Below are 54,072 nucleotides of genomic sequence, written 5' to 3' on the forward strand. Positions count from 1 at the left end.
TTGGCAGCCTCGACGCCCACGGCCTCCAGGGCGGCTTCCAGGATGTCCGGCGCAGGCTTGCTCTCCTTCGCGTCATTGGCGCTGGTGGCGGCGTCAATGAAGGCGTCTGCCTCCAGCACGGAGCGCATGACCTGCAGGTCCCGTTCCCGCGCCGAGGAAGCCAGGGCCACGGCCAGGCCTCCGGCATGGCACTGGCCCAGCAGGTCCTTGGCGCCATCAAGGGCGCGGAGGGAGGGCCAGTGCGAGGCATACAGTGCGCCATGGCTGGCCATGATGTCCTCATCCTCGTCCTGGTTCCGGCCGTCGGGGAGGAGGGTGTCCACTAGCCGGGCGCCGCCCATGCCCACGAGCTGGTGTATGGCCGCCATGGGGACGTCGTGGCCATACTGGCGGAAGGCACCCCACCAGGCGATGGTATGGATGTACGACGAGTCGATCAGCGTTCCGTCGACGTCAAACAGGACCCCCGGCGGGGGTGCCGGGGGTGTGGTGGATTCGGCCATCAGCTCACCGCTGCCCGTCGGGCGCCGGGGGCCTTTTTCAGTCTGGCCGCTTCCTCCTTGGGAGAACTGACGGGCCGGACGCGTTCACGGATAACGGACCCGGCGCCGTCCAGGCTCTTGTCCCGGATCAGGCCCGTACCGGCAATTTCCCGGGCCATCGCAACGCCTGCCACAGCGGCCCGCTTGGTGGGGAAGGTAACCGAGATGGCCATCAGGTTCCCGCTTCCGTCCATCATCCTGATCCGGTAACCGCCGTCAGGGGCATCCACGAGTTCAAAAAATCCGGCCATAACTATCACTCCTCCGTCAATCACGGCACTGTGCTTGGGAGCACTCCATGAGGTGTTAGTAAGTATACTTATCTATCCTGCGAAGGAGAAGTTCCAGCCCCGTCCGCGCCGCCTCAGCGCGTATCCGCCTGTGCAGACGGAAGGGGGGTGTCACTGCGCCGAACCGTATCCTGATGAAGCTCCAGGGCGCTAGTCACAAGGGCGAAGTGGCTGAATGCCTGCGGTGTGTTGCCCAGTTGGCGCCCGGCTTTCACCGCCCATTCCTCGCTCAGCAGCCCCACGTCGTTGCGCAGTTCCAGCAGGCGTTCGAAGAGTTCGCGCGATTCCTCATGGCGCCCGGCTCCCAGGAGCGCCTCCACCATCCAGAATGAGCACGCCAGGAAGACGCCCTCGTCGCCCGGCAGGCCGTCGTCGCTCTCTTCCGGCTTGTATCGCAGCACAAAACCGTCCTGGGTCAGCTCCCGCTGAATGGCGTCGATGGTTCCTATGACCTTGGGGTCGTCGTTCGGCAGGAAACCCACCCTGGGAATCAGCAGCAGGCTGGCATCGAGCTCCGGCCGTCCGTAGGACTGCACAAAAGTATTGCGCCTGGCATCGAAACCGTTGGCCATGATGTCCCCGCGGATCTGCTCCCGCAGCGCCTCCCAGCGCTCCACCGGCCCCGGCAGCCCGGACTCCCGCACGCCCTTCACCATCCGGTCCGCGGCCACCCACGCCATCACCTTGGAGTGGGTGAAATGCCGGCGCGGCCCGCGCATCTCCCAGAGCCCGTTGTCCGGCTGGTCCCAGATGGTTTCCAGGTGCTCCATCAGGGCAATCTGCACGTCCCAGGCCTCATCAGTGTGCTTCAGCAGCGAGTTCCGGGTCAGCGCGAGGCAGTCAAGGACCTCGCCCCACACGTCCAGCTGGAACTGCTCCGCCGCCGCGTTTCCGATCCGGACGGGCGCCGAGTTCTCGTAGCCCTTCAGCCAGGGCAGCTCCATCTCGGGCAGCCGCCGCTCGCCATGGATTCCGTACATGATCTGCAGGTCGGCGGGGTCGCCGGTCACGGCCCGGAGCAGCCAGTCCCGCCAGGCGGCCGCCTCGGCGGTGTATCCGGCGGCCAGCAGGGCCTGCAGGGTCATGGCGGCATCCCGCAGCCAGCAGTAGCGGTAATCCCAGTTCCGCTGGCCGCCCGGCTGCTCCGGAAGGGATGTGGTGACGGCGGCGACGATTCCCCCGGTGGGGGCATAGGTGAGCGCCTTGAGCGTCACCAGGGAGCGGACCACCGCGTCCTGGTACTTCCCCTTGACGGTGCACTGCGAGGACCAGCCCCGCCAGAATGCGTAGGTGCTCTCAAGGACGTCCTCGGCATCAACGCTGACCGGCCGTCCCACGTGGCTTGGTGCCCAGGTCAGCACGAACGGCACCTTCTCGCCGGCGCTCACGGTGAAATCGCTGACGGTGTGCATGTTCTCGCCGTGCAGGGGCGCAGGGGTGACCAGGTAGACGGCGTCCGGGCCGGCAATGGCGTGCAGCCCGCGCTTGTCCTTGCGGACCCACGGCACGATGTGGCCGTAGTCGAACCTCAGGACCAACTCCCCGCGCATCTTGACGGTGCCGCTGATGCCCTCCACGATGCGGACAATGTCAGCAACCGAATCCCTGGGCGGCATGAAGTCTGTGACCCGCACGGTTCCGTCCGGCGTCTCCCACTCCGTATCCAGCACCAGGCTGCCGTCGCGGTAGCTCCGCCGGGTGCACGCTCCGCCGCCCTCCGGCGCCAGCAGCCAGCGACCCGAGTCAGGGGTATCCAGCAGCGCGTTGAAGCACGCCGGGGAATCGAACCGCGGGAGGCAGAGCCAGTCAATCGAGCCTTCCTTGCTGACCAGCGCCCCTGTTTGAAGGTCGCCAACTACCGCATAGTCTTCGATTCGCGCCATGACATTACCCTGCCACACAGGGCTCCGAAGGGAAGGGCAATGTGCAGGTGTAGCCTGAGGCAAATGGCAATCCATATCGGCACCTCCGGCTGGAGCTACGACCACTGGGAAAACGTCCTGTACCCGCCCGGGTTGCCCGTCCGGGACAGGCTCCAGTGCTACGTCGCCAGGTTCAGCACGGTGGAACTGAACGCCAGCTTCTACCGGTGGCCCCGGGACACCACCTTCGCAGGCTGGAACAGGCGCCTCCCGCCCGGATTCAGCATGTCCGTCAAGGCACCCCGCGGGCTGACCCATGCACGCAAGCTCTATTCACCGGAAGTGTGGATTGAACGCATCACCAGGTGCTGGCATGAGCTGGGGGACAAACGGGCCGTGCTCCTGGTCCAGATGCCGCCGCAGCTGGAGCGCGACGACGCCCGGCTGGACTATTTCCTGGCTGCCCTCCCCTCCTGGATCAGGGTGGCCGTGGAGTTCAGGCACCCCAGTTGGGACTGCCCCGAAGTGTTCACCCTGCTGGAGCGGCACCAGGCGGCCTACTGCATCATGAGCGGCGCCAACCTCCCGTGCATCCTGCGGACCACGGCGCCGTTCGCCTACGTCCGGCTTCACGGGCCGGACCACGAACACCTGTATGGCGGCTCCTACTCGGACGCAGACATGCACTGGTGGGCAGACCGCATCCGCGAGTGGGACGGCGCGGGCATCGACGTGTACGCCTACTTCAACAACGACGGCGGCGGGAACGCTGTGCGGAACGCCGAGACCCTGCGGGCTTTCCTGGGCGTCAGCTGATGCCTGCTGCCGCCCTGTGGCAGAGTTAGGGCATGGACACGGCTCCGCAGAACCCAGCCCAGGACGCGGCACACGCACCGCGGCAGAACAAAAAAGGCCAGTACGCGCTGTCGGGAAGCCAGTTCTTCCGGCTGGCGCACCGGCTCTCTGATGCGGTCAACGATGTCCGGATCACCCTCGCCAAACGGTGGGACTTCGTGCCGCAGACCATCGCCTACCAGGGCTACGGTTCCACCACCCGGGTACGGGTACTGGGGCGCGTGCTGCTGACCCAGAAGCCGCTGCCGGGGAGCAAAGCCGAGCACGAAGCGAAAAACGGGAACCAGAACATCCGGGGCTGGCGCGCCTTCACGGGGGTGCCGCTGCAGTTTACCGACGTCGAAATCACCATCGGTGACGTCGTCACCCACGTTACGGCGGACCGGGGCGGACTCATCGACACCGAGGTGGATGTCCAGCTGTCTCCTGGCTGGCACACGGCAGTCCTGCGCGCGGAGGGAACCGAGCCGGCGGAAGCACTGATCCAGGTCATCGCGCCCGGCGTGCAATTCGGCATCGTCTCCGACATTGACGACACCGTCATGGTGACCGCCCTGCCGCGGCCGTTCCTTGCACTGTGGAACACCTTCGTGCTCAGCGAACGGGCGCGCATGGCCACGCCGGGAATGGCCGTGCTGCTGGACCGGCTGACCATTGAGCACCCTGAAGCTCCTGTCATCTACCTGTCCACCGGCCCCTGGAACGCCGCCCCCACGCTGGGGCGCTTCCTGACCCGCAACATGTACCCCAAGGGCGCGCTGCTGTTGACGGACTGGGGCCTTACCCAGGACCGCTGGTTCCGCAGCGGCCAGGACCACAAGCACCGCAACCTGGAGCGGCTCGCCGAGGAATTCCCGGACATGCGGTGGCTCCTGATCGGCGACAACGGCCAGCATGATGAGGCCATCTACTCCGCCTTCGCCGCGGGGAACCCGGAAAAGGTTGCGGCCATCGCCATCCGGCAGCTGTCCGTCAGCGAATCGGTCTTCGCCGGCGGCCACTCCGAGGACGGCGACCACACCACCTCCCGGGTGCCGTGGATCTACTCCCCGGACGGCGCCGGCATCGCCAAGCAGCTCGCCTTGCTGGACCTGCTCCGGGGCTGACCATTCCGGTGCCGGCCCCGTTGCGTCCTACGCGCCGGCACCCAGGGGTGCGCCGTCGTCGGGCGCTTCATTGCCCAACAGCTCCCCGCTGTCGAGCAAATCCCCGCTGTCCAGCAAATCCCCATTGTCCAGCGAATCCCCGCCGCCCAGCAGATCCGGAACCACTGCCTGGGCGATCGTGGCGTCGGCAGCGGCAGCCAGGTCACGTTCCTCGATGAGCTCCTGGTACCAGAAGTAGGATGCCTTGGGCGTGCGGTCCAGTGTTTCGAAGTCCACGTGCAGCAGGCCAAAGGGCTGCTTGTAGCCGGCGGACCACTCGAAGTTGTCCAGGAAGGACCACACGTAGTAGCCACGCAGGTCAACGGACTCCGCCACGCCGCCGGGCGCCGTGGCGCGCAGTGCGGTTTCAAGGTGGTCGGAGATGTACTTCAGCCGCCGCTCATCCGGGATGAACCGGGTGTTGGTGGACTTGTCCCGGACGATGATGTCCTCGAAGCTGGCACCGCCTTCGGTGATGATCACGGGAGGCAGGTTGGGGTACCGCTCGGCCATCTCCTTCAGTGCCACGGCCATGTACTCCGGCTTGACCGGCCACCCGTAGGCGGTGATGTCCGCTTCCGGCCAGGCTTCCACGTGGAATGGCGTTGCGCCGCTGCCCGTGGCGTTGAGGTCGCTGCCCATGGCTTCCGCCATGCTTGACGGGACCGTGCCGCCGCCGGGTCCCGCCGCCACCTTGGTGGGCATGTAGTAGTTAAGCCCGTAGAAGTCCAGGGGTTGGGAAATGATCTCCATGTCCTCTTCGGGGTGGTCGAAGGAGCTGAAGAACTTCGCGGCGCGGATCAGGTCGGGGTATTTGCCCGTCAGGACCGGGTCCGCGTAGAGCCGGTTCTGGCCCAGGTCCATGGCCCCGGCGCTGATCTTGTCCAGCGGGTTGATCGAGTTCGGCACCATGGGCGAGTAGACGTTGGTCATCCCGATTTCGCCAGGCACCTTGGCAGCGCGCAGGGCCTGGACGGCGAGCCCGTGGCCCAGCAGCTGGTGGTGGACGGTGGGGAAGGCGCCCAGGGCAAGCTCCTTGCCGGGTGAGTGCAGGCCGAATGCGTAGCCATTCGCGCTCACGGTTGCCGGTTCGTTGATGGTGACCCAGCGGGCCACCCGGTCCCCGAACGCCTCAGCCACGATGGCTGCGTACTCCCCCAGCCGGTAGGCGGTGTCCCGGTTCATCCAGCCGCCTGCTTCATCCAGTTCCAGGGGCGTGTCCCAGTGGTAGATGGTGGCCATGGGCGAGATCCCGTTGGCCAGGAGCTCATCCAGGAGCCGGTCATAAAACGCCAGCCCTGCCCGGTTGGCGGGGCCGGTCCCGCCGGGCTGGATGCGCGGCCAGGAGAAGGAGAACCGGTAGGAATCGACGCCCAACTGCTTCAGAAGGGCCACGTCCTGCGGCATCCGGTGGTAATGGTCCGTGGCCACCACGGGGCTGTGGTCCTCCACGATGGCGCCGGGCCTGGCCGCGAACCTGTCCCAGCCCGAGGGCCCGCGGCCATCCTCTTCCAGCGCCCCTTCAATCTGGAATGCTGCGGTTGCGACGCCAAGGGTGAACCCCGGGGGGATGAGTGCTGCGAGGTCCTTGGCGGTGATGTGCATTGGGGTCCAGCCTTTTGGTCACGGTGGTTTGGGTACGTCCCAGAATGTCACAGCGAAGGACGACTGACGAGCAGCAACTCCGCGCGGGCACCGGCGGCTACTGTGAGCCGAAAAGGAACTCCTTGGCGTGCGCCACGGCCTTGCGGAAGGCGTCATTGCGCAGGGTCACCAGGTGCTCCGAATCGCCGTCCGACGGTTCCAGGTAGCCGGTGTACCCGGGCCGCAGGACCCAGATGTCCCCCGCCGGGGGCAGGTAGAACACGCCGAATGAACGCTGCTGCCTCTCGTCGGCCGTCCAGACCGGGACCACCGCCAAGGCTGCACCGGTGGCCGGATTGATCCACTGCGCGCGCGGCAGCGGCTGTTCGTGCGCCTCGGGGTCAAGGAAGGGCGCGGTCCCCGGACCCCAGCGCTGCTCAAAGCGCTCATGGAATGCGGGAATGAGGTGTGAATCGTAGCGCCGCCAGTCGCTCATGCAGCTTTCCGCCTCCTTGGATAAATGGCACTGCGTTGGTTGGTTTCCTGGTTCAGGGCCGGATTCAGGACCTGGCCCGCTTTCAGGCCCAGGGCCCGCTTTCCCACCGCACCGGCGTGACACGGATGGCAGGCCCGGACGGGGCGCCGGTGCTGCGGACTTTCCGGACCGGGACGACGGTGGGCGCCCCTGCCGCCAGCCGCCGGTCGTAATCGGCCCGGCGTCCGGGGTCACGCAGCACGTTGAACGCCTGCATGATCCCCAGGAGCTCGTCACGCTGCCCGGGGGTGCCCGCCACCGCCGGCTGGCTCCCCCTTGCCTGGTTGTTCCCGTCCGCCTGCGCGCCGTCCATGTCCGGATGGTGGCTGCGCATGAGGGCCCGGTACGCATGGGAGATTTCCTGCCGGGTGGCATCCCGGCCCACGCCGAGGATGGTGTAGTAATCGGGAATGTCGTTCATGCCGGCCTCCTGCTCCGCCGGTGCCCCTGCCTGGCCGGCAGGGGCACGCGAAGGAAAACCCTACGTGTTGATCTGCTGCATCCCGCCCTGCCCGGTCTGGATTTCGATCCTGCGCGGCTTGGCCCGTTCAGCAACCGGTATCCGCAGGGTCAGGACGCCCTGGTCGTAGCTGGCCTTGATCTTGTCGGTGTCCAGGGTGTCGCCCAGGATCAGTTGGCGGCTGAACACGCCGCGGGGGCGCTCAGAGGCCACCAGCTCCACATTGGGCTGCGTGGGGTCCTGGCGCTCGGCCCGCACCGTCAGGACGTTCCGCTCGACGTTCAGGTCCAGCGAATCCACCTTCACGCCGGGAAGGTCGAACGCCACCACGAATTCGCCGTCCTCCTGCCAGGCATCCATGGGCATGGCTGCCGGACGGGCGGCGGTCCCAAAGACCTGCTGCGTGAGCCGGTCCAGCTCACGGAACGGGTCAGTACGCATCAACATCATTTCCCACTCCTTCGGCTTCCAAGTGTTGATCCGCGTCTGCTCCACCATCACCGAATCTATGGTGGTGGATATAGATTTTTTATAGCACTCGTGGGAAACTGAAGCAAGGCACGGGCCGCAACGATTTTTGGGAGTACACATGGCAGAACCTGACGCGGGACGGCCTGCGCGCTCCGCCGGCTTACGGGCGCTGTACGCCATCTCGGTGGCCGCAGAGCTCACGGGAACCGGGCAGCAGAACATCAGGCTGTACGAAACCAAGGGGCTGCTGACCCCGTCGAGGACGGCAGGCGGCACCCGGCAGTACAGCGATGACGACATCGCCGTACTGCAGCGGATCGGCGAGCTCCTCGAGGAGGGGCTGAACCTGGCAGGCGTTGCCAAGGTCCTGGAGCTGGAGGCGGCGAACGTGAAACTGCACAGGGCCCTGAAGCGCGCCAAATCGCGGCCGCAGTGAAGCAGCCTGCGTGAATGGACCGGGTGACGCAACCGGAATCAAGTAGGTGCAGTGAATCAGCCGCAGTGAATTACCTTGCCGGGGAGGGCGTTACTCCCGGGCGGAATCTTCCTTCGACAGCTCTCCCGTGACCGGCTCCCCAGGGATTCGCGCAGTCCGCCAGGTGTCCAGCGCGATGACTCCGCCCAGGATGAGCAACGACAGTGAAAACGATGCAAGGGTGTCCGTGGGCCAGTGGTAGCCCAGGTAGAGCCGGCTGGCGATGGCGAGGATGATTCCGATCCCGGCCCCGATGAAACCGAAGACCGCTGACCGCGGGTTCCGGCGCCGGGAGAAGATCAGGTAGGCGCCCACCAACAGGAAGTCGCAGGCTCCCAGGACGTGCCCGGACGGGTAGGAGAAGGTCTGGTCCGCACCGAACAGCATTTGGTCCACGGGAGGCCGCGAGCGCTGGACGATGTGCAGGATGATCTGGGAGATGATCACCCCGGTCAGCATCGCGGACGCCAGCAGGATGGGGCGCCAAGCGTGTTTGGCCGCGAAGCCCCAGACGAGGATCACCACCAGCACGATGATGGGCAGGGCGATGGGGCCGAAGAACACGGCCAGGAAGATCATGAAGGCGGTAAGTGCCGCTGAGCGGGTTGTCAGCAGCCAGTCGTGCACCGGCTGGTCTGCAACGGTAAGGCCGCCGGCCTGCACCACGCTGACCAGCGTGGCGATAAAGAGTGCCAGCCCCACCACGGCCAGGATGACCGATGCACGGTAAAGGCGCCGCCGGTCGGCAGGGTCGATGTAGCGCTCCTCCACCACGAACTTCTCATGGAAGGTGTGCCACCTGCCGGAGTTTCTCTCGGTGACTGCGGAACCTGCTGATTTCTGTGCCAATGTGCTGCCCGTCCCTGCGCCCTGTTGAATGCACGCCATACACGCGTGTTGTTGAATGCCTAGGCTGAAGATTATCCCCATGAAAGGCCATCCACTCCATCACCGGGTCGCTGGCCATGGCGCCGGCCCCGGCCAGGAAGGGCACCAGGGCGGCCGCCATGGCTGGCGGCAGGCCGATCCGGGCGATCAATACGACCCGGTGGTGAACTGCCAGCTCCGGCTCGCCAGCGGATTGCCGGCGAGGTCGCGGATACCGGAGGCCCCTCCAACCAGGGTCACCGTATACCGGGCCTTGGCGGCCAGGGGTTCCAGGGGATCGAGGATCCACTGGTTGGTGGTGCCGTTGCGGTAGACGGAGGCTGCCACCAAGGCGCCGGTTGAAGCGTCCTTCAGCGTGAAGGTGGTGGTGCCGGTGCCCTGGACGGCTTCGCTGAAGGTGGCGCTGACGTTGCTGTTCCTGCGGACCAGGAGCGCGTTGCTGCCCGGGGTGTAGCTGGTGAGGGTGGGCGCCGGGCCGGTAGTGAAACTCCAGCTGGTGGTGGCCAGTGGTGTGCCTGCGGCGTCCCGGATGGCAGAGGTTCCGCCGGTCAGGGTGGCCGTGTAGGTGGTGTCCGCGGCGAGGTTTGCGGCCGGGTCAAGGGTGGCGGTCCTGGTGGTTGCGTTGTATGTGACGGTGCCGGCGATGCTGGCCCCTGCGGCGTTTTTGAGCACGAAGGTCGTGGCGGACACGCCCTGGACGGCGGCGCTGAACGTGGCCGCCACATTCGTGCCCGCGGCCACAGCAGTGGCCTTGGCGGCCGGCGAAACCGAGGTGACGGTCGGGGCAGGAGCCGCGGCGTCCGCGCCCGTAAACAGCAGGCGGTTCGGGGTCCCCGCGGTGGCACCGGTGACCACCCCGGCGGTGGCATTGGCTGCCAGTGCCGCGGCCACGTCGGCCGGTGCCAGGGCAGGGTTCTGCGAGAGCAGCAGGGCTGCGGCGCCGGCGGTATGGGGAGCCGCCATGGACGTCCCGGACATGGAGGCCGTGGCCGTGGTGGAGGTGTAGTAGTCGGAGGTGATGCCGACGCCGGGAGCATACAGGTCGACGCAGGACCCAAAGTTGGAGAACGATGCCTGCTTGTCGGTGGAATCGCTGGCCGCCACGGTGACGGCCCCGGGGACGCGGGCAGGTGAGCCTGTGCAGGCGTCCACAGCGGAGTTGCCTGCGGCCACCACAGTAGTGACGCCGTCAGCCAGGACGGCCTGGACGGCGTTGTCCACCGTGCTGCTGGCCGCTCCGCCGAGGCTGAGGTTGGCCGCGGCCGGTGTTCCGGCGGCATGGTTTGCGGCGATCCAGTCCAGGCCGGTCACCACGTCCGAGTTGTAGCCCGACCCGCTGCAGTCCAGCACCCTGACCGGCACCAGGGTGGCGCTCTTGGCGACGCCGTACGTGGACCCGGCCACAGTTCCGGCCACGTGGGTGCCGTGGCCGTTGCAGTCTGTGGTGCCGTTGCCGTCCGCCACGGCGGTCCAGCCCGCCGCCACGCGGCCGCCAAAGTCGGTGTGCGAGGCCAGGATGCCGGTGTCCACCACGTAGGCCGTCACACCGGCGCCGGACCCGGTCCACGAGTAGCTGCCGGAGAGCGGCAGTGCCCGCTGGTCGGCACGGTCCAGGCCCCAGGGGGCCGGCTGCTCGGTTCCGGAAAGCTTGACGGGGGCGTCCGGTTCCACGGACAGCACCTTCCCCGACCTGGCAAGGGCTGCTGCCTGGGCGGGAGTTGCGGTGACAACGGCACCATGGATTGCGTGCTCAAAAGTGCGGCCGACGGCGAGGCCCTGGCCGCGCAGTCCGGCCGCCTCGGCGGTGACGTCTGCAGAGGGGGCGTACTGGACGATGTAGCGGCCGGTTGCGGCGGCGGGCTGGACAGTGACAGCAGCCGCGACAGGAGCAGCGGCAGCGGGAAGGGCCGCCGTGGAAAGGGCGGCGGCGGAAAGCAGCGCCGTGAGGGCAGGCAGCACGAAGAGGGGGCTACGAATTTTGGGGTCCTTGTGGTGGCGGAGCGGGCCCGCCCCGGGTCGCGGAATCTGCCCGGGAACAGGTAAAGGATGGCTGTACCAAAAGGATAGGAGCCGGAAGCGCACGGCTTCCGGCTCCTTGGATGATCCTGTGCCAACCTTTGGCGTTTCCTGCGGACCTGTTACTGCAGGCCCGGCTTTAGCCTTGGCCTCCTCCAGCGCCGGAGCCGGCTGCTGCATGGTTCCGCCAGCTGTGCTCGGGCTCGAAGCCCAGCAGCCGCCGCGCCTTGTCGATGGAAAGCATCGTTTCGTGCTCGCCCAGTTCCTTGGTGACCTTGACGCCCGGGAACACCTCAGCTGCGAGACCGGCGCTTGACCGGCTCATGACGGTATCGGCATTGGCGATGATGAAGGCCTCGAATCCTGGCTTGGCGTTCTCCAGCGCCCGCGCCACGGCCTGGGCGCCGTCCCTGCCGTCGATGTAGCCCCACAGGTTCCACTTCCGCAGCGTCGCGTCCCCATCGAAGGAGGGGAACTTTTCGTAGTCGGCCTCGTCCATCACGTTGGAGAACCGCAGGCCCGTGATGCTCAACTCCGGGTCCCACCGCGTCATCTCCACGGCCATCTGCTCCTCCAGCGTCTTCACCAGGGAGTAGGTGCTTTCCGGCCGCGGCGGGTATTCCTCGTCCACCGGGATGTAGGGCGGGTCGACGTCGAACGGCAGACCCAGCACGGTCTCGCTGGACGCGTACACCACCTTCTTGATGCCGGCGCGCCGCGCGGCCTGGAAGACGTTGTAAGTGGACAGCATGTTGTTCTCGAACGTGGCCGCGTCCGGAAGGATGCCCGGGGCGGGAATGGCTCCCAGGTGCACCACGGCGTCGAACCCGTCATGCCGGTCATCAACCCCCAGCAGCGCGTCCACTACCTGCCCGTAGTTGCGCAGGTCCACCACCAGGAGCCCCGGGCTGCGCTCGCCTGCGCGGTCCAGGGAGAGGACCTGGTGGCCGTCGTCGGTGAGCCGGCGCACCACGTGCCGCCCCAGTTTTCCGTTTCCGCCTGTAACGGCAATTCTCATCAGTGTTTCCTTCTGTTGGAGTGCGTTCACCGTGCGGTGTTCGGTCAGGACGGGGGCCGCGGGGCTGCGAGGAACTGTTCGACGGCGGCGATTGCCACTGCGGTGATCCCGCCTTGGTCGCCGCTGCCGTTAACGGACACCAGGATGCCCCGGCCCGCGTACACCGAGACTACTTCATGGGTCTGCCGGTGGTAGAGGTCCAGCCGGCGCCGGAAGACATCGATGGTGTCATCCGTGCGGCCCTGTTCGGCAGCGCGGCGCTGCATCCGCTCCTCCAGTTCGGCGTCCGGCGCCTGCAGTTCGATGACGGCGTCCAGCGCATGGCCCTGGGCCGCGAGCATGGCATCCAGTTCCGTTGCCTGCGGCGCCGTGCGGGGGTAGCCGTCCAGCAGGAACCCGTGTCTCGCATCGCCTTCAAGGAGCCGGTCTTTGACCAGTGCGTTGGTGAGGTGGTCCGGTACGAAGTGGCCGCCGTCCAGGTACTGCGCAGCCTGGTTCCCCAGGTCTGTCTTCCGGCTGACGTTGCTCCGGAAAATGTCGCCGGTGGACACTGCAGGGACCTGGAAGTGGCGTGCCAGGTGTTCGGCCTGGGTCCCCTTGCCGGAGCCCGGTGGGCCGATGATGAGAAGCCTGGTCATGTTCCTGTCCTTCCGCAGCGGGACCACAGTCAACGGGCCGGCAGAGGCAGCACCGGCTCCCGCTTCATTGTGCCGGTTGGTCCTTGCCCGGCGCCAGCAAGCGCTGTTGCGGCCCGGAGCATATGGGCTTCGCCCCGCCCGGGATGTATATACTCTGGTTATCGGTTTAGCAGCAGGCCGTTGGAAAGTTCGTCGATCCAGCGACCATCACCGGCTCCCCGCCCCGTTGCGGGGTGCTTGTGTGTTGCAGGCTCGTTTTGACCTGAACGAATGGCACCAGAAAACCGTGGTAAGCGAGTCAACAGCAAAAACCGATACATCCATCACCGAGCACCTGCATGAATTGGTCCTCAACAGCTCCGATGTTGAGGACTTCCTCAATGAACTGGCACAGGTGTCCGCGCGCAACCTCTCGGAGCCAGGCGATGAGATGCTGTGCGCCATCACCCTGCTCCGGCAGCGGAAAACCGCCACCGTAGCCAGCAGCAGCCAGCAAGCAAAGTCCATCGGACGTCTTGAGCACAGCTTCACCGAGACCCCCAGCCTCACGGCATTCACCGTCCAGGAGACTGTCCACGCTCCGGACCTCGAAGGGGACAGCCGCTGGCCCGAATACTCCACGGCAGTTGTGGCACAGGGAGTCAGGTCGGTTGCGGCTCTTCCCTTCCGGCTTGAAGGCGAAACCAAGGCAGCGCTGCTGCTGTACTCCGGCCGCGCCCACCGCTTCGAAGGCCGCGTGCTCGAATTCGCCGAAGATTTCGTCAGCCAAACCTCGCTGGCACTCCGCCTTGCAGTGCGTTTTGCGCATTACAGCGAAACGGCGGCGAACCTCCGCGCCACGCTGGAGTCCCGAACGGTCATCGATATGGCGGTGGGCATCATCATGGCCCAGAACAGGTGCAGCCAGGAGGATGCTTTTGCGATCCTGAAGACCGCGTCGAGCACCCGCAACACCAAGCTGCACGAGGTGGCTGCCGCCGTGGTGAACGCCCTGGGCCAGGGACCTGCCCGTACGCATTACGACGGCTAGGGCAGTGGTCTGCCCCAACGCGTTCCGCCACCAGTAGACTGGTGCCAACTTTTCGCCGGGGGGCTCAAATGGAACAGCAGCGTGTTTGCCTTGTCGTGGAGGATGACGACGACATCCGGGGCCTGATCTCAGTGGTCCTGTCCCGCGCGGGGTTCAAGGTCACCGCGGTGGGAACAGGGGCGGAGGCCATCGCCGCAGCGGCTGATCCCGCCATCGCCCTGGTCACCCTGGACCTTGGGCTTCCCGATATGGACGGGCACGTGGTGGCCCGCGCCATCCGCGCCCTCACCACCGCGCCCTTGCTCTTCCTGACAGCCCGCTCGGAAGAAGACGACGTGCTGGCCGGCATGGCGTCAGGGGCTGCGGGCTACCTCACCAAACCTTTCCATCCGAAGGAACTGAAGGCCCTTGCCGGACAGTTGTGCCCGGCGGCGGCTCCAGCACAGGAGCCACAGGTACCGGGCAAATCCCACTGCTGATCTGTCCGCCGGGAAGTGAGCCGCAACTCCCGGCAGCGTGGGCTCGTCCGACGACGGCCCGTGCCGCCGTCGGACGCGCACTTGTGCTACTTCGAAAGGAAGTTCAGCAGGGCCTCGTTGACCTCTGCGGCGTGCGTCCACAGCAGGCCGTGCGGGGCACCCTCGATCTCCACGTACTCGGCGCTGGGCAACGCTTTGGCGAACAGGCGGCCGGTGGAGTCGATGGGCAGGATGTTGTCCGCGGTGCCGTGCACGATCAGGGCCGGGACATCGATCCTGGGGATGTCCTGGCGGAAGTCCGTGAGCCAGGTGGGCTGGGCGGCAACGGAGGCCGTTGCCCCGGACCCGGTGGCAAGGTTCCAGCCCGCGCTCATGACTTCCTGGCTCAGGCGGGGTGTGCCCAGGAAGGTGTCGGAGTTGTAGAAATTCTTGAAGAATTCGGTGAAGAAGGCGTAGCGGTCGGCCGTGACTGCTCCCAGGAGGCCGTCGAACACCTCTTGGGGGACGCCGTCGGGATTGTCGTCGGTCTTGAGCAGGTAGGGCTCCAGGGATCCGAGGAACGCTGCCCGGGACACGCGTGCGGAGCCGTAGGTGCCCAGGTAGCGGCCGACTTCGCCGGTGCCCATGGAGAAGCCCACCAGCACCACGTCGTTCAGGTCCAGGGTGGTCAGAAGGGTGTTGAGGTCCGCCGCGAAGGTGTCATAGTCGTAGCCCTCGGCGGGCTTGCTGGATTTGCCGAAACCGCGGCGGTCATAGGTGATGACCCGGTAGCCGGCACCCAGCAGGGCAGCGGTCTGCTTTTCCCAGGATGACCCGTCCAGGGGGTAGCCATGGATCAGCACCACGGGCTGTCCGGAGCCGTGGTCCTCGTAGTAGAGCTCGATATCAGTGCTGTTCTCAGTACCAACGGTGATTAAAGCCATCGGGGATGAATTCCTTTCGAGACTGACCAGGCGGCAGGCAGAGTGCCGTGCCGCGCATCTCCCACTCTAGGGCGGCAGGCTCCTGCCGAGGAGTGTTTTGCGGCGACGGCGGACATGCCGAGTGCGTAGCGACGGCAGCTGTGGCAATATATGCGCATGAATGCAGATAAGAATGCTTGCTCGCTGGGCGCGGACAGCCAATACGTGGAGTTGGCGGTGGAGGTCTTCGCCATGCTGGCCGACGCCACCAGGGTGCGGATTATTTTGGCGCTCCGGGACGGCGAGATGGCGGTGGGCGCCCTGGCGGACGTTGTGGGCAAGTCACCCGCCGCCGTGTCCCAGCACCTGGCGAAAATGCGCCTGGCCCGGATGGTGTCCACGCGGCAGGACGGGACGCGTGTGCTCTACCGGCTGGAAAACGAGCATGCACGGCAGCTGGTGGCGGATGCGATTTTCCAGGCCGAACACGCCCTTGGCGGAGAGCCCGCACACCACCGCATCACCAACCATTCTGCGCAAAGGAGTGCCTCATGAGCGGGCCGCACCAGGAGTCAACGCATACCCACAGCCACGCCCATGCGGAGGGGCACGGCGGGCACGACCACGGTCATGAGCACCACCACGACCACCCGCACGACCACGGTCATGAGCACCACCACGACCACGACCACGGCGGGCACGGCCACCATCACCACTCCGGTTTCAAGGGCTGGCTGTTCGAACTGTTCGTTCCGCACACGCACGATGCCGCTGATTCCATTGACGACGCCATGGAGGCCAGCAGCGAGGGCATCCGGGCGCTGAAGATCAGCATGTTCGTCCTGCTGGCCACTACGGTCCTGCAGTTCCTGGTGGTCCTGTTCAGCAGCTCGGTGGCCCTCCTGGCGGACACCATCCACAACTTTTCCGACGCCCTGACCGCGGTACCCCTGTGGGTTGCCTTCATCCTGGGGCGCAGGGCCGCCAACCGCCGGTACACCTACGGCTACGGCAGGGCGGAGGACCTGGCAGGCCTGTTCATCGTGGCCGTGGTGGCCCTTTCCGCCGTCGTTGCCGGCTGGCAGTCAGTGGACCGGCTGATCCATCCCCAGCCGCTGCAGAACCTGGGCTGGGTGATGGCCGCAGGCCTGATCGGCTTTGCAGGAAACGAAGCCGTGGCGATCTACCGCATCCGGGTGGGCCGCAGGATCGGTTCCGCCGCGCTGGTGGCGGACGGTGTGCACGCCCGGACGGACGGTTTCACCTCGCTGGCCGTGGTGATCGGCGCCGTCGGCGTCATGCTCGGTTTTCCGCTGGCGGACCCGATCGTTGGGCTGATCATCTCCGCAGCCATCATGGTGCTGCTGTGGGGCACCGTTCGGAGTATCGGACGGCGGCTTATGGATGGCATCGAACCGGAGCTGGTGTCGCGTGCCCAGTCCGCGCTGGAGGGGACGCCGGGCGTCCTCGGCGTCCAGCACCTGCAGCTGCGGTGGTCGGGCCACCGGCTGCAGGGCTCGGCACGCATAGAACTGGCAGACACGGAGTTATCGCAGGCTGAGGAGGTCCTTGACCGCGCCGACCACCGGCTTCGGCAGGCACTGCCCAAGCTGGACCACATGCTGCTGGCCCCCGCCACCGCCGCCCGCCGCTGAAAGGCCTTAACGCAGAAGTGACCCGGCCGAGGCCGGGTCACTTCTGCGTTGTGGGGATTCCGGGCCTAGGCCCGGGCAGCCTTTCCAGGCAGGGCCAGCTTGAAGACCTTGGCCCACGAGGAACCTACCTGCTTCAGCAGCGGCCCCGTGGTGTACTTCAGGCCGTAGCGCTGGCAGATCTCGCGGACCCTGGGTGCCACCTCTGCGTACCGGTTGGAGGGCAGGTCCGGGAAGAGGTGGTGCTCAATCTGGTGGGAGAGGTTGCCGGTCATCAGGTGCATGAACTTGGAGCCTGAGATGTTGGCGGACCCGATCATCTGGCGCACGTACCAGTCGCCGCGGGTCTCGCCGTCCACCATTTCCTCCGTGAAGGTGTCCGTTCCTTCGGGGAAATGGCCGCAGAAGATGACCGCGTGGGCCCAGACGTTGCGGATGGCGTTTGCTGCGATGGTGCCGAACAGGGCCTGCTTGGCGGAGCCGGTCAGCATGGCCAGGGCGGGGGTGGCGGCGTAGTCCTTGGTGAACTGGGTGACAACCTTCTTGCCCAGGGCCTTGAGGTCCTTGAGCAGGGCCTCCTTGGACTTGGTGCCTTCCTTGTACTCGGTCAGCTCGAGGTCGTAGATTGCAATGCCCCATTCGAAGACCGGAGCCAGGATGGCGTTGAACAGCGGGTTGGCCAGGTTGATGGGCTTCCACGGCTGGTTTTCGTCCATCCGGAGGAGGTTGTATCCGACGTCGTTGTCCTTGCCGACAACATTGGTCCAGCGGTGGTGCAGGTCGTTGTGCGTGTGCTGCCAGGACCGCGACGGGGTGACAAAGTCCCATTCCCACGTGGTGGAGTGGATATCCGGATCGCGCATCCAGTCCCACTGGCCGTGCAGGATGTTGTGGCCCAGTTCCATGTTTTCCAGGATCTTGGCCAGGCTCAGCAGCGTAGTGCCCGTGACCCAGGCGGCTTTGTTCTTTCCCACCAGCAGGGCCGCGCGGCCGGAAAGTTCCAGGCCGCGCTGGATCTTGATCATGCGGCGGATGTAGGCGGCGTCTTCCGCGCCGCGCTTGCCCAGGATCTCATCACGGATGGCGTCGAGCTCGCGGCCCAGCTCCGCTACCTGCTCGTCGCTGAGGTGCGCGGCGGCCGGCGGCCGGACGGTGGGGCTGCCCGATTCGGCGAGCTTCCCGGGGCGCGTTCTCGAGCTTCCCGCGGGGGTGACCTTGGTAGGTGTGATTACAGACATTCCGTGGTGCTCCTCAGATTTCGAGGTTGACGGGTCCGGCGGCTGCCGAGACACACGTTTGGATCAGTTGGCCGGGTTCGCCATGGATTTCCCCTGTACGCAGGTCCCGGACCTGCCCTGCGAGCAGCGGTGTGAGGCAGCTGTGGCAGATGCCCATGCGGCAGCCGCTCGGCATCAGCACCCCGGCGTCCTCGCCAACGTCCAGGATGGGGGTGTCGCCGTCGGCCTGCACCTCGCGGTCGGAGGCTTCGAAGGTGACCAGGCCGCCGTCGTGCCCTACGCCGGCGTTGAAGGTGGTGTTGAAGCGCTCAATCATCAGGTTGCCGGGGTCGCCGGTCACGGCGACGTCGGATCCGGGACTTTTGGCGGTCAGTGCCCGCTTCCAGAGTGCCTCGGCGTCGTCCAGGAAACTGTCCGGACCGCAGGCGTAGGCCGCCCGTTCCTTCCAGTCGGGGCAGATCGCGTCCAGTTCCTTGGTGCTGGAGAAGTCCAGACGGCCCTGCTCGCCGGTGTACCAGTGCGCCAGCCGGAAGTTGGGGAATTGGTCCGCAAGCTCGGCCAGTTCCTCGCGGAACAGGCTGTCACCCGGGGTGCGGGCCGAGTGGACCAGGACGACGTCGGCATCCGGGCGGCGGGGAACGAGGGTACGGATCATGGACATCACCGGGGTGATGCCGCTGCCCGCGGTGATCATGAGCAGGGGACGCGGGTGTTCAGGGAGCACAAAATCGCCCTGGGGCGGGGCCAGGAACAGCACGTCCCCGGGCTTCGTGGTGCGCACCAGCGTGCCGGACACGGCACCGACATCGGTGACGGTGATGGCCGGGTCCTTGCCTGCGGGAGCGCTGAGGGAGTAGGAGCGCCAGTGGCGGACGCCGTCGAGTTCGACGCCGATGCGGGCCCACTGGCCTGCCAGGTGCGCCTTCCAGCCACGGCCGGGGCGGAAGAAGATCGTGGCCGACTGGGCGGTCTCCTGGACCACCCGGGTGACCACGCCGCGCAACTGCCGGGCCGAGTAGACAGGGTTGAACAGCGCCAGGATATCTTCGGGCGCCAAAGGGGTAGTGAGCACTGAGGCCGCCTGGGCCAGCTGTCGTAGCCGGATCATACGGGTAAGCCTAGAGCGGTGCGAGCCATATTTCTCTCTCTCCGTCATATGACCGTTCCGCAGTCACACGCTAGTTGGTGGGCGCGAAGCCTCCACGCCGCACTCTTAAGAGTAACGGTTGGGTCTCACAAAAGGTTCCCAGCGTCCTTTCGGCTCCATCCCAGGGCAGGGGCCACGTATTTTGCGATGGTGCCCAGGAGCTTGGCGTTGAAGTCCACGCCCAGCTGGTTGGGAACGGTCAGCAGCAGGGTATCCGCTGCCTGCACCGCGGTATCGGCGGCGAGCTGCTCCACCAGGAGGTCCGGCGCTCCCACGTAGCTCTTGCCGAAACGGGACGTGAGGCCGTCGATGACTCCTACCTGGTCGCGGCCGTCCCGGAGCGCACTTCCGGCGAAGTAGTAGTTGTCCTCCTCATCCACGATGGGAAGGACGCTGCGGCTGACCGAAACCCTTGGCTGATGGGGGTGGCCTGCGGCCGCCCATGCGTCCCTGAACAGTTGGATCTGCTCGGCCTGGAGTTCATGGAACGGGACCCCGGTGTCCTCCGTGAGCAGGGTGGAGCTCATCAGGTTCATTCCGAGTTCCGCGGCCCATATGGCGGTCTTCCGGCTGCCGGCACCCCACCAGATCCGTTCCGCCAGCCCCGGGGACTGGGGCTGGACCGGGAGGAGGCCCGTGGCGCCGCCCGCATAGCGGGGATCGGCCTGGGCCACGCCGGCACCCGTAATGGCTTTGCGGAAGGCGTCGGTGTGTCGGCGGGCCATATCGGCATCGGTCTCCCCCGGCTGCGGCCGGTAGCCAAACGCCGACGCGCCCTGCAGGGCGGGCTCGGGTGAACCACGACTGATGCCAAGCTGCAGCCTGCCGCCGCTGATCAGGTCTGCCGCAGCGGCCTCCTCTGCCATGTACAGCGGGTTTTCATAGCGCATGTCGATGACGCCGGTGCCAATCTCGATGCGGCTGGTGCGGGCCGCGATGGCTGACAGGAGGGGGAAGGGCGATGCCTGCTGCCGGGCGAAGTGGTGGACACGGAAGAACGCCCCGTCCACTCCGAGTTCTTCGGCGGCGACCGCCAGTTCGATGCCCTGGAGAAGGGCGTCCGCCGCCGTCCTGGTCCGGGAACCCTGGCCGGGACCCCAGTGGCCGAATGAAAGGAATCCGATGCGCTCCATACCTCCCCCAACTGTGCTGGCGGCAGCTGCATTCCCGGCTGGGATGATGGCTGGGTGGGTACTCCGGGTGAAGCTGTCGCTGTTTTCAAGACCATCGTGCTGTTCGTACTGGCCGCTGCCGCTGAAATCGGGGGCGCCTGGCTGGTGTGGCAGGCCGTGCGCGAGGGCAGGGACTGGTGGTGGGCGGGGCTCGGCGTGATCGCGCTGGGCGTCTATGGCTTCGTGGCCACGCTCCAGCCCGACGCTCATTTCGGGCGGATCCTGGCGGCCTACGGCGGAGTGTTCGTTGCCGGCTCGCTGGCGTGGGGCATGGCATTTGACGGCTTCCGCCCGGACCGGTGGGACGTCGCAGGATCCCTGGTCTGCCTGTTGGGCGTCGGCGTGATCATGTTTGCACCCCGCAGCGGCGGCTAAAGCAGCGGTTACGTGGCTAAAATCTAGCCACGACGAAAGGCGGGTCCTGTGGAGCGGGTGGACTACTGCGTTATTGGCGGCGGCATCGTGGGCCTTGCAACGGCCTACCAGCTGCTGCAGAGGCAACCGGGAGCCTCCCTGGTCCTGCTCGAGGCCGCGGGGTCCCTGGCTTCGCACCAGACCGGGCACAACAGCGGCGTCATCCACTCCGGGATCTACTACGCCCCGGACAGCCTCAAAGCCCGGTTCAGCAAGGCCGGAGCGCAACAAACCAAGGAGTTCTGCCGGGAGCACGGGATCAGGTTCGCCGAGCCGGGGAAGCTGCTGGTGGCTACCTCGGCCGTGGAACTGGGCCGGCTGGACCGCCTGGAGGAACGCGCGGCCGTCCATGGGCTGGACTGCGAGCGCCTCGACCAGGCGGAACTCAACCGGCGCGAGCCCAATGTTTCAGGCCTGGGCGCGCTGTTCATTCCAAGCACCGGCATCGTGGACTACGGGGAAGTGGCGCGGAAGCTGGCCGACCTCATCTCCGCTGCCGGGGGGCGGGTCATCACCGGAGCCACCGTGGGCTCGATCGTGGAGCATTCGGACCGCGTGGAGGTTGCCACGGGCCAAGCCGTCTACTCGTGCCGGCGCCTGGTGGCATGTGCTGGCCTGCAGTCGGACCGCGTGGCGGAAATGGCCGGCATGAAGATCGATGTCCAGATCATTCCTTTCCGCGGGGAGTACTTCGAGCTCCCGGAATCCAAGTGGGACTATGTGACCCACCTGATCTACCCCGTACCGGATCCGGAACTGCCCTTCCTGGGGGTGCACCTCACTCCCACCATCAACGGCAGCATCACCGTGGGACCCAATGCGGTCCTGGGCCTGGCCCGGGAGGGCTACCCCAAATACTCCGTGGACCTCAAGGACGTGGGCCGCTACCTGCGCTTTCCCGGGCTGTGGCACGTGGCAAGGTCCAATGCCGGCACCGCAGTGCGCGAAGTCCGGAACTCGCTGTTCAAGGGCAGCTACCTCCAGGAATGCCGCAAATACGCCCCCGGCCTGTCCAAGGCGGACCTGCTGCCGTACGAGGCAGGCATCCGGGCCCAGGCTGTGCGCCGGGACGGAACGCTCCTGCACGATTTCCTGCTGGCGGAGACGGACAGGATGATCCATGTCTTGAACGCCCCCTCCCCGGCCGCAACTGCTGCCCTGCCCATCGGGGAACACCTGGTAAGCAAAGCCGTGCTGCACCCCGCGTCCTGACCGGCAGGCAGGCATCAGCCACGGCTAAACTGGCCCGGTGATCAACAGTGAGCAGCCGCCCCGGCCAACGGTCCCGCCGTCGCGCGGGAGGATGGCGGAACGACTGTTGCCTGGCGGAGAGGAACCGGACCCGCGCTTCACGCTTGCGAACGAACGCACCTTCCTGGCCTGGATCCGGACGTCGCTTGCGCTGCTGGCAGGTGGCATTGCCATCGAGGCGTTCACTTCAGGCCTCTTCATTGAGCCTGTCCGGAAAGGCCTGGCGGTCCTGCTGCTTCTGCTGGGCATGATGCTCAGTGGCGGGGCCGCCGTACGGTGGCTTCGGGTGGAGCGCAGCATGCGCAACAAGGCGCCGTTACCGCTGCCGCTCTTTGTGCCCCTGTTGGCCGGGGCAGGCGCGCTGGCTGCCGCCGTCGTACTGGTCTTCATTCTCTGGCGCTGATTCGATGGCACCCAGCGGCCCCAGCCCGCACGGCGATCCCGGCCTCCAGCCGGAGCGGACGGCCCTCGCCTGGGGCCGGACCATGCTGGCGCTCGTGACGGCGAGCGCCTTCTTCCTGCGCTGGCTTCCCACCTATGGGCCACCGATCCTGATGCTGCCGGTGGTTTCCGGCGGCGCCGCCCTGGCGATCTATCTCACGCAGCGCCGCCGCTACCAGGCGAGGTCGCACGGGCTGGCAGGCGAAAGCATCGAAGCCGACCTGCCAGCTGTGCTCTGGACCGCCTTTGCCGGGCTCGCCCTGGGGTGCCTGGGCATTGTGGTGGTGCTGGTCAGCTAGAACGGCCCCTGTCAGCTAGAACATGGGCAGGACGAAGCCGGCCAGCAGGGCCACGACGCCGATCGCCGTCAGGCACCGGCCCAGGACCGAGGCCGTCCTCCCGGGCTCCTCCGGCCTGGTGGTCTGCCACTGCGTTGGACGCTTGGGGTGGTAATAGATGGGCAGTGTGTCTCCCGCCGCCATGTCCTTGATGTCGTACGGGGACATCGGGGCGTTGTGCACCTGGTGCTTCCGGTCAAACCAGCGGAAGCCAACACCGGTGGAATCCGAGTACACCACGGCCTCGGCCATGTCCCACGGGTGCACGAAGCGGCGGAGGAACCCGGTGTAGAAGAGGAGTCCCAGACCGGCGGGCAGGCACAACCAGGTGAGCACTTCCAGGATGGGACCTGCCATATCGAGCGCAGTGGGCATGAAGTTGATGGTACAGCTCAGGGGCTGGCTCCTTCAGCACCTGATACGTACGCTGAAGGAGACCGGACCGGAGTAAGGGGAAGCCATGAATGATCAGGACATTTTGACGCACATCCAGGCCCTCGTGGAGGAGGAGCACTCACTGCGTGAGGGCTCGGGGGACGGGCAGGCCCCGGACCAGGCACGGCTCAAGTACGTGGAAGAAAGCCTGGACCAGTGCTGGGACCTGCTGCGCCAACGGCGGGCCAAGAAGGATTCGGGCGAGAACCCGAACGACGCCGAAGCCCGCCCCATCAGCGAGGTGGAGGGCTACCGGCAGTAACCCCGCCGCATCCCACCATCCTGGGTGTCCGGGCCGGCGTGGCCCGGGAACCTGTTTCCGCCACCAACAGATTGAGCTCTTCCATGCGTATTGCAGTAGCGCAGATCATCAGCAGTGCCGACACCGCCGCCAACCTGGAACTCATCTGGGACTATGCCGCCCAGGCCAGGAACGCCGGAGCGCAGCTGGTGGTCTTTCCCGAGGCGTCCATGCGCGCCTTCGGCCATTCCCTGAAGGACATTGCCGAGCCCGTTGACGGCCCGTGGGCCAGCGAAGTCCGCAGGATGGCGAAGGAGCTGGACCTCACGATCGTGGCCGTCATGTTCACTCCGGGAAAGGACGGCCGGGTCCGCAACACGCTGCTGGTCACCGGGCCCGGAGTGGAGGCGTCCTACGACAAAGTCCACCTTTTTGACGCCTTCGGTTTCACGGAGTCCAAGACAGTGGACGCCGGGGAAGCGCCGGTGACGTTCGAGCTGGACGGGACGGTGTTCGGCCTGGCGACCTGCTACGACGTCCGCTTCCCGGGCCTCTTCACCGCCAATGCCAACGCGGGTGCCCAAGTAAATATCGTGTGTGCCTCCTGGGGTGCCGGTGAGGGCAAGGCGGAGCAGTGGGACCTGCTGGTGCGGGCCCGGGCGCTGGACAGCACCACTTTTGTGGTCGCCTGCGGCCAGGGCGACCCCGAAACAGTGGGCGCCGGCCGGGCGGGCACGGCACCCACCGGCATCGGGCACAGCGCCGTGATCACCCCCCTGGGCAAGGCGGTGGTGGCATTGGGCGGTAAGCCGGAACTTGCCGTCGTCGACATTGATCCCTCAACGGTGGATGACGTCCGGACCAAGCTGCCCGTCCTGGCCAACGCCCGCACATTCTGATCGCGTGAGGCGCCGTTCATGGCTTCGAAACAGACGGCAAAAGAGAGGACGACGCCGGGTCTCACCTGGGGCGTGCCGCCTGCGCCCGTGATGGCAGGCATCCGGCGGGGCCGGGGCGTACGGAGGCCGGCGGCGGAACAGACGCCGTTTACATGCCCGAAACATAGCCGATACGTGAACTTCACGCACGGGCTATTTGTGTAACGTGGCCGCAACTTTAAGCGGCATTGGCTGAAACACACACCGCCAAAAATGGATCCCGGGGGAAATGCCACGGGGCCAATCGGGCCCCTGCACCACGTTCACGTTGCGAAGGGACCCACCGGTGGAAATCACTGCCCAACACGTCTGGCTGATGATCTCGGCAGCCATGGTCCTGCTGATGACCCCGGGGCTTGGCCTCTTCTACGGCGGCATGACCCGCGCCAAGGCCGCCCTCAACATGATCATGATGAGCTTTATCTCGGCGGGGATTGTTGGCGTGGTCTGGGTCCTGTGGGGCTACTCAATGACCACCGGCGACGGCGTCCTGGGCCTCTTCGGCAATCCCTTCACCAGCTTCGGCCTGCAGAACCTCATGGGTTCACCGGACCTCCTCAAGGCCGGGTACAGCGCGACGTTCGCCATCATCACGGTTGCCCTGATCAGCGGCGCCATCGCCGACCGCGCCAAGTTCGGGGCCTGGGCCCTGTTCGTGCCGGTGTGGATTACGGTGATCTACTGCCCGCTCGCCTACATGATCTGGGGTGGCGGGCTGATGAGCGCAGGGGGCGCCGTCACGCAAATCTTCGGCCAGGTCATCGATTTTGCCGGCGGTGCCGTGGTGGAAATCAGTTCGGGAACGGCCGCCCTGGTGCTGGCCGTGATTGTTGGCCAGCGGCACGGGTTCGCGAAGGACCCCAACCACCGCCCCCACAACCTGCCTTTCATCATGCTGGGTGCCGCGATTCTGTGGTTCGGCTGGTTTGGCTTCAACGGCGGGGCCGCCACCAGCGTCGAACAGGCCGGCCTCATTTGGATCAACACCCTGGTGGCACCCGCGGCCGCCATGCTCAGCTGGCTGGTCACGGAGAAGGTCCGCCACGGACACCCCACATCCCTGGGCGCAGCCTCCGGCGTGGTTGCCGGCCTGGTAGCCATCACCCCTTCATGCGCCAACATCAGCCCGGTGGCCGCTATCGGCCTGGGCCTGGTGGCGCGGCCTGCTGCGTATTCGTGGACCTCAAATACCGCTTTGGCCTCGACGACTCCCTGGACGTTGTGGGTGTCCACCTGGGTGCCCTCATCGGCACCCTGTCCCTTGGCTTCATCGCCCTTCCCGTGAACGGCCAGGGCGGCGGCCTCTTCTACGGCGGCGGAGTCCAGCAGCTCATTGCCCAGACAGCCGCCGTCGTCATCACCCTGCTGTTGTCCGGTGTTGGCACCGCGGTCATTGCCCGGACCATCAACAAGACGGTGGGCTTCCGGGTCAGCCACGAGGCCGAGACCGCCGGCGTGGACCTGGCCGAGCACGCCGAGACTGCCTACGCATTCGGTGAGATCGGAGCAGGATTCAATCCCCTGCGCCACGCCGCGGCCCACATCCCGACCGCACCTGCCCCGGCTGAACGGCATGCCAAGGAAGACTCCTTCGCGTAGGTTTCCGTTCTAGTCCGCAAGGATCTTGTAGAGCGCCCGGCGCAATTCGTCCATCTTTTCGACGGCGGCAGCCCGCTGTTCCCCGGTCACTCCGGCGCGGAACTGGTGGATGGCACCCATGAGCTTGGCGATGCTCTGATGGAAGTCCCTGTCCGCACTGTCCGGTTCAGCGTTCCATGCGTTATCCATTTCCTCAGCGTGTTCCGCCACGTAGGCCCTCCCTGCATCGGTGAGGGCAAACTCAGTCCCGCGGCCTTCACTGAGCGCCTCAATCAAGCCCTCGTCCACCAGCTGCTGGAGCGTGGGATAGATGGATCCCGGGCTGGGCCGCCACACGCCGCCGGTCTTGGCGGCAATGGTCTTGATCAGTCCGTAACCATTGGACGGCGTCTCTGCCAGGAGTGACAGGATGGCCGCGCGCACGTCGCCACGACTGGCCCTCCGTCCGCCGCGGCCGAAGCCGGGGCCGAACCCGGGACCAAAACCCGGCCCGAATCCGGGGCCAAAACCGGGGCCAAACCCCGGCCCAAAGCCTGGACCGCGGTGCCCATGGGGCCCGCGATGGCCCCTCCCCCGCTCGAAGCGGCCCTTGCCGAACTCCGGGCCCGGATGTTTCTCGTCGAATATGCCTTTCATGGTGGCATCGTCCTTTCATATTGACCTGTTCGCTGTCACTTCAGCGATAGTTAACGATATGTCGTTAACTATCGCTGGTCAACAGTTGGATGTGACCAAATCCTGATCCTTCCGCCTCTGGTTCGCCCTTCCCCGTGAGCGTATTCTGTTCCCACTTCCGAGGACGAGGGCTGAAAAATGGTGAAGAGGCGGAAGCGCGGGCGCAGTTTTGGCGCGGCCCTGGGAAGGATCCTGGGGTTCATTGCAGCGAGCGTCATGTGTGGCGTACTGGTGGCCAGCCTCGTGGTCCCGGCGGTGGCAGCAGCGGGGATGGGGGTCAGTTCCTCCATTGGTTTCTTCGAAAGCCTGCCGGCAGAGCTGACGGTGCAGCCGCCGTCGCAGGCCACCAAAGTCCTGAGCTCAGACGGGCAGTCGATTGCAACCTTTTATGCGGAGAACCGTGTGCGGGTGCCGCTGGACCAGATGTCGCCCTTCATCAAGGACGGCATTATCGCCATCGAGGACAGCAGGTTCTACGAGCACGCGGGCGTGGACCCGCAGGGGATACTGCGGGCGGTGGTGTCCAACCTGACCAAAGGCGGCGAGCAGGGCGCATCGACCATCACGCAGCAGTACGTCACCAACGTCCTGAACGAGGCGCAGCTTTCGCAGGACAGGCCGGACGCGGTGGTGCTGAACGGGCAGAAGAACCTGGGCGACAAACTGCGCGAAATGAAGCTGGCCGTCACGTTGGAGAAGAAGTACACCAAGGACCAAATCCTTGAGGGGTACCTCAATATCGTGTTCTTCAGCAGCAACGCGTACGGGATTGAAGCGGCGGCACGCTACTTCTTCAGCACCACCGCGAAGGACCTTACCCTCCCCCAGGCCGCCTTGCTGGCCGGGGTGGTCAACAGCCCCACCCTCTACAACCCGGCCACCAATCCTGATAAGTCGATCGTGCGCAGGAACCAGGTCCTGTCCGAGATGCTGCGCCTGCGCAAGATCACGCAGGCCCGATACGATGCCGCCGTGGCCACCCCGATCCAGCTGAAGATCACGCCGCAGCAGCAGGGGTGCGCCAACGCTGCCATGGCGCCGTACTTCTGCGACTACATCTCCCATTTGATCCTGAACAATCCCGCCTACGGGCCCACCGAGGCTGACCGCGAACGGAGGCTTTACCGCGGCGGCCTCACCATCACCACCACCCTGGACAGCAGGCTCCAGGCAGCCGCCCAGGCCCAGGTGGATGGAACCGCGGGCGCAAATCCGGACCGGTGGGCGGCCTCGCTGCTGACCCTGCAGCCAGGCAGCGGCAAGATCCTGGCCATGGCCCAAAACACGGTCTTCCTCCCGCAACCAGGCAAGTTCGACACCAACCTGAACTTCAACGTGGATGCCAAGGACGCCCAGGGCAACGACCTGAACGGCGCCGGCGGGTTCCAGCCCGGTTCCACCATGAAGCCCTTTACCTTTGCGGAGTGGCTGAACGAGGGAAAGTCGCTCACCGCCGAAGTGGACGCCTCACGCCGTGTCTATCCGCTGGGGTTCCCGTGGAAGGACAGCTGCGGGAAGGTGCTGGGAGCGTACAGCACGGCGCAGGCCAACCCTGCCCTCGGCGCTGCCGATGACCTGCAGAATGCGGAGGACGGCTTCTACCGCCCGATGCCCGTGAATTACGGCCTGTACAACTCGATCAACACGGCCACTTTCGCTTCGGCATCCCAGCTCGACTTTTGCGGCATCCAGAAGATGGTGGACGCCGTAGGGCTGCACAGCGGCTTGGACAGCACCCCGGTCAACATGCATCAGCTGGGCAACCTCCTCGGCGGCACCGGCGTGGCGCCCCTCACCCTGGCAAACGCATTTGCCACCTTCGCCACGGAGGGCCGCTACTGTGCTCCCATCGCCCTGGTTGATGTCACTGATGCCGCCGGGGCAAAACTGCCCGCCCAGGCCCCGGACTGCCACGACGCCGTCAAACCCGACGTGGCCCGAGGCGTCAACTCGGTACTGCAGGACGTGCTGAAGAAGGGTTCCGGCGTCTGGATCAACCCGAAGGTGCAGGACAAAGTTCCTACCGCCGCCAAGACCGGAACCTCGAACAACAACGGGTCCACCTGGGTGGTTGGCTACACCACCGGCCTGGTCACGGCGTCCTTCTTCGGCGATGCCCTGGAAGGCCAAAAGCGGGCAGGGCAGAACGTTACCATCAACGGCACGTTCTACCCCCGCCTTGACGGGTACATGATTGCCGGGCCGCAGTGGGCCAACTACATGCTTAAGGTGGCACCGCTCTACCCCGCGGGTCCGTTCGCGCCGCCTCCCGCTTCGATGATTGGACCCAATCCCAACTACAAGCCGTAGCCCGGGGATGGTCATCAACGCAGCCCGGTAAGGACCGCACCGCTCTGGCACGATGGGAACGTGCGGGCCCTTGAGACTGAGCGGCTCATCCTGCGCCCCTGGGAGCCGGTCAGGCGGTTCTCAACTACGCGTTTGAAAGCGGCCTGCCGGAGGTGGTGGCAGTGACCCACCCGGCCAACGCCGCGTCGCAGCGGGTGTCCAGAAGGATTGGCCTTGCCCACCGGGGCCAGACCGGCAAGTACTACAACGCCTTGTGCGAGCTGTTCGGGAGCGCAATCCCTTCCGCCTAGCCCGTACCCTTCCAGAGGCGTTTCCACCAGGACCGCTCCAGTTCGGGCTCAGCAGGAGCCTCCACCGCGCGCGCGGTCCGGCGGCTGCGCCAGCGCTCCACTTCCTCCTCCACGTCACGGGTCCTGGTGACCACCGGCGGCCCGCCCTGGAGCTGGCGGCGCGCGTCGATCACGCGCCGGTTGAAATCCTGCAGGATCTCCCGGACCTGCTGCTCGGTGTACTGGACGTCCAGCCTGGTGTCGAGTTCGGCGTCCTCAGTTCGGAGCAGGATGGCCGCCGGACCCAGGCCGCTGATGTTCTCCCGCTGGATCAGCCCCTTCACCCACCAGTCGGGATCGTACGATTCGCCCAGGCCGGGGATCGGCTTGCCCGCGTACTTCAGGTTGTCGAACTTCCCTTGCGCCATGGCGTCGCGGACCAGGTACTCGGCACGGGCGGCATCACTGACTTTCCTGCGCTTCTCCCGCTCCTGCGCGTCGAGGGCATCCAGCGCGGCTTCCTCCTCGGCGCTGATGCCGGCGCCACGGTATGACCGGACTTCGGCCGCACGCTCGAGGCGCTTGCGGAAATCCCCTGCCCCGCCGCTCATTGCCGCCACCGCCTTTCCTTGCCTGGCCCCCATCTTCCAGTATTCAGCGGTGGGCTTGTGCGTTCAACGCCCAAGGTGGACGGACGACGGCGGCGCGTCCCGCCGTCGTCCGCCCACGTGGCGCTGTGGCAAAGGGTGGTTGGTGCGCTGTCAGGCGTTGGCGTGCTCGGCGAGGATGCCGTCCATCTGGCCGACCGCTTCCTTGAGGCCTTCCTCCATGCCCATCTGGATCATCTGCTCGAGTTGTTCCTCGGACTCGAAGGTGGACAGCATGGTCATCCGGGTCCGCTCCCCCAGCGGCTCCAGGGTCACCGTGGCGTGGCTGATGCCGAACTCCCCGGTGGGGTTGCCGTCGCTGTCTGCGAACCCGTCGTCGAACTGCAGCTCCCGCGGGGACGCGATGCTGGTGAACTCCCACCAGCCGTGCGCCTTGTCCCCGTCAGGTCCTGTCATGTAGTAGCTGGCCCGGCCGCCCGGAACGAAGTCGTGCTTGTAGAAAGTGGCGGGATAGGTGGGCGGTCCCCACCAGCGCTCCAGCCGGCGCGGGTCTTCGAAGAGCTGCCAGACGCGCTCCACGCCGGCGTCGAACTCGGCGACCAGGGTGAGGCTGAGGGCCTCTGGGTTCTTATCCGTACTGATGACTGTCATGGCAATGCCTTCCTAACCTTCAGCGAGAATGTCGGCCATCCGGGCGGCCCGCTGCCGCCAGATCTGTTCATAGTCGTCGAGCAGCCGCCGGGCGTTTTGCAGTCCTTCGTGGTTGCCCCGCACGATCTGCTCCCTTCCACGCTTTTCCTTGGTGACCAGTGAAGCGCGTTCCAACACCGCCACATGTTTTTGGACGGCGGCGAAACTCATGGCGTACAGGGCGGCCAGGCCGGACACGGAGTACTCGCCCACGGTGACCCGGCGGACGATGTCCCGCCGGGTGGAGTCGGCGAATGCCTGGAAGAGGCGGTCCAGTTCGGTCTCGCGCAGCTTTTCTACAACCATTTGGTTGTACGTTAGTCCCGCAGTGACTGCAGGTCAAGGATTTTTTCCTGTCTCCGGCAGCCCGGCGGCGCCTGCCGGTACCTTAAAGCCCATGAGTATTTTCCTTGCCGGGGCCGGCCCGGATCCGCTGGGTTTTCCGGACGTCTTTGACCGGTTTGCGGAGGACATCCGGCGGCATGCCGCGCCGGGCCGGACTGCCCGGATCGCCGTTGCCGTGCATCATCATGGCGGAAGCCTGCAGGAGCTGGTGGAAATCTGCGCAGGGCCCCTCCGGCCCAGGCTTGACTGTGAGGTGGTGCCGGTGCCGCTGGCAGAAGGCAGGACAGCGGATCCCGCTGATTTCAGCGGTGTGGACGGCGTGGTGGTGGGCGGCGGATTGACGCCGGCGTACTGGAAGGGCCTCCGCCCCGCGGGCACCGCGATTTCCGGGCTGGTTGCCGGCGGCGCCCCCTATCTGGGGTTCTCCGCCGGAGCCATGGTGGCACCAGGCCCCGCGCTGATTGGCGGCTGCCGGATCAACGGGGTGGACGTGTGCGGGGAGGAGTGCTCGGAGGGCCTGGATGCAGTCGACGTCCGGGAGGGCCTGGGGATGGTCCCGTTCGCGGTGGACGTCCACGCCGCCCAGGCCGGGACACTGAGCCGCGCGGTGGGCGCCGTGGCGGCAGGCCTGGTGGAATGGGCGGTTGCCATCGACGAGGGCACGGCAGTGGTGCTGGAATCAGTCGGAGACCGGGACTACAAGGTCATTGGCAGCGGGAACTGCTGGGACATCCGCGGAGCAGCCGGCGAGGCGAGAGTGTCCGTGCGGACCGCCGGTTGACCGGACGGGGACCGCTGGTGGACTGCAGGGAGCCGGGGCGCCGGCCTAGGCGTCGAAGTGGGTCTGGATGCTGCTTCCGGACAGCTGTTCAATCAGTTCCTTGGCCACGTCCCGCAGCTTCCGGTTGCGGTTGCTGGAGACCTTGGTGAGGATCTCCACCGCCTCCTCCTGGGAACACCGGTTCTGCGCCATGATGACGCCGCAGGCCAGGTTGATGGCGGTCCTGCTCTCCAGGGCAGCTTCGAGGTCATCCGCCCGGTTCTGCGCAGTGTGGATGCGGACTGAAAGATGCAAGGTGTTGTGGGCAGCGGCGGCGAAACCCGCCGCCTTGTCGTAAACGTCAGCCGTGAACACGCCCGGCCTGGAGGCGAAGAAGTTCAGGGCAGCACTGGCCTCGCTGCTGATTTCCAGTGGCACACCCAGGCTGCTCTGCACGCCCCGGCGCGCCAGTTCCTGGTTGTATTTTGTCCAGCGGGGGTCCCGTGCGACGTCGTCGATCAACACAGGCGCCATCTCCCGCAACGCACGGATACAGGGACCGTCCCCCAGCGCCTGCTCAATGACGTCAAGTTCCAGCGCCCGGGCACTGCTGCCCGCCGCAGTGGTGGGCCGCCGCCGGAGCTTCAGGGTCACCGCGCACTCAATGTCGTCACCGGCAGCTGCGGATACTGCCGCTGCCGCCATTCCCGAGAGACCCGACAGGAACTCCACGGCATTTTCAGCCCCCACCAGGACCTCTTGGAGGTGTTGGACAGTCACATCGTCGGCAGGATTCAGCATGGGGTTCATCTTACGGTCGCCGGGGACCCGCAGGGCAGCGGAGCGGGCATTTACGGGGGCTTAAGCTGAAGTCTCAGGGATCCGCCTGGACTTACCCGCGGTCCGCTGCTGGACGACGACACCCGGCCCGCAGGCGGCCGGGCCGCGCGAATGCAACCGGCCGCCATACCAGAAACACCTCCAAGGGCGTAGTGTCAAACGTAGGAGATTTCGGGATGGCTATAGGATCCGGAGGTTGAATGCACGGGCCGAACGCGCCAAGAGCGGGCGGCCGCCAGCCAGGAAAAGCAATTCTGGCGCAACTATGGATCGAGGCCCGATGGCCGGGAACAATGCGCTGACCACCGCCGGGCCCATGGGACCGCAAGGATGAACGCCGACTGGACCGGGGACCCCGACCAACTACTGGAAGCCGACGAGCGGCGAAGGGACGTTGCCCGGCGTTTCCGCGAGACGCAGATACCGATGCTGAAACTGTGGACGTACTACTACGGCCTCGGTGGCGACGCTGACGAAATGTCATTCGACGCCTACCTCAACGAAGCGCTCCACCTTCCGGCCTCCCAGGTGGGGTTGATCGCCACGGCCATGAGGGAACTGACCGCGGGTGAGGACCAATGACCGGCAGCGAGGAGCAGCCGTTCCGGGAATCCGAGGGATGGCCGCTGGAGGCAGCAGAGCTGTCGCTGCAGCAACTCGTGCTGGAAAGCCCGGACATCAAGGCCTTCCTCACCGAACTGGCGATGCTTGCCAGTACCCGGTTGTCCGTCCCCGGGAACACGATCCACAGCGGCGTCACGGTGCTGCGGCACAAGCGGCCCCAGGCTGTGGCAGCAAGCGACCCTGCGGCATGGGCCCTTGACGAGCTGCAGAACGGATTCGGCCATGGCCCGTGCCTTACCGCGCTCCGGCAGGGATCCACCCTCCTTGTGCCAGACCTGGCCGTCGAAGACCGCTGGCGCCCCTATGTCAGGACGGCTGCAGAGCACGGCGTGTCCTCGATCCTTGCCGTCCCGCTGGACTTGGCGGGGGAAGCAGAAGCGGTACTGAATCTCTACTCGGGCCGCAGCAACGGGTTCTCCGGGGAGGACGTCGCCACCGTGGAATCGTTCACGGCCCAAGCCGCCAGTTCACTGCGGTTGATCCTGCGGATCTCGCAGCTCCGGGAAGCCAGGAATGACCTCACCGCCGCAATGCAGTCACGCACCGTGATCGACATGGCGGTGGGTGCGACCATGGCCCAAAACCGCTGCGACCGGGATACCGCCTTCAGCATCCTCTCGCACGCCTCAAGCACCAGGAACGTCAAGCTGAGGGAAGTGGCAGCCACCGTCATCACCTCAATCTCCGGAGAACAGAGGATCACCGCCCACTTCGACGAGTAGCTGTAACCCGGATCACACGTGATGAGATTCACTCGCAACAAATGCGTGATTTGGTTGAGTGCGCCCATCCGCCATGGGCACTATGGATAGGCAGGGCCGGAAACATCCGCCCTTGACATCCTGGTGACGCAACGAGGCCCACCGGTGAGCGCAGGCCACCGACCCTCCGAGCGCGGACAGGCCATTGCCGGGGACAAAGCCGGCTTGACACAGGAAAGTACTGAACAATGACGTTTAACACTGCCGAATCCGTGACGCTGAAGATCTGGGACCGGACCTCCCTCCACGAGACCCTCGATTCCGCGGTCTCCGACCTCTCCGCGCGCCACAACACCACCACCTGCCGCATCGCCGTCACCTGCAGCGGGCCCAACACCTTCACCTTGAGCGTGCGCGGGAACGAGCCGGCGCTGGCCCTCTAAGCGGCCCACCCGCATAGGGCGTTGACGACGGCGGGCCCCACCCGCCGTCGTCAGCGCCCTTTTCCGTCCACGAAACGGGTGACACGACCGCAGATATTTCGGGCGTGAACTGTCCACCCGGACCGGCGTAGCATTCGTCAGGTACACCCAAACGACGGGAAGGGCACATGGCTACCCACCAGAAGGGCACCAAATTCAGGTTCGAGTCGCTGGCACTGCCCGTCATCCAGGCACCCATGGCCGGGGGACCCTCCACCCCACGGCTGGCAGCGGCCGTCAGCGGGGCCGGCGGACTGGGCTTCGTCGCTGCAGGCTACAAGACCGCCGCAACCATGCGCGCCGAGATCGAGGCCGTCAGGGGACAAACGGACAAGCCGTTCGGCGTGAACCTCTTCGTACCCCAGGCGTCCGTCATCAGCCAAGCGTCCCTGCAGCAATACGTAGACTCGCTGGCCCCGGACGCCGAGCGCTTCGGCGTGAGCCTCGGCGAGCCGCGGCATGACGATGACGACTGGGACCAAAAGCTCGAGGCCTTGCTGGACCTGGCACCGGAGGTCGTTTCATTCACCTTCGACATCCCGGAAACCAGCGTGGTGGAAGCACTGCAGCACCGCGGAATATACGTCATCGCCACAGTCACGGACCGCGAAGAAGCCCTGCGGGCGCTGGCGGCAGGCGCCGATGCGCTGTGCGTCCAGGGCCCGGAAGCCGGAGGCCACCGCGGAACGTTCAAGCCGGATATGCCTGCTCCCCTGGTGCCCCTCCACGGGATCCTGGGCGCGCTGTCTGATCTGGAGGTGCCCCTTATCGCGGCGGGTGGCATTGCCTCGTCGGAGCACACCCGGGCTGCGCTCGCCGTCGGAGCCGTTGCGGTCCAGGCCGGCACCGCATTCCTCCGCGCTGATGAAGCGGGAACCAAGCCCGCGCACCGGGCTGCCTTGTCGTCGCCGGACCATTTCACCACCACCGCCCTCACCCGTGCCTTCTCCGGCCGCAACGCGCGCGGCCTCTACAACGAGTTCATGCGCCGCCATGACGGCGACGCCCCGTACGGCTACCCGGAGATCCACCACCTCACCACTCCCCTGCGTGCCGCAGCCGCCGCAGCAGGGGAGCCGGAGTGGCTGAACCTGTGGGCCGGCATCAACTACCGGGACACGAAGGAAGGCCCGGCCGTTTCCATCCTGGCGGCCCTTCGTCCGTAAGGCCTGTACCGCCGTCGTCCCCTACCTTAAAGCCCGACGGCGGGCCGGCCCCTTGTGGGAGCCGCCGCGCGCGCCGTGAAAGCGGGGGTAGTGCTTTAGAAGGTGGCGGTGTCGATCACGAAGCGGTACCGGACATCCGATGCCAGCACGCGCTCGTAGGCGTCGTTGATCTTCCCAGCCGGGATGACCTCGATCTCGGCGCCCAGGCCGTGCTCGGCGCAGAAGTTGAGCATCTCCTGGGTCTCGCGGATGCCGCCGATCATGGAACCGGCGAAGGAACGGCGTCCGCCGATCAGCGCGAAGGCGTTGACGGGAAGCGGTTCCGCAGGGGCACCCACGTTGACCAGGGCGCCGTCGAGCTTCAGCAGGCCCAGGTAGGAGCTGATGTCGATCGAGGCGCTGACCGTGTTGATGATCAGGTCGAAGGAGCCGGCGAGCTCAGAGAAGGTGTTCTCGTCGCTCGTGGCGAAGTAGTGGTCGGCGCCAAGCTTCAGGCCGTCCTCCTGCTTCTTCAACGACTGCGACAGGACAGTCACCTCGGCACCCATGGCGTGGGCGAGCTTGACGGCCATGTGGCCCAGGCCGCCGAGACCGACGACGGCAACGTTCTTGCCGGGGCCGGCACCCCAGTGCCGCAGCGGTGAGTAGGTGGTGATGCCGGCGCACAGCAGCGGTGCGGCGACGTCGAGGTCGATGCCCTCGGGGATGGTGACGACGAAGTCTTCAGTGACCACAACGTGGGTGGAGTAGCCACCCTGCGTAATGGTGCCGTCGCGGTCAACGGCGCCATAGGTGCCGGTGTTGCCCTTGAGGCAGTACTGCTCCTCGCCCTTCTGGCAGTTGACGCATTCCCGGCAGGAGTTGACCATGCAGCCAACACCAACGCGGTCGCCCACTTTGTGCTTGGTCACCTCGGCCCCCACCTCGGTGACGATGCCGGCAATCTCGTGGCCGGGCACCAGCGGGTACTGCTGCGGGCCCCAGTCACCGCGGACGGTGTGGATGTCCGAGTGGCAGATGCCGGCGAACTTAATGTCGATCAGGACGTCATGAGGGCCCACTTCGCGGCGCTCAATGGTGGTAGCCACCAGGTCCTCCGTGGCGGACGGGGATGCATAAGCCTTGACGGTAGTCATGGTTCTCCTGTGATCTGTTGGGGGGACATATAAATGCTACCGGGGTTGTTCGGAGCAAACCCGGGAAAAGGTGGCACCAAGGTGGCCCTGTTGTGACTGGTCTTCTGAGTCCTACCCTTGGGCCCTTGGGAAAAGGATGCGCTAGGGGCGCAGGAGCACCTTGATGGCGCGGCGTTCGTCCATGGCCTTGTACGCGTCCGCGGCCTGCTCGAGCGGGAGTTCCAGGTCAAACACTTTTCCAGGATTGATCGTGCCGCTGAGGATCAGGTCGATCAGCTCCGGCAGGTATTGCCGGACCGGAGCCGGGCCGCCGTGCAGGTGCACATGCGAATAGAACAGGTCCCGCCCTGGCAACGCCACATCGTGGGAGACTCCCACAAAGCCCACATGGCCGCCTGCCCTGGTGGCGTGGATGGCCTGCAGCATCGATTCCTGCGTGCCCACGGCTTCGAGGACGGAATGCGCGCCAAGGCCGCCGGTGAGTTCCTTGATCTTCTTCACGCCCCCGTCCCCGCGCTCCGCCACGATGTCCGTGGCGCCAAACTCGCGTGCCAGCGCCTGCCGGTCCGCGTGGCGGGACATGGCGATGATCCGTTCAGCACCCATCTGCTGCGCTGCGAGGACCCCCAAAAGTCCCACGGCGCCGTCGCCCACTACTGCCACTGTCTTGCCCGGGCCCACCTCGGCCGCCTTGGCGGCAAACCATCCTGTCCCCAGGACATCGGAGGCCGCAAGCAGCGACGGAATTTTGCCGGCGTCAGGCATGCCGGGCGTGGCCACCAGGGTGCCGTCCGCCAGCGGGACGCGCATGTATTCTGCCTGTGCACCGCCCACGCCCTGGCGGTGGACACACGCGCTCTGGTAGCCGGAGCGGCAGATTTCGCAGGTGTTGTCGGAGGCAAAGAATGACCCGACGACGAACTGGCCCGGCCGGACATTCCTGACCGCGGCACCGACCTCCTCGACGATTCCCACGTACTCGTGGCCCATCGGCGCGGGCTTGGAAATTTTGTCGGCGCCGCGGTAGGGCCACAGGTCCGACCCGCAGACGCAGGCGGCAACGAGTTTGATGACCGCATCCGTTGGCTGCCGGACGGCTGGTTTGGCACGATCCTCGACCCGGACGTCTCCGGGCGCGTGCATGATGGTTGCGCGCATGCTGGGTCCTCCACATGGTGAACGGCTGAAAGGGACATTCCCATCAAACCCGGCCCCGGCACCGTTGGCGAGGGCCCTGCTGTAACTGGTTCCGGCAGAAGCTCCTTAGGGTCCTGCCATCCGTCGTAACGTGTTCCCTATGGATAACCGGGCCGAGGTACGGCAGTTCCTGTCTTCACGCCGTGGGCGGATTACCCCCGAGCAGGCAGGCATCGAACCCTATGGCGGCCGCCGCCGCGTACCGGGGCTCCGGCGCGAGGAAGTGGCGCGGCTGGCCGGCGTCAGCGTGGACTACTACACGCGGCTGGAACGGGGAAACCTGCACGGTGTTTCTGACAGCGTCCTGGATGCCATCGCCGGTGCCCTGGAACTGGACCGCGCCGAGCATGACCACCTCTATGACCTGGCCCGGGCAGCCAACACCTCGGGCCGCAAGCGGGCTGCGGGCGCCGGCGGCTCCGCCCCGTCCAAGGTCCGGCCGGAGCTGCAGTACCTGCTGGACGCCATCACGGAGGCGCCGGCCTTCATCGGCAACAACCGCCTGGACATCGTGGCCGCCAACACCCTGGGCTATGCCCTGTATTCGGACATGTACCGCACTCCGTCACGGCCGGTCAACCACTCCCGGTTCATCTTCCTGGACCCCCGCGCCCACAACTTCTACACTGACTGGGACCGGGCGGCCAACACCAACGTGGCCATCCTGCGGCGGGAAGCCGGTCGCAATCCCCATGACAAGGGCATTGCCGAACTCATCGGTGAACTCTCGATGCGCAGCGACGAATTCCGCACGCTATGGGCAGCGCACAACGTCCGCCGCCATTACGCGGGCACCAAGTTCTTCCAGCATCCCGTGGTGGGACTCCTCGAGCTGAACTACCAGGTGCTGGGCCTGGAAGAGGACCCGGGGCATACCCTCACTGTCTATCCCGCCACCCCCGGCAGCCCGTCCGAGGAAGCCCTCAAGCTCCTGGCGTCCTGGGCCGTCACCGAGAACATTGTGGAAACGGCGCAGGCGACGGTGGGCGGCTAGGAACAACGCCGGCTATTGAACGTTCGACGGCGGCCCGGGCGGCGCAGCGTCCGCCCGCCGCCGGCCTGCGAGTTCGCCGAAGCGTTCGACGGCGTCCTGGGCAGTGCGGTACAGGGCCGGGTCGGACCAGGGTGCCCGCGCCCAGGCGTTCACGGCGGCGAGGGCCTCGGCCAGCAGCTTGGCGGGATGTTCCCTTGGGAATCCTTGCGCCAGGATGGACCTCCGGTCTGCTTCCAAGGTGTCCGCCATGGTCCGCGTGCTGACCCGCTGCCAAACATCAGGGATGGCGTCGACGTCGAGCAGCCGCTCACGGAGCGGCCAGTTACCGATGAAACGGGCCACCCAGGCCTGGTGCCGCTGCTTATAGTCCTTGATGAACTTCCGCCTCTTCCACTTCGGGTAGGCGCCCAGCACGACGAGGCACGGGACGAGGACTGCCAGCGCTGTCAACACCCAGCCGGCTTGTCCGGCGTCCCCGTCCTGGACCGCATCCTTGTAGAGTCCCAGCATCACTCCCGCAGTGATGCACCCCAGGATCCAAGTGGCGTGCAGGACGATGGTCCGGCGTTCCTGTTTCCTGGAGGGCTGGGGTGCCGGTGCCGGCTCCGCGGCAAGGGCCGACTCAGCCTCGGTCAGGCCGGTGTTCAGGAGTCTGCTGGTACCTGCACCCGGCATTCCTGATTTATCCGGCACGTCCACATAGACAGGCGGCAGGCCCGTCCGATCCTGCGCAGCCTGATTGGCAAGCTCACCCATGTTCCCCCATCAACCCACTCATGACCCGCCTTCAGAGTCTACGGTTAGGCGGGCTCCGGGCGGGTAGTCCTTAGACTGGCCAATAAACGTTGAATGCAGGACTATACGAAGGAGCGAACGAATGGCGAATATAGTTGTAGTAGGTGTGGATGCCAGCCCGTCCGCACGGAAGGCCGCAGAAGTGGCGCTGGACCTGGCGGAGTCACTGGGAGCGTCCCTCCATGTAGTGACCGCCTTTGAGATCGAGAACGCCGAAACCTTTGGGGTGGGCTCGGACAAGGTACGGATCTCCAACGCGGACAGCTCGGAGATGGTGGCAAAGTCCTTGGGCGCATCGCGGCCGGGAGTGGAGATCACCCACTTCGCCGCCCGGGGCAAGCCGGCTGATTCGCTGATCAAGGAAGCCATCCGCCTGGACGCCCGGGTGATCGTGGTGGGCAACCGCAGGATGCGCGGCATCGGCCGGTTCCTGGGCAGCGTTGCCAACAGCGTGGCGCACAACGCCCCGTGCGACGTCTACATCGCGAACACCTACGAGGACTAAGCTGCCACGAAAGAAGGTGGGCGGACGACGGCGGGACCTCCCGCCGTCGTCCGCCCACCGTCGTTAGGGGTGCTCAGGCCCCGTATTCCTCATCGGTGACGTGCTGGAGCCAGGTGACCACCTGCCCGTTTTCGTCCGCTTCCTGCATGGCGACGTGGGCCATGAACCGCTCCGGTGTTGCCCCGTGCCAGTGCTCCTCCCCCGGCTCGATGTAGACCACGTCGCCGGGACGGATTTCCTGGACCTGCCCGCCGCGCCGCGCCACCAGTCCAATGCCGTCCGTGACGTACAGGGTCTGGCCCTTGGGATGGTGGTGCCAGGCGGTGCGGGCACCGGGGGCGAAGCGGACGTGGGCGCACCCGACCGCCGACTGTTCATCGGGGTTGCGGATGCCGTCAATCTGCACGGTGCCGGTGAACCATTCCTTCGGTCCGGCTCCTGTCTGGCCGCCGCTCTTGGTGTACTTCATGTTCTCCTCCTGTTATTTCGGCTAATTGGAAAATCTGTTGGTCGGTCAGGCGGTCCGGCTTGTGATCCGTGCCGTCACGAACGCCAGGACCGACGAGACCGCGAGGACAGCGGCGGCCACCATGAAGGCGCCGCGGTGGCCGGCTGAGTCGAACAGGACGCCGCCCAGCGTTGATCCGACAGCGATCGAGGTCTGGACGACGGCCACCATCAGGCCCCCACCTCCCTCGGCGTCGTGGGGCATGGCCTCTGCGATCCAGCTCCACCAGCCCACCGGGGCGGCCGTGGACAGCAGCCCCCAAACACCCAGGAGGACCATCACGACGGCGAGCCAGCCGCCGGTGGGGACCAGGGCGGCGGCGATGACCGCCATAAGCGCCGGGATGGTGACCAGCGTCCGGTACAGGCCCTTCCCCAGGAACCGGCCAATCAGCATGGTGCCCGCAAACCCTGCCACACCCATCACCAGCAATACGAGCGACACCGTGGCCACCTCCACGCCGGTCACCCGCTCCAGGAACGGACGGACGTAAGTGAACAGGACGAACTGGCCCATGAAGAAGGTGCCGCAGGCGGCCATCCCCCAGGCGACAGCCGGGCTCTTGAATGCGGCGAAAATTCCGAGGACGTTTCCGGACGCCCGCTTTTCCACTGGCATGGAAGGAAGGCTGATCCACTGCCAGACCAGGGCGAGCAACGCCACCGGAACCAGGCAGAAGAACGCTCCACGCCACCCGATGAATGAGCCCAGGTAGCTGCCCAGCGGCGCAGCCAGCACGGTGGCCAGGGCGTTGCCGCCATTAAAGACCGCCAGGGCGCGCGGCACCTGGTGGGCCGGCACCAGCCGCATGGCGGTGGCCGCGGACATGGACCAGAAACCGCCGATGACCACGCCAATGAGGGCACGGCCGACCATGAAGAGCAGGTATCCCGGGGCCATCGCGACCAGGGCACCGGAAACAGCCATCACCGTGGTCAGGCCCAGCAGCAGGGTCTTGCGGTTCATGCTGCTTACCAGCGTGGACACCGACAGGCTGGTGGCGACGGCGAAAAGGCCGGAGATCGCGATGCCCTGCCCCACCATCCCCTCGGAAACCCGGAGTTCGGCGGCCATCGGGGTGAGCAGGCTGACCGGCATGAATTCGGAGGCGATCAGGGCGAAGACGCACAGGGACATCGCGAAGACGCCTCCCCAGTGCGCGTGGTGCTGCACGCCGGGTTTTTGGGGCGCACGGGTGCTGGTGACAGTTGTTTCGGGGGCCATGCCTTCCATCAAACCGTGCTCACCGAGCCCTGGCGAGGGCCCTGCTGAAACCGGTTTTGGCAGACCCCCTTTAAGGCAAGACTGCCATGGAACTACGCAGTGGTTCCTTGCCGCTGCGTAGTTTGCGGGCTCTTTCGCAGGTCTTTTTCAAGTTCCGCCAGGCAGTAATCCTTGAACCAGTGCCTGATGCGCACCGGCAGCATGGGGTAAGCCACCGCAAGGATGCGCCATGTCAGGTCGAAGCGTCGCTGGTGGCGGTCGCTCCACACGAGGCCGAAGTCCTTCCGCAACTGCTCCGGGAGGAGCCCGGCGGTGAGGAACCTCGCAGAAGGCATGATGGCGCGGTACCAGAGTGCGGTGTGCTTGGGGAACAGCAGGCCGCGCCCCACGCGCACGCCTTCTTTCTCGGCACGGAGGGTGGAAAGCTGCTCATCCCAGTAGCGGCTGAACGCCGCCCGGTCCTTCGGCCACATGTCCGGTGGAAGCTGCAGGGCGGTGCCGATCCGTGCGTAGTCCCGGTACATTGCGTCGGCCGCCTCGTCACCGAGCGGGCCGCGGATCTTCTCGACGATGGTCAGCGCCGTGTCATAGAGCGTCGCTGCCACCCAGAGCTGCAGCGCCGGATCGAAGGCGTTGTAACCGGCGGACGGTTCGCCCGCCGTGCGGCGTACCGGAACGTGCGCGCGGTTCACCCGGCGCCGGACTTCCTTGACCTGCTCCTCAGTTCCGTACACGATGCCGTAGACGTACGTGAGAGTGCCCTTGAGGCGGTTTACCGGGCGTTGGGTGAACGTGCTGTGCGCCGCCACGCCGCGGCCGATCGCAGGGTTGGCAAGCTGCAGCAGAATGGCCCGTCCTGCCCCGGCGAGCAGGATGCCTTCAGCCCGGAAATCGGCCTCTCCCTGCACCATGTGAACAGGGTACCCGAGCGGCCGAACCACAGGACGGGCCCTTTGGCCCGTTGTGCCCGGGCGGAGGAGTGCCGCAGGACCTGTCCTGCCTCCTCCCCCGCCCGGGTGTGGGCGTTAGCGCTCCAGGAGGGACACGTCCCGGACGGCACCCTTGTCCGCGGAGGTGGCCATGGCGGCGTAGGCGCGCAGGGCAGCGGACACCTGGCGGTCCCGGTCCTTGGGCTTGTACCCGCCGTTGACCAACAGTTTCTCGCGGCGCTCGGCGAGGATCTCGTCGGAAACTTCCAACTCCATGGAGCGCTGCGAGATGTTGATGCTGATGACGTCACCGTCCTCCACCAGCGCGATGGTTCCCCCTGACGCAGCCTCCGGGGAGATGTGGCCGATCGACAGGCCGGAGGTACCGCCGGAGAAGCGGCCGTCCGTGATGAGCGCGCACTTCTTGCCCAGGCCGCGGCCCTTGAGGAAGGACGTGGGGTAGAGCATCTCCTGCATGCCCGGACCGCCCTTGGGGCCTTCGTAGCGGATCACCACCACGTCACCCTCCTTGACCTGCTTGTTCAGGATCTTCTCCACGGCTTCGTCCTGGGATTCGCACACCACAGCCGGGCCGGAGAAGGTCCAGATGGATTCGTCCACGCCGGCGGTCTTCACCACGGCGCCGTCCACGGCAATGTTGCCGCGCAGCACGGCCAGGCCGCCGTCCTTGGAGTAGGCGTGCTCCACGGAGCGGATGCAGCCCTCTGCGGCGTCGGTGTCCAGGGAGGTCCATTCGTTCGACTGCGAGAACGCGGTGGAAGAGCGGACGCCGCCGGGGGCCGCGTGCCACAGGGCTTTGGCTTCCTCGGTGGCCTTGCCGCCGCGGATGTCCCAGTCGTCCAGCCAGCCGTCCAGGTCGGCGGAGTGCACGGAGTGGACGTCCTTGTGCAGCAGACCGCCGCGGTTCAGCTCGCCCAGCAGGGCGGGGATGCCGCCGGCGCGGTGCACGTCCTCCATGTAGTAGGTCTTGTCCTTGGCAACGTTCGGGGCCACCTTGGCCAGGCAGGGCACCTGGCGTGATTTGGCGTCCATCTCTGCCAGGCCGTAGTCCACGCCCGCCTCCTGGGCAGCGGCGAGCAGGTGCAGGATGGTGTTGGTGGAGCCGCCCATGGAGATGTCCAGGGCCATGGCGTTGTCGAAGGCCTTGGCGGTGGCGATGGAGCGCGGCAGCACGGAGTCGTCGTCGCCGTCGTAATAGCGCTTCACCAGCTCGACGACGGTGGCGCCCGCTTTCTCGTACAGCGCCTTGCGTGCGGTGTGGGTGGCCAGCACGGAGCCGTTGCCGGGCAGGGAAAGGCCGATGGCCTCGGTGAGGCAGTTCATGGAATTGGCGGTGAACATGCCGGAGCAGGAACCGCAGGTGGGGCAGGCGTTCTCTTCGATGAGGTTGATGTCCGCGTCGGAGATGGACTCGTCCACGGCGTCGGCGATCGCGTTGACCAGGTCCAGGGAGCGCACGGAGCCGTCGGTCAGGGTCACGCGGCCGGCCTCCATGGGGCCGCCGGAGACAAAGACTACGGGGATGTTCAGGCGCAGCGCCGCCATGAGCATGCCCGGGGTGATCTTGTCGCAGTTGGAAATGCACACCAATGCGTCGGCGCAGTGGGCGTTGACCATGTACTCCACGGAGTCAGCGATCAGGTCGCGGGACGGCAGCGAGTAGAGCATGCCGGAGTGGCCCATGGCGATGCCGTCATCCACTGCGATGGTGTTGAACTCGCGCGGCACGGCGCCGGCGGCGAGGATCGCGTCGGAGACGATCCGGCCCACGGGGGCAAGGTGGGTGTGGCCGGGGACGAATTCGGTGAAGGAGTTGGCCACGGCAATGATCGGCTTGCCGATGTCTGAATTGGCGACGCCGGAGGCGCGCAGCAGTGCGCGGGCGCCGGTCATGTTGCGGCCATGGGTGACTGTTTTAGAGCGGAGTGCAGGCATGCTTACCATCCTCTTGCCTGGGCGACGCGGACGGAAGACAGCGCTGCTACTAGTAGTGAAAGTACCAGAGTAATAGTATTTCCCGGTGAGTGATCCCGGGCGCCGAAAAGAACTTGGCCTGTTCCTGAGGGCACGGCGCGACCAGGCGCTGCGGGCCGACTACGGCCTGCCGCCCGTCGGCCGCACCCGTGAACGGGGGCTCCGCCGCGAGGAGGTGGCGTTCCTTTCCGGCGTCAGCGTCACCTGGTACACGTGGCTGGAGCAGGGCCGGGATATCAGCCCGTCCCGGCAGGTCCTCGAGGCCATCAGCCGCGCACTGCATCTGTCCAGCACCGGCCTGGGCTACGTTCTGTCACTGGGCGGATACGCCTCCGCAGCTCCCGCCGGGCCGGCAGCCGATACCGCCCCGCCCCACATCCAGCGCCTGCTGGATGCCTTGGACCCCAACCCGTCCTTCGCCCTGTTCCCGGACTGGGGCGTGGCCGGGTGGAACAAGGCCTACGCGGCGCTGTATCCCAATATCGCCACCGTGCCGGCGGCAGACCGGAACCTGCTGTGGTTGGTGTTCACCGACCCCTACGTCCGGAACCTGCTTCCGGACTGGGACACCACCAGCAAGCGCTTCCTTGCAGAGTTCCGGGCCGAAACCGGGCAGCGGCTGGGCGATCCGGACATTCAGTACCAGGTGGAGCGGCTCAAGGAAGCGAGCCCGGAGTTCCGGCAGGGCTGGGACCTGTACGACATCCTGGGTTTCGAGTCCCGCGAGCGCCTTTTCCACCATCCCGCCGTCGGGGTGCTCCAGCTGGAACACCACCAGGTGTCCCCGTCGGACCGGCCGGACCTGCACATCGTGGTGTACACACCGGCCCCGGGCAGCGACGCCGCAGCGCAGATGAAGTCCCTGCTGTCCGTGGCCGGCTAGGCTTCGTCCGCACCGAGGTAGGCGAGCGCGGCCGCCGCCTGGGCCCGGGTGGCCATGCGGAGGGTAGGGTCAACGGCGGGCAGGAACGACGGCGAGTGGTTGGCAGGGATATCGGCGTCCACCGTGCCATTCGCCACGGCCCGCCGGTAGGTTTCCGGGGGCACGGACCCGACGATCCAGTAGACGTACGGGATGCCGAATGCGTCAGGGATGCGGCTGAAGTCCTCTGACGCCGTCTGCGGGGCGGTGCGGTAGACAGCGTCCGCTCCGAAGGTCCTGGTGAAGGCTGCAGTGACCCGGGCGTTGGCCTCCGCATCGTTGCTGGTCAGCGGGTACTGGTCGTAATACTCGAACTCCGGTTCCTGCGGCGAACCGGCGGCTGCGCACTCGCCCCGTACTATCCGCTCGATGGCGGCCATCATGGCGGCCCGGACGGCAAGGTCGTATGTGCGGAGGTTGAGCAGCAGCTCCGCCCGGTCCGGGATGATGTTGGCCGTGGCTCCGGCGCTCACCGAGCCAACAGTCAGCACTGCGAACTCCCCCGGAATCGTTTCGCGGGACACCACAGTCTGCAGGCGGAGGACGATCGAGGCGGCCAGCACCACCGGATCCACGGACTTGTGCGGCATGGAGCCGTGGGCGCCGCGGCCGTGGACGGTAATCCGTACAGAGTCGCCGGTCGAGAGCACCGGACCCGGCGTGGTGCCGATGGTTCCCGCCTCGGTGGGCATGACGTGCTGGGCCAGTGCGACGTCCGGCCGCGGGATTCCGCCGGTCAGGCCGTCGTCGAGCATTGCCTGCGAGCCTGCCGCCGTCTCCTCTGCCTGCTGGAACAGGGCGGTGTAGGTTCCCCGCCAGGCATCCCGGTGGTCTGCCAGGTACTTCGCCGCGCCGAGCAGGGCCACCACGTGCATGTCGTGCGCGCACGCGTGCATCACCCCTGGGACGGCGGAGGAGTAGCTTGCCCCGGTTGCCTCGGTGACCGGGAGGGCGTCCATGTCGGCCCGGGCCAGGACGCCCGGGCCGGGTCCGTTGGCAAGGACGCCCACCACACCGGTGCCGCCAAAGTGCCGGACGTCGAAACCCCAGGCCGCCAGCTTCGCCGCAACGGCTTCCGAGGTCTGGTGTTCGGCGAGGCCGAGTTCCGGATTCCGGTGGAGCTGTTCGTAGAGCGGAACCTGCCAGTCGAGCTCCTGCTCGATTCCGTCCGTTGCGTTGTTCATAAGTCCCATCGAAGCTCCTCCCGGCCGGTGGCGCCGGCCTTTCCGGCCACCATAGGCGGCACCGCGGATGGTGTCCATGGGCAACCAAAGCGGCCGCGGCGGGAAATCCGCCGCCGCCGCTAATTGCCCACGGACGCTAGGCCAGCACCCCCTGCCGCACGACGGGCTTGAACTGTGCACCCGCGCCCGGGAATACCGGCACCTCGATCCGCGCGTGGGTGTGGACCTCGGGGACCGTGGCCTGGGTGTGCCGGGCAATGTTCTCCATGGTGGTCACCCACATGCCGTCCATTGCCTTCACCCGCTCCATCAGCTGCTCCAGCGCTACAGCCTTGGACGGCCGGTCGGAAATGAACGGGTGGTTGGTGAGGACGAAGCAGCTGCCCTGGGAGTGGTGAGCCTGGGCTTCGAGGGTCCACATTTCCAGGACCTTGGCCGGGCTCTCGATCACGCCGCTGCCTGTAACGCCGGGGTAGAAGGCGTACTGCTCCCAATCGTCAAGGGTCCAGTCCACGGGAATCTCCACGATGTCCCGGGGATCGTCCGCGGCGACAGCGAAGCGGTAGGGTGCGTCGCCGTCGAGCAGGCTCGAATCGTAGAGGAACCCGCGGTCCGCCAGGAGGCCCGGCGAGTGCCAGTTGAGCTCCCACCACGGAGCCCGGTACCCCACGGGCCGGACACCTGCGACTTTGGCCAGTGCCTCCAGGCCACGGTCGATGTAGCTGGCCTCGGTGGCGGCGTCGATGCCCTGCATGGGTTCGTGCAGGTAGCCGTGGTGGGCCACCTCGTGGCCGCCGTCCACGATCTGCCGGACCACGTCGGGGTAGGACTCGGCGGTGAAGCCGGGGATGAAGAAGGTGGCCTGGATGTCCTGGCGGGCCAGGATGGCCAGGAGCCGCGGGACCGCGATCTTGGGGCCATAGGACTGGTGGCTCATCAACGACATGCGCCGGGTGCCGGCGGGATCGTGGGCGATGGTGCAGGACTCGGCGTCCACGTCGAAGGTGAAGGACGCTGCGGCCTTGAAGCCCTCGGGCCAGGTGATGGGGTGCAGGGCGTCCGCGATGGCGGGCTTGTTCACGGGAAATCCTTTCGGCGGGCGCAGGGCGCCCGCCAGGTTCTTCGGGGTGGTGAGCTTAGAGGGCGGGAAGAGCGGGCGTGCTCTCCGGGCTCCCTGCTTCGGGAGCGGTCGCGCCAGGGGTGGCGTCCACCTTCTGCGTGGTGCGCGGCTCCAGGGCGAGGTAGCGGATGTGCTGCCGCGGGCCGAGGATGGCGTACACCCCGGCGCTGGTCAGGCCGCCGGCCAGCCAGGACAGGTCCCAGCCGCCCAGGGCCACGGCGATGGGGCCCTGCATGATGGGGATCAGGCCGTACATGAACAGCCACGTAGCGAAGATCCCGGCCACGAGGGAGATGACCCCGGCAAAGTTGACCACCGGCAGCCGCTTGGTGCCCACGCCGTCGAACAGACGGTCGGTGCCGCCCGGCCAGCGCTTCTCCAGCCAGAAGTAGTGCACCAGCATGATGCCGCCCCAGGCGGCCACCCATGCCACCAGGCCGATCAGCCAGGCGTCGAGTACCGCTGCGAAGTCCTCCTGGAAGATGAAGAAGACGACGGCGCCGAGCGAGAAGACGCCCACGAACAGGTTGAGTTTGCGGCGGCTGATGGAGATGTCCAGGGCCTGGGTGGCCACGGAGAAGGTGTAGATGTTCAGGATGTTGGTGGCGATGGGGCCGTGGAGCACCATGAGCAGTACGGGCAGCGCCATGGCGCCGAAGTTCATGACAATCAGCTTGCCGGGATCGATCTCGCCGCTGTTGGTGGCCAGGCTGGCGCCCAGGACGCCGAGCCACACCACGGGGATGAACTGGCCCAGTACCGAAGCGAGGTAGACCTTCTTCTTGGGGACGCTGGTGCTGACGAACCGGGAGTAGTCCGCGGCGTAGGTGAACCAGGTGATGCCCCAGCCAATGCCGATGGCGGTCATCACGGCGCTCATGGCCGCGATGCGCTCGGAACCTTCCAGGACGGCGCCGGCAGGACCGGCGTAGCTCCAGTTGATGTCCATGCCGAACCATGCCACCGCGGACATCACGGCCAGGATGAGGATGGTGGGCGGTACGGTCCATTTTTCGAAGGCGGCGATGGCCTTGTAGCCGAACCAGGCAATGGCAACCTGGAGGGCCATGATGAAGGTCGCAACGCCGATCTTCCAGGCGTAGTTGGGGGCTTCCGGGTCAACCCAGCCAAGGGTCCCGAAGAGCGCCATGACCAGGTCCAAGATGATCCAGGTGTTCACCGCGCACCAGCCGATGACCAGCAGGGCCTGGATGGCGGCCGGCAGGTAGTTGCCGCGCCGTCCGAATGCGGCCCGGGCCAGGACCATGCCGGTGGCTCCGGTCTTCTGGCCCAGGAGGACGAAGCAGCCAAAGAGCAGCATGCCGATCAGGTTGCCCAGCACCAGGACGGTAATGGTGTCCGCGAGTCCGAGTCCCAGCTGGATACCGAGTGCCCCCAGCACCCAGTTGATGGGTGCCAGGTTGGCGCCCGCCCAGATCCAGAACTGGCCGGATACCTTGCGTGTGCGTGCTGATTCGGGGATGGGCTGCAGCCAGGCTTCATGGTCCACGGCGCTGTGGTCCTGTGTGGCCTGGTCAGGTTGGCCGTGCGTGGCTGTTGAAAGCTTTTCTTGCATGGGGGCCTCCGTGAGGTGGATAAGTACATACAAGGCTATGTGGCCCTCATCACAAGCAACAAGATACAATCTGTCGAACAAATCCCTCTTCTACGTTACGGACTGTCGTGTCAGTGTTTCTTGGCGAAATACTCGCCCACCCCGCCCTTGCCGCCGCAGATCCCGTGGTCCACCCGGAAGGGGCTATGGCGGCCGCCCAGCCGGTCCGTTGGGTCCACTCCAGCGAGGTGCTGGACATCGCTCCCCTGCTCCGAGGTGGGGAACTGCTGCTCTGCGGCGGGATCACGCTGGCCACCGCCACTCCGGCCAAACGCGGGGACTACGTCCGTGAGCTGGCTCAGCGCGGCGTCGCTGCCCTGGCCATCGAGACCGGCGGTGCACTGCCGGAAATCCCTGCAGACATGCTTCAGAAGGCTGAGGAATACGGCCTCCCCGTGGTGGAACTGCGCAAGGTGGTGCCGTTCGTCGGCGTCATGCAGGCCATCAACTCCATGCTTGTCAGCGAATCGGTGGGGCACCTGCAGCAGGCCGATGCCGCCACGCGCGCCATGGCTGCCGAGCTGGCCCATGGCGCTTCACTGGACAAGATCCTGGGCGTGCTGGCAGGCATCACCGCCTCAGCCGTAAAGCTCACCTCCCCGTGGGGAGTAACCATGGGCAGCGCGGCGCCGGAGGGCTGGAGTAACGGGGTAGACGCGGAAGCGGGAGAAGGAACAGCGGACGACGACGGCACCGGGCCAGGTGGGCACGGCGGCTTTTACCCGGTGGCCGGCGGAACGGTCATCACCGTGGACATCCCCGTGCGCGGGGTCCTCATGGGACGGCTCGAGGTGCACGTGCCGGATGTCGCGGATACGGCGCTGGCCCAGGTGGCCGGGGAGCGCGCCGTGGACATCCTGGGCCTGGCGCTGCTGCAGCACACGCCTCCGGGACTGCATGCCCTGGCTGGTGCTGAACTGATGCGCGCCGTGCTGAATTCCGCACCGGAGTGGCGTCTCGAGCAGCTGGCCCCCGGCGCCGGCTTCCCCACGGACTCCCCTGCCGTGGTGGCCGCCATCCACGCGGCTGCGCCGCAGGAGCTGCGTGGTGCCATCGAGAACTGCCTCAGCTCACAGCGGATCCCCTGCGCCGCCTACCTTGACGACACCGAGCTGGTGGTGATGATCGGCCTGCCGTGCACCGAGACTGCCGGGGAGCGGCGGCTGCTCCTGGAGTCCCTGCAGGGACTGGAAGGGGATCACGACGCCGTGATCGCTGTGGGGCCGCTGGCAGAGGGGGTGGCGGAGGCAGCCTGGTCACTGGCGGAGGCCCGCCGCGCCCTGGAGGTGCGGCAGATCCGCCGGCGGAACGCGTCGGCGCGCAGGCGGTATCCGTCCCGGGGCCTGGTTGTGGTTGATGCCCAGGACGCTGCCGTGGAAAGCCTCGCGCTGACCTGCCTGGATGCCTCGTCCCGGGAAGCGTTCGTGAGCCGACAGTTGCGGGCAGTCCTGGAGCATGATGCACAGCGGCAGTCCCAGCTGCTGGAGACCCTGCAGGTGTGGCTGGACTCCGGTTGCAACACAGCCCAGTCGGCACGCGAACTGCATCTGGAGCGGCAGTCGATGCATCACCGGCTGCAACGGATATTTGAACTCTGCGGCGGTGATCCCCGCGGTACGGGGCGGCTCGCGGCGCTGCATCTGGCGGCGAGGATGGCCGGGCTGCCCTGATCTCCTCCGGGCCTCCGCTTCCGGGCGTATGCTTGCCGGGCATTGCCTTGTGGCCGGGCCCCCAGGTCCGGGCCACTCGGATGGAAAGGGCTTGGTGGATGGCAAAGCGGAATACTTCCTCAGTGGGTGCGCCGTGCTGGGTCGACACCTGGCAACCGGACCCCCAGGGGGCCAAAGAGTTCTATGGCGGACTGTTCGGCTGGACGTTCGACGAGGCGTTACCGATGCCGGGGTTCGAGGGTGGGTACTGGCTGGCACGCCTTGACGGCCGCTCTGTGGGCGGCGTGGGGCAGGCCCCGCCGGGGTCGCCCGCGGGTTGGCTGACCCATGTCCGTGTGCGTGATATCGGGCAGGCCTCAGCTCTCGCTGAGCAGGCGGGAGGCCGGCAACTCGGGACCATCGATGCCCGGGCCCATTCGCAACTGGTTGCCGATTCCTCCGGCGTGCTGTTCTGCCTGCGGCAGGCGGGCGTCAACGACGGCGTTGAGCTGGCAGACCAGCCCAATAGCTGGGCCATGAGTTCGCTGCACACCCCGGAGCTTGGAAAGGCCCAGGAGTTTTACAAGGCAATGTTCAACTGGGAGCTGAAGTCACCGCTGGACGCGCCCTTTTCACTGTGGCTTCTCGAAGACCAGCTGGTGGCCGTCGCCACCGCCACCGACGGCGTGGCTGTTCCTCCGCATTGGAGTGTGAACTTCGGGGTCACCGATGCAGACAGGACCGCTGACCGGGCCGTTGCCCTGGGCGGCGGCATTGTCATGGCGCCGATGGATACGCCGGGGTTCCGGAGCGCCGTGATCAGCGACCCCTGGGGCGGTGTGGTCGCCGTCAGCGCGGTCGGGACTCAGACCGGCACCCCGGCGGCACTGCCCTGACCTGGCAGCGTCAGATTCCCGTGCGGCCACCCAGCCGGCCGGTCACTTTGGCGGCGGCGGCCATGCAGGCCTCCCCCAGACTCTCGAACTGTTCCTTGGACACCCTGAACCGCGGAGCCGGAATCAGGACGGCCGCCACAACGTCGCCGCGGTGGTCGCGGACGGGCGCGGCCACGCCCACCTCGTCCATGGACGATTCGCCGTAGTTCCCCGCCCATCCCCGCTGCGCAACATCCTGGAGCCTTGCTTCGTAGGCCGCCAGTCCGTCGTCGTCCAGTCCCGGGAAGGTGATGGTTCCGCTGCGCAACAGTTCACGCACCCGCTCGGCCGGCAGCGTGGACAGGAACACCTGGACCGAGGCACTCATCGCATCCCGGTAGCGGGCGCCCAGGGGCGTGGTGTGCTTGATCTGGTGGTGGCTGGCGATTTGCTCCACGCAGATGGCCTCGTCACCGTTCCACAGCATGAGGGCACTGGTTTCGCCGGTCTGTTCGGTCAGCTGCCGAAGGACGGGGTAGGCAACGCGGCGTTCCTCCATCTCGGCCAGCAGCGGTCCGGCGACGGCGATGAGCCCCAGGCCCAGCCGGAACCGTTTGGTTTCCGGGTCGCGTTCCACCAGGTTTTCCTGCTCGAAGGTGGCCAGGATCCGGGACACGCTGCTTTTGTGCATGCCCACGCGGTTGGCGATTTCCGTGACGCCCAGCAGCGGTTCGTCCGCCGTGAAGGTCCGCAGGACGGCTATGGCATTGACGACGACGGAGGCTCCTTTGGCGTCCGTCCCGCCGTTGGTGCCGGCTCCGTTGCCAGTGCTGTCAGAAGTTATTGCAGGAGTCATGGTGGACACCATCTTTCCCTATCGTCTGCGATAGACGCCGAAGGCGGCGCCGTGGGTTCACGGCGCCGCCTTGGCTGTTCAGTTACCTATGCCCCGACGATGTTGTGTTCCGGGCCGAAGGGGAACTTGGTGATGTTCTCCACCGAGTTGTCCTCGCCGATCACCAGGATGTCGTGCTCGCGGTAGCCGCCGGCGCCCGGCAGGCCGTCCGCCACCGTGATCATCGGCTCCATGGAAACCACCATGCCCGGTTCCAGGACGGTGTCGATGTCCTCGCGCAGCTCCAGCCCGGCTTCGCGGCCGTAGTAGTGGCTCAGGACGCCGAAGGAGTGGCCGTAGCCGAAGGTGCGGTTGGCCAGCAGGCCGTGGCTGATGTAGATCTCGTTGAGCTCTGCGGCGATGTCCTTGCAGACGGCGCCGGGCTTGATCAGTTCCAGGCCGCGCTCGTGCACCTCGACGTTGATGTTCCACAGCTCCAGCGAGCGCTCGTCCGGCTGGCCCAGGAAGAGGGTCCGCTCCAGGGCGGTGTAGTAGCCGGAGGTCATGGGGAAGCAGTTGAGCGAGAGGATGTCGCCCTGCTGCAGCTTGCGGGTGGTGGCCCAGTTGTGGGCGCCGTCGGTGTTGATGCCGGACTGGAACCACACCCAGGTGTCGCGGACCTCGCGGTCCGGGAAGGTCCTGGCAATCTCGTGCACCATGGCCTCGGTGCCGATGAGGGCCACCTCGTACTCGGAGATTCCTTCGCGGATGGCGTTGCGGATGGCCTCGCCGCCCAGGTCGCCGATGCGGGCGCCATGCTTGATGACTTCGATTTCCTCGGCGGACTTGATCATGCGCTGGCGCATGGCGTCCTGGGAGACGTCCAGGAGCTGGGCGCCCGGGAAGGCGGCGGCGATCTTTTCGCGGGTCAGGCCCGGGAGGAAGTCGTCCTCGACTCCCAGCCGGCTGGCCTTGACGCCGCGCTGGCGCAGGGCTTCCTGGAGGCCGAAGTAGAAGTTGTCGCGGCGCCAGTCGGTGTAGACGATGTTCTCGCCGTAGGAGG

58 protein-coding genes and 1 pseudogene (2 of these 59 running past the window's edge) are annotated in these 54,072 nt (G+C 66.4%); 26 read left to right on the plus strand and 33 right to left on the minus strand.

Annotated features, from left to right (window positions below; all coding sequences use genetic code 11):
- The 3 genes from NMQ03_RS17905 to NMQ03_RS17915 form a co-directional block, all read right to left on the minus strand.
- Positions 1-503 carry the 5' portion of an HAD family hydrolase gene (locus NMQ03_RS17905; protein ID WP_255173299.1) on the minus strand. Its footprint begins 208 nt before the window's first position, so the window shows 503 of its 711 coding nt (coding positions 1-503); its start codon is at positions 501-503; the stop codon falls past the left edge of the window.
- Positions 503-793: a hypothetical protein gene (locus NMQ03_RS17910; RefSeq protein ID WP_255173300.1), complete on the minus strand. Its 291-nt coding sequence runs from the start codon at positions 791-793 to the stop codon at positions 503-505. The genes NMQ03_RS17905 and NMQ03_RS17910 overlap by 1 nt, the downstream gene beginning before the upstream one ends.
- A 113-nt stretch (positions 794-906) precedes the next feature.
- On the minus strand, positions 907-2,715 hold the full coding sequence (locus NMQ03_RS17915; RefSeq protein ID WP_255173301.1) for a glycoside hydrolase family 15 protein: 1,809 nt from the start codon (positions 2,713-2,715) through the stop codon (positions 907-909).
- Positions 2,716-2,778: 63 nt separating this feature from the next.
- On the opposite strand from NMQ03_RS17915, the gene NMQ03_RS17920 reads away from it, so the two are divergent.
- On the plus strand, positions 2,779-3,510 hold the full coding sequence (locus tag NMQ03_RS17920; RefSeq protein ID WP_255173302.1) for a DUF72 domain-containing protein: 732 nt from the start codon (positions 2,779-2,781) through the stop codon (positions 3,508-3,510).
- A gap of 32 nt (positions 3,511-3,542) precedes the next feature.
- Positions 3,543-4,655 (plus strand): App1 family protein, encoded by a 1,113-nt coding sequence (locus NMQ03_RS17925; RefSeq protein ID WP_255173303.1) that lies wholly within the window; start codon positions 3,543-3,545, stop codon positions 4,653-4,655.
- A gap of 27 nt (positions 4,656-4,682) precedes the next feature.
- Here the strand turns inward: NMQ03_RS17925 and NMQ03_RS17930 are convergent, their stop codons facing one another.
- The 4 genes from NMQ03_RS17930 to NMQ03_RS17945 all read right to left on the minus strand — a co-directional run bounded on the left by NMQ03_RS17930 (position 4,683) and on the right by NMQ03_RS17945 (position 7,720).
- Complete coding sequence (locus NMQ03_RS17930) at positions 4,683-6,299, minus strand: glycoside hydrolase family 1 protein (protein WP_255173304.1); 1,617 nt, start codon at positions 6,297-6,299, stop codon at positions 4,683-4,685.
- 97 nt (positions 6,300-6,396) lie between these two features.
- Positions 6,397-6,774, minus strand: coding sequence for a hypothetical protein (locus NMQ03_RS17935; protein ID WP_224027071.1), 378 nt, complete (start codon positions 6,772-6,774; stop codon positions 6,397-6,399).
- Between the two features lie 82 nt (positions 6,775-6,856).
- The gene (locus tag NMQ03_RS17940; protein WP_255173305.1) at positions 6,857-7,234 is read right to left on the minus strand and encodes a J domain-containing protein; all 378 of its coding nucleotides are present in this window, start codon (positions 7,232-7,234) and stop codon (positions 6,857-6,859) included.
- A gap of 60 nt (positions 7,235-7,294) precedes the next feature.
- The gene (locus NMQ03_RS17945) at positions 7,295-7,720 is read right to left on the minus strand and encodes an Hsp20/alpha crystallin family protein (protein ID WP_255175662.1); all 426 of its coding nucleotides are present in this window, start codon (positions 7,718-7,720) and stop codon (positions 7,295-7,297) included.
- A gap of 142 nt (positions 7,721-7,862) precedes the next feature.
- Here NMQ03_RS17945 and NMQ03_RS17950 point away from each other — a divergent pair, with 142 nt between their 5' ends.
- Entirely contained in the window at positions 7,863-8,180 is a 318-nt protein-coding gene (locus NMQ03_RS17950; protein WP_255173306.1) for a MerR family transcriptional regulator, read from the plus strand.
- 90 nt (positions 8,181-8,270) lie between these two features.
- Here NMQ03_RS17950 and NMQ03_RS17955 read toward each other — a convergent pair whose 3' ends face one another.
- From NMQ03_RS17955 to NMQ03_RS17970, 4 genes are all read right to left on the minus strand, one after another.
- On the minus strand, positions 8,271-9,068 hold the full coding sequence (locus tag NMQ03_RS17955) for a phosphatase PAP2 family protein (protein WP_255173307.1): 798 nt from the start codon (positions 9,066-9,068) through the stop codon (positions 8,271-8,273).
- A gap of 186 nt (positions 9,069-9,254) precedes the next feature.
- Positions 9,255-11,066 carry a S8 family serine peptidase gene (locus tag NMQ03_RS17960; RefSeq protein ID WP_255173308.1) on the minus strand — a complete coding sequence of 604 codons (1,812 nt, stop codon included), beginning with the start codon at positions 11,064-11,066 and terminating at the stop codon, positions 9,255-9,257.
- A gap of 196 nt (positions 11,067-11,262) precedes the next feature.
- Entirely contained in the window at positions 11,263-12,141 is an 879-nt protein-coding gene (locus NMQ03_RS17965) for an NAD(P)-dependent oxidoreductase (RefSeq protein WP_255173309.1), read from the minus strand.
- 44 nt (positions 12,142-12,185) lie between these two features.
- Positions 12,186-12,779, minus strand: coding sequence for an adenylate kinase (locus tag NMQ03_RS17970; protein WP_255173310.1), 594 nt, complete (start codon positions 12,777-12,779; stop codon positions 12,186-12,188).
- Positions 12,780-13,065: 286 nt separating this feature from the next.
- On the opposite strand from NMQ03_RS17970, the gene NMQ03_RS17975 reads away from it, so the two are divergent.
- Both NMQ03_RS17975 and NMQ03_RS17980 read left to right on the plus strand, forming a co-directional pair.
- On the plus strand, positions 13,066-13,809 hold the full coding sequence (locus NMQ03_RS17975) for a GAF and ANTAR domain-containing protein (RefSeq protein WP_255175663.1): 744 nt from the start codon (positions 13,066-13,068) through the stop codon (positions 13,807-13,809).
- A 68-nt stretch (positions 13,810-13,877) separates the two neighbouring features.
- The gene (locus tag NMQ03_RS17980) at positions 13,878-14,288 is read left to right on the plus strand and encodes a response regulator transcription factor (RefSeq protein WP_255173311.1); all 411 of its coding nucleotides are present in this window, start codon (positions 13,878-13,880) and stop codon (positions 14,286-14,288) included.
- An 86-nt stretch (positions 14,289-14,374) separates the two neighbouring features.
- Here NMQ03_RS17980 and NMQ03_RS17985 read toward each other — a convergent pair whose 3' ends face one another.
- Positions 14,375-15,211: an alpha/beta fold hydrolase gene (locus NMQ03_RS17985; protein WP_255173312.1), complete on the minus strand. Its 837-nt coding sequence runs from the start codon at positions 15,209-15,211 to the stop codon at positions 14,375-14,377.
- Positions 15,212-15,367: 156 nt separating this feature from the next.
- Here NMQ03_RS17985 and NMQ03_RS17990 point away from each other — a divergent pair, with 156 nt between their 5' ends.
- Positions 15,368-15,745 carry a metalloregulator ArsR/SmtB family transcription factor gene (locus NMQ03_RS17990; RefSeq protein ID WP_224027077.1) on the plus strand — a complete coding sequence of 126 codons (378 nt, stop codon included), beginning with the start codon at positions 15,368-15,370 and terminating at the stop codon, positions 15,743-15,745.
- Positions 15,742-16,845 carry a cation diffusion facilitator family transporter gene (locus NMQ03_RS17995; RefSeq protein ID WP_255173313.1) on the plus strand — a complete coding sequence of 368 codons (1,104 nt, stop codon included), beginning with the start codon at positions 15,742-15,744 and terminating at the stop codon, positions 16,843-16,845. The genes NMQ03_RS17990 and NMQ03_RS17995 overlap by 4 nt, the downstream gene beginning before the upstream one ends.
- 65 nt (positions 16,846-16,910) lie before the next feature.
- On the opposite strand, the gene NMQ03_RS18000 is transcribed toward NMQ03_RS17995, so the two are convergent.
- The 3 genes from NMQ03_RS18000 to NMQ03_RS18010 all read right to left on the minus strand — a co-directional run bounded on the left by NMQ03_RS18000 (position 16,911) and on the right by NMQ03_RS18010 (position 20,360).
- Positions 16,911-18,080 carry an acyl-CoA desaturase gene (locus NMQ03_RS18000; protein ID WP_255173314.1) on the minus strand — a complete coding sequence of 390 codons (1,170 nt, stop codon included), beginning with the start codon at positions 18,078-18,080 and terminating at the stop codon, positions 16,911-16,913.
- Positions 18,081-18,093: 13 nt separating this feature from the next.
- Positions 18,094-19,188, minus strand: a complete 1,095-nt coding sequence (locus NMQ03_RS18005; RefSeq protein ID WP_255173315.1) for a ferredoxin reductase — start codon at positions 19,186-19,188, stop codon at positions 18,094-18,096.
- 125 nt (positions 19,189-19,313) lie between these two features.
- Positions 19,314-20,360 (minus strand): LLM class flavin-dependent oxidoreductase, encoded by a 1,047-nt coding sequence (locus NMQ03_RS18010; protein WP_255173316.1) that lies wholly within the window; start codon positions 20,358-20,360, stop codon positions 19,314-19,316.
- 54 nt (positions 20,361-20,414) lie between these two features.
- Between NMQ03_RS18010 and NMQ03_RS18015 the strand changes: the two genes are divergently transcribed.
- From NMQ03_RS18015 to NMQ03_RS18030, 4 genes are all read left to right on the plus strand, one after another.
- On the plus strand, positions 20,415-20,774 hold the full coding sequence (locus NMQ03_RS18015; RefSeq protein ID WP_255173317.1) for a YnfA family protein: 360 nt from the start codon (positions 20,415-20,417) through the stop codon (positions 20,772-20,774).
- A 48-nt stretch (positions 20,775-20,822) separates the two neighbouring features.
- A complete protein-coding gene (lhgO, locus tag NMQ03_RS18020; RefSeq protein WP_255173318.1) occupies positions 20,823-22,025 on the plus strand; it encodes an L-2-hydroxyglutarate oxidase in 1,203 nt (400 codons plus the stop codon).
- A 91-nt stretch (positions 22,026-22,116) separates the two neighbouring features.
- A complete protein-coding gene (locus NMQ03_RS18025) occupies positions 22,117-22,467 on the plus strand; it encodes a YidH family protein (RefSeq protein ID WP_255175664.1) in 351 nt (116 codons plus the stop codon).
- A 4-nt stretch (positions 22,468-22,471) separates the two neighbouring features.
- A complete protein-coding gene (locus tag NMQ03_RS18030; protein WP_255173319.1) occupies positions 22,472-22,804 on the plus strand; it encodes a DUF202 domain-containing protein in 333 nt (110 codons plus the stop codon).
- A gap of 15 nt (positions 22,805-22,819) precedes the next feature.
- Here the strand turns inward: NMQ03_RS18030 and NMQ03_RS18035 are convergent, their stop codons facing one another.
- On the minus strand, positions 22,820-23,218 hold the full coding sequence (locus NMQ03_RS18035; protein WP_255173320.1) for a hypothetical protein: 399 nt from the start codon (positions 23,216-23,218) through the stop codon (positions 22,820-22,822).
- 85 nt (positions 23,219-23,303) lie between these two features.
- On the opposite strand from NMQ03_RS18035, the gene NMQ03_RS18040 reads away from it, so the two are divergent.
- From NMQ03_RS18040 to NMQ03_RS18050, 3 genes and pseudogenes are all read left to right on the plus strand, one after another.
- Complete coding sequence (locus NMQ03_RS18040; protein ID WP_141945842.1) at positions 23,304-23,540, plus strand: DUF2630 family protein; 237 nt, start codon at positions 23,304-23,306, stop codon at positions 23,538-23,540.
- An 83-nt stretch (positions 23,541-23,623) separates the two neighbouring features.
- Complete coding sequence (locus NMQ03_RS18045; RefSeq protein ID WP_255173321.1) at positions 23,624-24,418, plus strand: carbon-nitrogen hydrolase family protein; 795 nt, start codon at positions 23,624-23,626, stop codon at positions 24,416-24,418.
- Positions 24,419-24,743: 325 nt separating this feature from the next.
- Positions 24,744-26,056 (plus strand): annotated as a pseudogene (locus NMQ03_RS18050) (ammonium transporter).
- 9 nt (positions 26,057-26,065) lie between these two features.
- On the opposite strand, the gene NMQ03_RS18055 reads toward NMQ03_RS18050, so the two are convergent.
- Positions 26,066-26,692 (minus strand): PadR family transcriptional regulator, encoded by a 627-nt coding sequence (locus NMQ03_RS18055; RefSeq protein WP_255173322.1) that lies wholly within the window; start codon positions 26,690-26,692, stop codon positions 26,066-26,068.
- Positions 26,693-26,869: 177 nt separating this feature from the next.
- Here NMQ03_RS18055 and NMQ03_RS18060 point away from each other — a divergent pair, with 177 nt between their 5' ends.
- Together NMQ03_RS18060 and NMQ03_RS18065 are read left to right on the plus strand one after the other, a co-directional pair.
- Positions 26,870-29,041 carry a transglycosylase domain-containing protein gene (locus NMQ03_RS18060; RefSeq protein ID WP_255173323.1) on the plus strand — a complete coding sequence of 724 codons (2,172 nt, stop codon included), beginning with the start codon at positions 26,870-26,872 and terminating at the stop codon, positions 29,039-29,041.
- A gap of 155 nt (positions 29,042-29,196) precedes the next feature.
- Positions 29,197-29,331, plus strand: a complete 135-nt coding sequence (locus NMQ03_RS18065) for a GNAT family N-acetyltransferase (RefSeq protein WP_255175665.1) — start codon at positions 29,197-29,199, stop codon at positions 29,329-29,331.
- On the opposite strand, the gene NMQ03_RS18070 is transcribed toward NMQ03_RS18065, so the two are convergent.
- The 3 genes from NMQ03_RS18070 to NMQ03_RS18080 form a co-directional block, all read right to left on the minus strand.
- A complete protein-coding gene (locus tag NMQ03_RS18070) occupies positions 29,328-29,921 on the minus strand; it encodes a DUF1992 domain-containing protein (RefSeq protein WP_255175666.1) in 594 nt (197 codons plus the stop codon). The genes NMQ03_RS18065 and NMQ03_RS18070 overlap by 4 nt on opposite strands.
- A 150-nt stretch (positions 29,922-30,071) precedes the next feature.
- On the minus strand, positions 30,072-30,569 hold the full coding sequence (locus NMQ03_RS18075) for an SRPBCC domain-containing protein (protein WP_255173324.1): 498 nt from the start codon (positions 30,567-30,569) through the stop codon (positions 30,072-30,074).
- 12 nt (positions 30,570-30,581) lie between these two features.
- Entirely contained in the window at positions 30,582-30,914 is a 333-nt protein-coding gene (locus NMQ03_RS18080; RefSeq protein ID WP_255173325.1) for a helix-turn-helix transcriptional regulator, read from the minus strand.
- 91 nt (positions 30,915-31,005) lie between these two features.
- Between NMQ03_RS18080 and NMQ03_RS18085 the strand changes: the two genes are divergently transcribed.
- Entirely contained in the window at positions 31,006-31,734 is a 729-nt protein-coding gene (locus NMQ03_RS18085) for a Type 1 glutamine amidotransferase-like domain-containing protein (RefSeq protein ID WP_255173326.1), read from the plus strand.
- A 45-nt stretch (positions 31,735-31,779) separates the two neighbouring features.
- Here the strand turns inward: NMQ03_RS18085 and NMQ03_RS18090 are convergent, their stop codons facing one another.
- Positions 31,780-32,514, minus strand: a complete 735-nt coding sequence (locus NMQ03_RS18090; protein ID WP_255173327.1) for a GAF and ANTAR domain-containing protein — start codon at positions 32,512-32,514, stop codon at positions 31,780-31,782.
- 369 nt (positions 32,515-32,883) lie between these two features.
- Between NMQ03_RS18090 and NMQ03_RS18095 the strand changes: the two genes are divergently transcribed.
- The 4 genes from NMQ03_RS18095 (at position 32,884) to NMQ03_RS18110 (ending at position 35,526) form a co-directional block, all read left to right on the plus strand.
- Positions 32,884-33,135 (plus strand): hypothetical protein, encoded by a 252-nt coding sequence (locus NMQ03_RS18095; protein ID WP_255173328.1) that lies wholly within the window; start codon positions 32,884-32,886, stop codon positions 33,133-33,135.
- The gene (locus NMQ03_RS18100; RefSeq protein WP_255173329.1) at positions 33,132-33,899 is read left to right on the plus strand and encodes a GAF and ANTAR domain-containing protein; all 768 of its coding nucleotides are present in this window, start codon (positions 33,132-33,134) and stop codon (positions 33,897-33,899) included. The genes NMQ03_RS18095 and NMQ03_RS18100 overlap by 4 nt, the downstream gene beginning before the upstream one ends.
- Positions 33,900-34,126: 227 nt before the next feature.
- Entirely contained in the window at positions 34,127-34,321 is a 195-nt protein-coding gene (locus NMQ03_RS18105) for a hypothetical protein (RefSeq protein ID WP_159630557.1), read from the plus strand.
- A 167-nt stretch (positions 34,322-34,488) separates the two neighbouring features.
- Positions 34,489-35,526, plus strand: a complete 1,038-nt coding sequence (locus NMQ03_RS18110) for a nitronate monooxygenase (RefSeq protein WP_255173330.1) — start codon at positions 34,489-34,491, stop codon at positions 35,524-35,526.
- A 95-nt stretch (positions 35,527-35,621) separates the two neighbouring features.
- Here NMQ03_RS18110 and NMQ03_RS18115 read toward each other — a convergent pair whose 3' ends face one another.
- Complete coding sequence (locus NMQ03_RS18115) at positions 35,622-36,662, minus strand: NAD(P)-dependent alcohol dehydrogenase (protein ID WP_255173331.1); 1,041 nt, start codon at positions 36,660-36,662, stop codon at positions 35,622-35,624.
- A gap of 141 nt (positions 36,663-36,803) precedes the next feature.
- On the minus strand, positions 36,804-37,820 hold the full coding sequence (locus NMQ03_RS18120; RefSeq protein ID WP_255173332.1) for a zinc-dependent alcohol dehydrogenase family protein: 1,017 nt from the start codon (positions 37,818-37,820) through the stop codon (positions 36,804-36,806).
- A 139-nt stretch (positions 37,821-37,959) separates the two neighbouring features.
- On the opposite strand from NMQ03_RS18120, the gene NMQ03_RS18125 reads away from it, so the two are divergent.
- Entirely contained in the window at positions 37,960-38,853 is an 894-nt protein-coding gene (locus tag NMQ03_RS18125) for a helix-turn-helix transcriptional regulator (protein WP_255173333.1), read from the plus strand.
- Between the two features lie 12 nt (positions 38,854-38,865).
- Here NMQ03_RS18125 and NMQ03_RS18130 read toward each other — a convergent pair whose 3' ends face one another.
- Entirely contained in the window at positions 38,866-39,528 is a 663-nt protein-coding gene (locus NMQ03_RS18130; RefSeq protein WP_255173334.1) for a hypothetical protein, read from the minus strand.
- Between the two features lie 202 nt (positions 39,529-39,730).
- Between NMQ03_RS18130 and NMQ03_RS18135 the strand changes: the two genes are divergently transcribed.
- Complete coding sequence (locus NMQ03_RS18135) at positions 39,731-40,153, plus strand: universal stress protein (protein WP_255173335.1); 423 nt, start codon at positions 39,731-39,733, stop codon at positions 40,151-40,153.
- Positions 40,154-40,226: 73 nt separating this feature from the next.
- On the opposite strand, the gene NMQ03_RS18140 is transcribed toward NMQ03_RS18135, so the two are convergent.
- From NMQ03_RS18140 to ilvD, 4 genes are all read right to left on the minus strand, one after another.
- Positions 40,227-40,622, minus strand: coding sequence for a cupin domain-containing protein (locus NMQ03_RS18140; RefSeq protein ID WP_255173336.1), 396 nt, complete (start codon positions 40,620-40,622; stop codon positions 40,227-40,229).
- A gap of 45 nt (positions 40,623-40,667) precedes the next feature.
- Complete coding sequence (locus NMQ03_RS18145; RefSeq protein WP_255173337.1) at positions 40,668-41,885, minus strand: MFS transporter; 1,218 nt, start codon at positions 41,883-41,885, stop codon at positions 40,668-40,670.
- Positions 41,886-41,977: 92 nt separating this feature from the next.
- Entirely contained in the window at positions 41,978-42,796 is an 819-nt protein-coding gene (locus NMQ03_RS18150; RefSeq protein WP_255173338.1) for an oxygenase MpaB family protein, read from the minus strand.
- A gap of 114 nt (positions 42,797-42,910) precedes the next feature.
- The gene (gene ilvD / locus NMQ03_RS18155) at positions 42,911-44,770 is read right to left on the minus strand and encodes a dihydroxy-acid dehydratase (RefSeq protein ID WP_255173339.1); all 1,860 of its coding nucleotides are present in this window, start codon (positions 44,768-44,770) and stop codon (positions 42,911-42,913) included.
- A gap of 85 nt (positions 44,771-44,855) precedes the next feature.
- Here ilvD and NMQ03_RS18160 point away from each other — a divergent pair, with 85 nt between their 5' ends.
- Entirely contained in the window at positions 44,856-45,692 is an 837-nt protein-coding gene (locus NMQ03_RS18160) for a helix-turn-helix transcriptional regulator (RefSeq protein ID WP_255173340.1), read from the plus strand.
- Here NMQ03_RS18160 and NMQ03_RS18165 read toward each other — a convergent pair.
- From NMQ03_RS18165 to NMQ03_RS18175, 3 genes are all read right to left on the minus strand, one after another.
- Complete coding sequence (locus NMQ03_RS18165) at positions 45,689-46,924, minus strand: amidohydrolase (protein WP_255173341.1); 1,236 nt, start codon at positions 46,922-46,924, stop codon at positions 45,689-45,691. The genes NMQ03_RS18160 and NMQ03_RS18165 overlap by 4 nt on opposite strands.
- Before the next feature lie 127 nt (positions 46,925-47,051).
- Positions 47,052-47,996 (minus strand): polysaccharide deacetylase, encoded by a 945-nt coding sequence (locus tag NMQ03_RS18170; protein WP_255173342.1) that lies wholly within the window; start codon positions 47,994-47,996, stop codon positions 47,052-47,054.
- A gap of 55 nt (positions 47,997-48,051) precedes the next feature.
- Positions 48,052-49,611, minus strand: coding sequence for a cytosine permease (locus NMQ03_RS18175; protein WP_255173343.1), 1,560 nt, complete (start codon positions 49,609-49,611; stop codon positions 48,052-48,054).
- Positions 49,612-49,718: 107 nt separating this feature from the next.
- On the opposite strand from NMQ03_RS18175, the gene NMQ03_RS18180 reads away from it, so the two are divergent.
- Positions 49,719-51,320 (plus strand): PucR family transcriptional regulator, encoded by a 1,602-nt coding sequence (locus tag NMQ03_RS18180; RefSeq protein ID WP_255173344.1) that lies wholly within the window; start codon positions 49,719-49,721, stop codon positions 51,318-51,320.
- Positions 51,321-51,418: 98 nt separating this feature from the next.
- On the plus strand, positions 51,419-52,195 hold the full coding sequence (locus NMQ03_RS18185; protein ID WP_255173345.1) for a VOC family protein: 777 nt from the start codon (positions 51,419-51,421) through the stop codon (positions 52,193-52,195).
- 10 nt (positions 52,196-52,205) lie between these two features.
- Here the strand turns inward: NMQ03_RS18185 and NMQ03_RS18190 are convergent, their stop codons facing one another.
- Together NMQ03_RS18190 and NMQ03_RS18195 are read right to left on the minus strand one after the other, a co-directional pair.
- Positions 52,206-53,042 (minus strand): IclR family transcriptional regulator, encoded by an 837-nt coding sequence (locus tag NMQ03_RS18190; protein ID WP_255173346.1) that lies wholly within the window; start codon positions 53,040-53,042, stop codon positions 52,206-52,208.
- A gap of 74 nt (positions 53,043-53,116) precedes the next feature.
- A protein-coding gene (locus tag NMQ03_RS18195; RefSeq protein ID WP_255173347.1) for an aminopeptidase P family protein crosses the window boundary here: on the minus strand, positions 53,117-54,072 show its 3' portion. The gene runs 301 nt beyond the window's last position; only the last 956 of its 1,257 coding nucleotides appear in the window; the start codon falls outside the window, past its right edge — the gene reads right to left on this strand; it ends in the stop codon at positions 53,117-53,119.

The organism is Arthrobacter sp. DNA4, assembly GCF_024362385.1.
Lineage (GTDB): Bacteria > Actinomycetota > Actinomycetes > Actinomycetales > Micrococcaceae > Arthrobacter.

What these genes read in the sequence shown, in the direction of transcription:
- NMQ03_RS18150 (WP_255173338.1), bottom strand. Translation starts at nt 42,796, where the DNA reads ATGGTGCAGGGAGAGGCCGATTTCCGGGCTGAAGGCATCCTGCTCGCC.
- NMQ03_RS17945 (WP_255175662.1), bottom strand. Translation starts at nt 7,720, where the DNA reads ATGTTGATGCGTACTGACCCGTTCCGTGAGCTGGACCGGCTCACGCAG.
- NMQ03_RS18025 (WP_255175664.1), top strand. Translation starts at nt 22,117, where the DNA reads ATGGCGGAACGACTGTTGCCTGGCGGAGAGGAACCGGACCCGCGCTTC.
- NMQ03_RS18115 (WP_255173331.1), bottom strand. Translation starts at nt 36,662, where the DNA reads ATGACTACCGTCAAGGCTTATGCATCCCCGTCCGCCACGGAGGACCTG.
- NMQ03_RS18040 (WP_141945842.1), top strand. Translation starts at nt 23,304, where the DNA reads ATGAATGATCAGGACATTTTGACGCACATCCAGGCCCTCGTGGAGGAG.
- NMQ03_RS18135 (WP_255173335.1), top strand. Translation starts at nt 39,731, where the DNA reads ATGGCGAATATAGTTGTAGTAGGTGTGGATGCCAGCCCGTCCGCACGG.
- NMQ03_RS17920 (WP_255173302.1), top strand. Translation starts at nt 2,779, where the DNA reads ATGGCAATCCATATCGGCACCTCCGGCTGGAGCTACGACCACTGGGAA.
- NMQ03_RS18070 (WP_255175666.1), bottom strand. Translation starts at nt 29,921, where the DNA reads ATGAGCGGCGGGGCAGGGGATTTCCGCAAGCGCCTCGAGCGTGCGGCC.
- NMQ03_RS18045 (WP_255173321.1), top strand. Translation starts at nt 23,624, where the DNA reads ATGCGTATTGCAGTAGCGCAGATCATCAGCAGTGCCGACACCGCCGCC.
- NMQ03_RS18125 (WP_255173333.1), top strand. Translation starts at nt 37,960, where the DNA reads ATGGATAACCGGGCCGAGGTACGGCAGTTCCTGTCTTCACGCCGTGGG.
- NMQ03_RS17935 (WP_224027071.1), bottom strand. Translation starts at nt 6,774, where the DNA reads ATGAGCGACTGGCGGCGCTACGATTCACACCTCATTCCCGCATTCCAT.
- NMQ03_RS18080 (WP_255173325.1), bottom strand. Translation starts at nt 30,914, where the DNA reads ATGGTTGTAGAAAAGCTGCGCGAGACCGAACTGGACCGCCTCTTCCAG.
- NMQ03_RS18060 (WP_255173323.1), top strand. Translation starts at nt 26,870, where the DNA reads ATGGTGAAGAGGCGGAAGCGCGGGCGCAGTTTTGGCGCGGCCCTGGGA.
- NMQ03_RS18090 (WP_255173327.1), bottom strand. Translation starts at nt 32,514, where the DNA reads ATGCTGAATCCTGCCGACGATGTGACTGTCCAACACCTCCAAGAGGTC.
- NMQ03_RS17985 (WP_255173312.1), bottom strand. Translation starts at nt 15,211, where the DNA reads ATGGCTTTAATCACCGTTGGTACTGAGAACAGCACTGATATCGAGCTC.
- NMQ03_RS18185 (WP_255173345.1), top strand. Translation starts at nt 51,419, where the DNA reads ATGGCAAAGCGGAATACTTCCTCAGTGGGTGCGCCGTGCTGGGTCGAC.
- NMQ03_RS17910 (WP_255173300.1), bottom strand. Translation starts at nt 793, where the DNA reads ATGGCCGGATTTTTTGAACTCGTGGATGCCCCTGACGGCGGTTACCGG.
- NMQ03_RS18120 (WP_255173332.1), bottom strand. Translation starts at nt 37,820, where the DNA reads ATGCGCGCAACCATCATGCACGCGCCCGGAGACGTCCGGGTCGAGGAT.
- NMQ03_RS17940 (WP_255173305.1), bottom strand. Translation starts at nt 7,234, where the DNA reads ATGAACGACATTCCCGATTACTACACCATCCTCGGCGTGGGCCGGGAT.
- NMQ03_RS17995 (WP_255173313.1), top strand. Translation starts at nt 15,742, where the DNA reads ATGAGCGGGCCGCACCAGGAGTCAACGCATACCCACAGCCACGCCCAT.
- NMQ03_RS18000 (WP_255173314.1), bottom strand. Translation starts at nt 18,080, where the DNA reads ATGTCTGTAATCACACCTACCAAGGTCACCCCCGCGGGAAGCTCGAGA.
- NMQ03_RS17915 (WP_255173301.1), bottom strand. Translation starts at nt 2,715, where the DNA reads ATGGCGCGAATCGAAGACTATGCGGTAGTTGGCGACCTTCAAACAGGG.
- NMQ03_RS18055 (WP_255173322.1), bottom strand. Translation starts at nt 26,692, where the DNA reads ATGAAAGGCATATTCGACGAGAAACATCCGGGCCCGGAGTTCGGCAAG.
- NMQ03_RS18035 (WP_255173320.1), bottom strand. Translation starts at nt 23,218, where the DNA reads ATGCCCACTGCGCTCGATATGGCAGGTCCCATCCTGGAAGTGCTCACC.
- NMQ03_RS18145 (WP_255173337.1), bottom strand. Translation starts at nt 41,885, where the DNA reads ATGGCCCCCGAAACAACTGTCACCAGCACCCGTGCGCCCCAAAAACCC.
- NMQ03_RS17925 (WP_255173303.1), top strand. Translation starts at nt 3,543, where the DNA reads ATGGACACGGCTCCGCAGAACCCAGCCCAGGACGCGGCACACGCACCG.
- NMQ03_RS17950 (WP_255173306.1), top strand. Translation starts at nt 7,863, where the DNA reads ATGGCAGAACCTGACGCGGGACGGCCTGCGCGCTCCGCCGGCTTACGG.
- NMQ03_RS18075 (WP_255173324.1), bottom strand. Translation starts at nt 30,569, where the DNA reads ATGACAGTCATCAGTACGGATAAGAACCCAGAGGCCCTCAGCCTCACC.
- NMQ03_RS18085 (WP_255173326.1), top strand. Translation starts at nt 31,006, where the DNA reads ATGAGTATTTTCCTTGCCGGGGCCGGCCCGGATCCGCTGGGTTTTCCG.
- NMQ03_RS18105 (WP_159630557.1), top strand. Translation starts at nt 34,127, where the DNA reads ATGACGTTTAACACTGCCGAATCCGTGACGCTGAAGATCTGGGACCGG.
- NMQ03_RS17990 (WP_224027077.1), top strand. Translation starts at nt 15,368, where the DNA reads ATGAATGCAGATAAGAATGCTTGCTCGCTGGGCGCGGACAGCCAATAC.
- NMQ03_RS18095 (WP_255173328.1), top strand. Translation starts at nt 32,884, where the DNA reads ATGAACGCCGACTGGACCGGGGACCCCGACCAACTACTGGAAGCCGAC.
- NMQ03_RS18175 (WP_255173343.1), bottom strand. Translation starts at nt 49,611, where the DNA reads ATGCAAGAAAAGCTTTCAACAGCCACGCACGGCCAACCTGACCAGGCC.
- NMQ03_RS18005 (WP_255173315.1), bottom strand. Translation starts at nt 19,188, where the DNA reads ATGATCCGGCTACGACAGCTGGCCCAGGCGGCCTCAGTGCTCACTACC.
- NMQ03_RS18110 (WP_255173330.1), top strand. Translation starts at nt 34,489, where the DNA reads ATGGCTACCCACCAGAAGGGCACCAAATTCAGGTTCGAGTCGCTGGCA.
- NMQ03_RS17965 (WP_255173309.1), bottom strand. Translation starts at nt 12,141, where the DNA reads ATGAGAATTGCCGTTACAGGCGGAAACGGAAAACTGGGGCGGCACGTG.
- NMQ03_RS18140 (WP_255173336.1), bottom strand. Translation starts at nt 40,622, where the DNA reads ATGAAGTACACCAAGAGCGGCGGCCAGACAGGAGCCGGACCGAAGGAA.
- NMQ03_RS18130 (WP_255173334.1), bottom strand. Translation starts at nt 39,528, where the DNA reads ATGCCGGGTGCAGGTACCAGCAGACTCCTGAACACCGGCCTGACCGAG.
- NMQ03_RS18100 (WP_255173329.1), top strand. Translation starts at nt 33,132, where the DNA reads ATGACCGGCAGCGAGGAGCAGCCGTTCCGGGAATCCGAGGGATGGCCG.
- NMQ03_RS17970 (WP_255173310.1), bottom strand. Translation starts at nt 12,779, where the DNA reads ATGACCAGGCTTCTCATCATCGGCCCACCGGGCTCCGGCAAGGGGACC.
- ilvD (WP_255173339.1), bottom strand. Translation starts at nt 44,770, where the DNA reads ATGCCTGCACTCCGCTCTAAAACAGTCACCCATGGCCGCAACATGACC.
- NMQ03_RS17930 (WP_255173304.1), bottom strand. Translation starts at nt 6,299, where the DNA reads ATGCACATCACCGCCAAGGACCTCGCAGCACTCATCCCCCCGGGGTTC.
- NMQ03_RS18165 (WP_255173341.1), bottom strand. Translation starts at nt 46,924, where the DNA reads ATGGGACTTATGAACAACGCAACGGACGGAATCGAGCAGGAGCTCGAC.
- NMQ03_RS18030 (WP_255173319.1), top strand. Translation starts at nt 22,472, where the DNA reads ATGGCACCCAGCGGCCCCAGCCCGCACGGCGATCCCGGCCTCCAGCCG.
- NMQ03_RS18010 (WP_255173316.1), bottom strand. Translation starts at nt 20,360, where the DNA reads ATGGAGCGCATCGGATTCCTTTCATTCGGCCACTGGGGTCCCGGCCAG.
- NMQ03_RS17980 (WP_255173311.1), top strand. Translation starts at nt 13,878, where the DNA reads ATGGAACAGCAGCGTGTTTGCCTTGTCGTGGAGGATGACGACGACATC.
- NMQ03_RS18190 (WP_255173346.1), bottom strand. Translation starts at nt 53,042, where the DNA reads ATGGTGTCCACCATGACTCCTGCAATAACTTCTGACAGCACTGGCAAC.